Annotated in this window: 54 protein-coding genes; 34 read left to right on the top strand and 20 right to left on the bottom strand. The window is 74.3% G+C overall.

The window, feature by feature from the left end:
* Positions 1-277: 277 nt before the first annotated feature.
* From M0638_RS09235 to M0638_RS09225, 3 genes are all read right to left on the bottom strand, one after another.
* Positions 278-976, bottom strand: coding sequence for an exopolysaccharide biosynthesis protein (locus M0638_RS09235; RefSeq protein WP_248666688.1), 699 nt, complete (start codon positions 974-976; stop codon positions 278-280).
* Positions 977-1270: 294 nt separating this feature from the next.
* Entirely contained in the window at positions 1271-2080 is an 810-nt protein-coding gene (locus M0638_RS09230; protein WP_248666687.1) for an enoyl-CoA hydratase, read from the bottom strand.
* Complete coding sequence (locus tag M0638_RS09225) at positions 2081-3325, bottom strand: CaiB/BaiF CoA transferase family protein (RefSeq protein ID WP_248666686.1); 1245 nt, start codon at positions 3323-3325, stop codon at positions 2081-2083.
* 189 nt (positions 3326-3514) lie between these two features.
* Between M0638_RS09225 and M0638_RS09220 the strand changes: the two genes are divergently transcribed.
* From M0638_RS09220 to M0638_RS09195, 6 genes are all read left to right on the top strand, one after another.
* On the top strand, positions 3515-4462 hold the full coding sequence (locus M0638_RS09220) for a metallophosphoesterase family protein (RefSeq protein WP_248666685.1): 948 nt from the start codon (positions 3515-3517) through the stop codon (positions 4460-4462).
* Between the two features lie 4 nt (positions 4463-4466).
* Positions 4467-4805 (top strand): plastocyanin/azurin family copper-binding protein, encoded by a 339-nt coding sequence (locus M0638_RS09215; RefSeq protein WP_248666684.1) that lies wholly within the window; start codon positions 4467-4469, stop codon positions 4803-4805.
* Between the two features lie 88 nt (positions 4806-4893).
* Positions 4894-5418, top strand: a complete 525-nt coding sequence (locus M0638_RS09210) for a sigma-70 family RNA polymerase sigma factor (protein WP_248666683.1) — start codon at positions 4894-4896, stop codon at positions 5416-5418.
* Positions 5419-5438: 20 nt separating this feature from the next.
* A complete protein-coding gene (locus M0638_RS09205) occupies positions 5439-6359 on the top strand; it encodes an anti-sigma factor family protein (RefSeq protein WP_248666682.1) in 921 nt (306 codons plus the stop codon).
* A gap of 158 nt (positions 6360-6517) precedes the next feature.
* Complete coding sequence (locus M0638_RS09200) at positions 6518-7618, top strand: catalase family protein (protein WP_248666681.1); 1101 nt, start codon at positions 6518-6520, stop codon at positions 7616-7618.
* 144 nt (positions 7619-7762) lie between these two features.
* Positions 7763-8734, top strand: coding sequence for a Bug family tripartite tricarboxylate transporter substrate binding protein (locus tag M0638_RS09195; RefSeq protein WP_248666680.1), 972 nt, complete (start codon positions 7763-7765; stop codon positions 8732-8734).
* Between the two features lie 158 nt (positions 8735-8892).
* Here M0638_RS09195 and M0638_RS09190 read toward each other — a convergent pair whose 3' ends face one another.
* The gene (locus M0638_RS09190; RefSeq protein ID WP_248666679.1) at positions 8893-9615 is read right to left on the bottom strand and encodes an orotate phosphoribosyltransferase; all 723 of its coding nucleotides are present in this window, start codon (positions 9613-9615) and stop codon (positions 8893-8895) included.
* A 75-nt stretch (positions 9616-9690) separates the two neighbouring features.
* Here M0638_RS09190 and M0638_RS09185 point away from each other — a divergent pair, with 75 nt between their 5' ends.
* Positions 9691-10803 carry a mitochondrial fission ELM1 family protein gene (locus M0638_RS09185; RefSeq protein WP_248666678.1) on the top strand — a complete coding sequence of 371 codons (1113 nt, stop codon included), beginning with the start codon at positions 9691-9693 and terminating at the stop codon, positions 10801-10803.
* A 148-nt stretch (positions 10804-10951) separates the two neighbouring features.
* Here the strand turns inward: M0638_RS09185 and M0638_RS09180 are convergent, their stop codons facing one another.
* The 5 genes from M0638_RS09180 to M0638_RS09160 form a co-directional block, all read right to left on the bottom strand.
* A complete protein-coding gene (locus M0638_RS09180; protein WP_248666677.1) occupies positions 10952-12481 on the bottom strand; it encodes a sulfite reductase subunit alpha in 1530 nt (509 codons plus the stop codon).
* 18 nt (positions 12482-12499) lie between these two features.
* Positions 12500-13543: an FAD:protein FMN transferase gene (locus tag M0638_RS09175; protein WP_248666676.1), complete on the bottom strand. Its 1044-nt coding sequence runs from the start codon at positions 13541-13543 to the stop codon at positions 12500-12502.
* A gap of 34 nt (positions 13544-13577) precedes the next feature.
* Positions 13578-14402 carry a DUF4198 domain-containing protein gene (locus M0638_RS09170; RefSeq protein ID WP_248666675.1) on the bottom strand — a complete coding sequence of 275 codons (825 nt, stop codon included), beginning with the start codon at positions 14400-14402 and terminating at the stop codon, positions 13578-13580.
* A gap of 110 nt (positions 14403-14512) precedes the next feature.
* A complete protein-coding gene (locus M0638_RS09165; protein WP_248666674.1) occupies positions 14513-15049 on the bottom strand; it encodes a DUF2271 domain-containing protein in 537 nt (178 codons plus the stop codon).
* A gap of 11 nt (positions 15050-15060) precedes the next feature.
* Positions 15061-15705, bottom strand: a complete 645-nt coding sequence (locus M0638_RS09160) for a PepSY-associated TM helix domain-containing protein (protein WP_248666673.1) — start codon at positions 15703-15705, stop codon at positions 15061-15063.
* 487 nt (positions 15706-16192) lie between these two features.
* On the opposite strand from M0638_RS09160, the gene M0638_RS09155 reads away from it, so the two are divergent.
* The 17 genes from M0638_RS09155 to M0638_RS09075 all read left to right on the top strand — a co-directional run bounded on the left by M0638_RS09155 (position 16193) and on the right by M0638_RS09075 (position 32786).
* Positions 16193-16987, top strand: coding sequence for an ABC transporter ATP-binding protein (locus M0638_RS09155; protein ID WP_248666672.1), 795 nt, complete (start codon positions 16193-16195; stop codon positions 16985-16987).
* Positions 16988-17037: 50 nt separating this feature from the next.
* Positions 17038-18027, top strand: coding sequence for an ABC transporter substrate-binding protein (locus tag M0638_RS09150; protein ID WP_248666671.1), 990 nt, complete (start codon positions 17038-17040; stop codon positions 18025-18027).
* 16 nt (positions 18028-18043) lie between these two features.
* A complete protein-coding gene (locus M0638_RS09145; protein WP_248666670.1) occupies positions 18044-18928 on the top strand; it encodes an ABC transporter permease in 885 nt (294 codons plus the stop codon).
* A gap of 25 nt (positions 18929-18953) precedes the next feature.
* Entirely contained in the window at positions 18954-19748 is a 795-nt protein-coding gene (locus M0638_RS09140; protein WP_248666669.1) for an SDR family oxidoreductase, read from the top strand.
* The gene (locus M0638_RS09135) at positions 19745-20569 is read left to right on the top strand and encodes an alpha/beta fold hydrolase (protein ID WP_248666668.1); all 825 of its coding nucleotides are present in this window, start codon (positions 19745-19747) and stop codon (positions 20567-20569) included. Before M0638_RS09140 ends, M0638_RS09135 begins: the two co-directional genes overlap by 4 nt.
* Positions 20562-21425 carry an IclR family transcriptional regulator gene (locus M0638_RS09130; RefSeq protein WP_248666667.1) on the top strand — a complete coding sequence of 288 codons (864 nt, stop codon included), beginning with the start codon at positions 20562-20564 and terminating at the stop codon, positions 21423-21425. Before M0638_RS09135 ends, M0638_RS09130 begins: the two co-directional genes overlap by 8 nt.
* Positions 21422-23221 (top strand): thiamine pyrophosphate-binding protein, encoded by a 1800-nt coding sequence (locus M0638_RS09125; RefSeq protein ID WP_248666666.1) that lies wholly within the window; start codon positions 21422-21424, stop codon positions 23219-23221. Before M0638_RS09130 ends, M0638_RS09125 begins: the two co-directional genes overlap by 4 nt.
* On the top strand, positions 23221-24048 hold the full coding sequence (locus M0638_RS09120) for an aspartate dehydrogenase (protein ID WP_248666665.1): 828 nt from the start codon (positions 23221-23223) through the stop codon (positions 24046-24048). Before M0638_RS09125 ends, M0638_RS09120 begins: the two co-directional genes overlap by 1 nt.
* 15 nt (positions 24049-24063) lie before the next feature.
* Positions 24064-25545: an aldehyde dehydrogenase gene (locus tag M0638_RS09115; RefSeq protein WP_248666664.1), complete on the top strand. Its 1482-nt coding sequence runs from the start codon at positions 24064-24066 to the stop codon at positions 25543-25545.
* Positions 25546-25573: 28 nt separating this feature from the next.
* Positions 25574-26572 (top strand): PDR/VanB family oxidoreductase, encoded by a 999-nt coding sequence (locus M0638_RS09110; RefSeq protein ID WP_248666663.1) that lies wholly within the window; start codon positions 25574-25576, stop codon positions 26570-26572.
* Between the two features lie 20 nt (positions 26573-26592).
* Positions 26593-26937 carry a hypothetical protein gene (locus M0638_RS09105; RefSeq protein WP_248666662.1) on the top strand — a complete coding sequence of 115 codons (345 nt, stop codon included), beginning with the start codon at positions 26593-26595 and terminating at the stop codon, positions 26935-26937.
* Positions 26934-27161, top strand: a complete 228-nt coding sequence (locus M0638_RS09100) for a recombinase-like helix-turn-helix domain-containing protein (protein ID WP_248666661.1) — start codon at positions 26934-26936, stop codon at positions 27159-27161. The genes M0638_RS09105 and M0638_RS09100 overlap by 4 nt, the downstream gene beginning before the upstream one ends.
* Positions 27162-27165: 4 nt before the next feature.
* The gene (locus M0638_RS09095) at positions 27166-28251 is read left to right on the top strand and encodes an aromatic ring-hydroxylating oxygenase subunit alpha (RefSeq protein ID WP_248666660.1); all 1086 of its coding nucleotides are present in this window, start codon (positions 27166-27168) and stop codon (positions 28249-28251) included.
* Positions 28248-28649: a RidA family protein gene (locus M0638_RS09090; protein WP_248666659.1), complete on the top strand. Its 402-nt coding sequence runs from the start codon at positions 28248-28250 to the stop codon at positions 28647-28649. The genes M0638_RS09095 and M0638_RS09090 overlap by 4 nt, the downstream gene beginning before the upstream one ends.
* 213 nt (positions 28650-28862) lie before the next feature.
* On the top strand, positions 28863-29867 hold the full coding sequence (locus M0638_RS09085; protein WP_248666658.1) for a Bug family tripartite tricarboxylate transporter substrate binding protein: 1005 nt from the start codon (positions 28863-28865) through the stop codon (positions 29865-29867).
* A gap of 235 nt (positions 29868-30102) precedes the next feature.
* Positions 30103-31101, top strand: coding sequence for a hydroxyacid dehydrogenase (locus M0638_RS09080; protein WP_248666657.1), 999 nt, complete (start codon positions 30103-30105; stop codon positions 31099-31101).
* Positions 31102-31265: 164 nt separating this feature from the next.
* Positions 31266-32786 (top strand): MATE family efflux transporter, encoded by a 1521-nt coding sequence (locus tag M0638_RS09075; protein WP_248666656.1) that lies wholly within the window; start codon positions 31266-31268, stop codon positions 32784-32786.
* Positions 32787-32817: 31 nt separating this feature from the next.
* Here the strand turns inward: M0638_RS09075 and M0638_RS09070 are convergent, their stop codons facing one another.
* The 8 genes from M0638_RS09070 to M0638_RS09035 form a co-directional block, all read right to left on the bottom strand.
* Entirely contained in the window at positions 32818-33189 is a 372-nt protein-coding gene (locus M0638_RS09070; protein WP_248666655.1) for a HesB/IscA family protein, read from the bottom strand.
* Positions 33190-33212: 23 nt separating this feature from the next.
* Positions 33213-33608, bottom strand: coding sequence for an SUF system Fe-S cluster assembly protein (locus M0638_RS09065; RefSeq protein ID WP_248666654.1), 396 nt, complete (start codon positions 33606-33608; stop codon positions 33213-33215).
* Positions 33601-34077 (bottom strand): Fe-S cluster assembly sulfur transfer protein SufU, encoded by a 477-nt coding sequence (sufU, locus tag M0638_RS09060; protein ID WP_248666653.1) that lies wholly within the window; start codon positions 34075-34077, stop codon positions 33601-33603. Before sufU ends, M0638_RS09065 begins: the two co-directional genes overlap by 8 nt.
* Positions 34078-34165: 88 nt before the next feature.
* Positions 34166-35419 carry an aminotransferase class V-fold PLP-dependent enzyme gene (locus M0638_RS09055; protein WP_248666652.1) on the bottom strand — a complete coding sequence of 418 codons (1254 nt, stop codon included), beginning with the start codon at positions 35417-35419 and terminating at the stop codon, positions 34166-34168.
* Positions 35419-36735, bottom strand: coding sequence for a Fe-S cluster assembly protein SufD (gene sufD, locus M0638_RS09050; RefSeq protein ID WP_248666651.1), 1317 nt, complete (start codon positions 36733-36735; stop codon positions 35419-35421). Before sufD ends, M0638_RS09055 begins: the two co-directional genes overlap by 1 nt.
* Positions 36736-36754: 19 nt before the next feature.
* Positions 36755-37498 (bottom strand): Fe-S cluster assembly ATPase SufC, encoded by a 744-nt coding sequence (gene sufC, locus M0638_RS09045; RefSeq protein WP_248666650.1) that lies wholly within the window; start codon positions 37496-37498, stop codon positions 36755-36757.
* A 127-nt stretch (positions 37499-37625) separates the two neighbouring features.
* Positions 37626-39107 (bottom strand): Fe-S cluster assembly protein SufB, encoded by a 1482-nt coding sequence (gene sufB / locus M0638_RS09040; RefSeq protein ID WP_248666649.1) that lies wholly within the window; start codon positions 39105-39107, stop codon positions 37626-37628.
* A gap of 9 nt (positions 39108-39116) precedes the next feature.
* The gene (locus tag M0638_RS09035) at positions 39117-39593 is read right to left on the bottom strand and encodes an SUF system Fe-S cluster assembly regulator (RefSeq protein ID WP_248666648.1); all 477 of its coding nucleotides are present in this window, start codon (positions 39591-39593) and stop codon (positions 39117-39119) included.
* A gap of 316 nt (positions 39594-39909) precedes the next feature.
* On the opposite strand from M0638_RS09035, the gene M0638_RS09030 reads away from it, so the two are divergent.
* The 4 genes from M0638_RS09030 to M0638_RS09015 all read left to right on the top strand — a co-directional run bounded on the left by M0638_RS09030 (position 39910) and on the right by M0638_RS09015 (position 44712).
* On the top strand, positions 39910-40767 hold the full coding sequence (locus tag M0638_RS09030) for an alpha/beta fold hydrolase (protein ID WP_248666647.1): 858 nt from the start codon (positions 39910-39912) through the stop codon (positions 40765-40767).
* Between the two features lie 104 nt (positions 40768-40871).
* Positions 40872-41786, top strand: coding sequence for an SDR family NAD(P)-dependent oxidoreductase (locus tag M0638_RS09025; protein WP_248666646.1), 915 nt, complete (start codon positions 40872-40874; stop codon positions 41784-41786).
* A 219-nt stretch (positions 41787-42005) separates the two neighbouring features.
* On the top strand, positions 42006-44078 hold the full coding sequence (locus M0638_RS09020) for an acetate--CoA ligase family protein (protein ID WP_248666645.1): 2073 nt from the start codon (positions 42006-42008) through the stop codon (positions 44076-44078).
* A gap of 130 nt (positions 44079-44208) precedes the next feature.
* Positions 44209-44712 carry a peroxiredoxin gene (locus M0638_RS09015; protein WP_248666644.1) on the top strand — a complete coding sequence of 168 codons (504 nt, stop codon included), beginning with the start codon at positions 44209-44211 and terminating at the stop codon, positions 44710-44712.
* A gap of 115 nt (positions 44713-44827) precedes the next feature.
* Here M0638_RS09015 and M0638_RS09010 read toward each other — a convergent pair whose 3' ends face one another.
* The gene (locus M0638_RS09010) at positions 44828-45172 is read right to left on the bottom strand and encodes a hypothetical protein (RefSeq protein ID WP_248666643.1); all 345 of its coding nucleotides are present in this window, start codon (positions 45170-45172) and stop codon (positions 44828-44830) included.
* 390 nt (positions 45173-45562) lie between these two features.
* Between M0638_RS09010 and M0638_RS09005 the strand changes: the two genes are divergently transcribed.
* From M0638_RS09005 to M0638_RS08995, 3 genes are all read left to right on the top strand, one after another.
* Complete coding sequence (locus M0638_RS09005) at positions 45563-46564, top strand: Bug family tripartite tricarboxylate transporter substrate binding protein (RefSeq protein ID WP_248666642.1); 1002 nt, start codon at positions 45563-45565, stop codon at positions 46562-46564.
* Positions 46565-46682: 118 nt separating this feature from the next.
* The gene (locus M0638_RS09000) at positions 46683-46883 is read left to right on the top strand and encodes a hypothetical protein (protein WP_248666641.1); all 201 of its coding nucleotides are present in this window, start codon (positions 46683-46685) and stop codon (positions 46881-46883) included.
* Between the two features lie 250 nt (positions 46884-47133).
* Complete coding sequence (locus tag M0638_RS08995) at positions 47134-47433, top strand: DUF2312 domain-containing protein (protein ID WP_248666640.1); 300 nt, start codon at positions 47134-47136, stop codon at positions 47431-47433.
* Positions 47434-47699: 266 nt separating this feature from the next.
* On the opposite strand, the gene M0638_RS08990 is transcribed toward M0638_RS08995, so the two are convergent.
* Complete coding sequence (locus tag M0638_RS08990) at positions 47700-48395, bottom strand: GntR family transcriptional regulator (protein ID WP_248666639.1); 696 nt, start codon at positions 48393-48395, stop codon at positions 47700-47702.
* A gap of 168 nt (positions 48396-48563) precedes the next feature.
* Here M0638_RS08990 and M0638_RS08985 point away from each other — a divergent pair, with 168 nt between their 5' ends.
* The 3 genes from M0638_RS08985 (at position 48564) to M0638_RS08975 (ending at position 51256) form a co-directional block, all read left to right on the top strand.
* Positions 48564-48965 carry a carboxymuconolactone decarboxylase family protein gene (locus M0638_RS08985; RefSeq protein ID WP_248666638.1) on the top strand — a complete coding sequence of 134 codons (402 nt, stop codon included), beginning with the start codon at positions 48564-48566 and terminating at the stop codon, positions 48963-48965.
* Positions 48962-49888 carry an NAD(P)-dependent oxidoreductase gene (locus tag M0638_RS08980; protein ID WP_248666637.1) on the top strand — a complete coding sequence of 309 codons (927 nt, stop codon included), beginning with the start codon at positions 48962-48964 and terminating at the stop codon, positions 49886-49888. Before M0638_RS08985 ends, M0638_RS08980 begins: the two co-directional genes overlap by 4 nt.
* Before the next feature lie 387 nt (positions 49889-50275).
* Positions 50276-51256, top strand: coding sequence for a Bug family tripartite tricarboxylate transporter substrate binding protein (locus tag M0638_RS08975; protein ID WP_248666636.1), 981 nt, complete (start codon positions 50276-50278; stop codon positions 51254-51256).
* Between the two features lie 15 nt (positions 51257-51271).
* On the opposite strand, the gene M0638_RS08970 is transcribed toward M0638_RS08975, so the two are convergent.
* Complete coding sequence (locus M0638_RS08970; RefSeq protein WP_248666635.1) at positions 51272-51928, bottom strand: ABC transporter ATP-binding protein; 657 nt, start codon at positions 51926-51928, stop codon at positions 51272-51274.
* Positions 51929-52009 lie beyond the last annotated feature (81 nt).

Raw genomic sequence — 52009 nt, 5'->3', positions numbered from 1 at the left:
GGGGGGGGGGGGGGGGGGCGCCGGTCGGCGCCCCTTCGAGGCCGCCCGCAACGGGCAGCCGTTCCACCCGGGACGGTGGCCTGCCGCGGGCGGGCCGTTGCCCGCGGCGGACGCGCCGCCCCGGCTCCACGGCGGACCGCGGTCCAGCCGGGGCTGCGGCTCGCCGCATGCCTTTGTCATCGGGACGGCTTCAAGCCTCCGGGCGTGCCCGCCGCCGGCGATCCGCTCCGGATGAGGACACCCGGTCTGGAAATGCTCCGGCCGGCGCCGCGCCGCCTCAGAACAGCCAGTGCAGGATCGCCGCCCCGAACCAGAGCAGCGCCAACAGCACCACCGTGGCGAACAGGCAGCCCAGCACCGTCAGCGCCACGCCCCAGCCCATCACCTTGTTGTCGTGCTCGACCAGGCCGAGCGCCATGACGATGTTGCCGAAGGCCGGCGGCCCGTTGGTGCCGGGGCCGGGCAGGATCAGCATCAGGGCGACGTAGGCGGTCAGCCAGCCGAACACCCGGTCGCCCCAGGGCGAGATGAAGATCCCCGGGCGCGGCCGCACGTAGCGCTCCACGCGTGCGATCCAGGCCGAGGAGGAGCTGGCCAGGCGCAGCAGGTCCTCCCGCCTGATGCGCCGCTCGGCCAGGAAGCGCGGCAGGTGCGGCCGGCGCCAGCCGAGCCCCATCTGCACGCCGAGCAGCAGCATCGGGAAGCCGAACACGCAGGCCATGCCGGGCAGCAGCGAGGGCAGGCAGAAGAGCAGGATCAGCAGGCCGAAGGCGCGGTCGCCGAACACCGAGGCGATCTCGCCGAGGGTGATCCGCTCGCCCGGGCAGCGCGCCACCACCTCGGCCACGAGGCGCGAGATCGGGGCGGAGCACGCGGAATCCGGCGGCGGCCGTTCCGCCTTCGTCGGGCCGGCGCCGGGGAACGCCTTGGCCTCCGGGGGCGGGGGGACCCGCACCGAGTCGAAACTACCGTGCATCGGCGGAACGCAGCCCTTCCCGGTCGTGGCGCTCGCATCGTGGCGACCGCATGGTGCCCAACCCTGGACGCTGCCCTCGGCAGGCAGGGGCATGGCCCGGAGGGCGATGCGGTGCCTGGCGCCCGCGACTCCTACCACGCCGGGTCCCCGCCGGGTCAAGCCGCCGGCGACCGCTTTCCGAGGGCGGAAGCAGCGTGGCCGGCGCCCGGCATCGCTGCCGCCCGGCATCGCTTCCGCCGGGGGCGCCTCGGTCGGTGGCCCCGCGCGGGCCGCCGCCGGCCGGGCCGCGACGCCTCAGCGCCCCCTGAATGCCGGTTTGCGCTTCTCGGCGAAGGCGCGCCGCCCCTCGCGGTAGTCCTCGCTGTCGAAGCAGGCGGCGATGGCGGCGTCGAGCGCCGGCATGTCGCGCGCGCTCTCGTCGCGGATCGCCGCCGTCACCGCCAGCTTCGCGGCCCGGATGGTGAGCGGCGCGTTGGCGGCCATGATGCGCGCGAGCCGCGTCACCTCGGCTTCCAGCCCGGCCACCGGGACGACGCGGTTGACCAGCCCGATCCGCTCGGCCTCGGCGGCGCCGATCCGCTCGCCGGTGTAGAGCACCATGCGCGCATGCGCCTGCCCCACCAGGCTGACGAGCTGGCGCACCATGTCGAAGGTGTAGGCGATGCCGAGCCTGGCGGCCGGGATGCCGAATTGCGCGTCGTCCGACGCGATGCGCAGGTCCGAGTTCATCGCGATGCCGAGGCCGCCGCCGAGGCAGAAGCCGTGGATCTGCGCGATCAGCGGCTTGCCGAAGGCGGCGAGGCGCCGGCGGCCGGCGCTGGTGATCTTGTCGTACTCGACCTGCGCGTCGGCGCTGGCGCGGTTCTTCTCGAACTGGCTGATGTCGGCGCCCGAGACGAAGGCCTTGTCGCCCGCGCCCGAGAGCACCACCACGCGCACCGCCGCGTCCGCCTCGAAGCGGTCGAGCGCGGTCACCATGCCCTCCCACATCTCCACGGACATGGCGTTGCGCTTCTCGGGCTGGTTGAACACCACCCGGCCGATGCCTTCCTCGCTGCTCGCCAGGATCTTCCCGCCCGCCAGTTCCATCTCGTCGCTCGCCATTCAGATAACGCCCTTGCTGCGCAGTTGCCCGATCTCGTCGCGGGAGAGCCCGGCCTCGGCCAGGATCTCGTCGCCGTGCTCGCCCGGCCCCGGCACCGGCAGCCGCACGCCCGTCTCGTGCCCCTCCATGCGGATCGGCGAGGCGACGAGATGCGTCTCGCCGCGCCGCGGGTGCCGGTAGGGCATCGCCATGCCGAGGTGGCGCACCTGCGGGTCCGCGAACACCTGGTCGATGGTGTTGATGGGCCCGCAGGGGATGCCCGCGGCCTCCAGCGCCGCGATCCACCATTCCGAGGGCCGCGCCCGCGTCGCCCCGGCGATCGCCGCGTTGACGCGGGCGCGGTCGGCGCTGCGGCCCTCCGGCGTCTGCCAGCCGGGCTCGGCCAGCCAGTCCGGCCGCTCCGCCGCGTGGCAGAACGCCTCCCACAGCTTCGGCGAGGAGGCGGCGATGTTGATCGGCCGGTCGGCGGTGGGGAAGACGCCCATCGGGATGTTGGTCGGGTGGTCGTTGCCGGCCTGCCCGGCCACCTCGCCGTCCATCAGCCAGCGGCTGGCCTGGAAGTCCAGCATGAAGACCTCGGTCTCCAGCAGGCTGGTGTGGACGTATCGGCCGCGCCCGGTCCGCTCGCGCTCGTACAGCGCCATGACCACGGCGAGCGCCAGCAGGTTGCCGGCCGAGAGGTCGTTGACCGGGATGCCGACGCGCATCGGCCCGCGCCCCGGCTCGCCGGTGATGCTCATCAGCCCGCCCATTCCCTGGGCGATCTGGTCCACCCCGCCGCGCCCGGCATAGGGCCCGGTCTGCCCGAAGCCCGAGATCGAGGCGTAGATCAGGCGCGGGTTCAGCGGGCGCAGGTCGGAATCGGCGATGCGCAGCCGGTGCTTCACCGGCACGCGCATGTTCTCGACCAGGATGTCGGCCGTCGCGGCGAGGCGCAGGAAGGCGGCATGGCCGTCCGGGTGCTTCAGGTCGAGCCGGAGGGCGCGCTTGTTGCGGTGCAGGTTCTGGTAGTCGAACCCGTCGCGGTCGCCGGTGATGCCGTCGCCGTCGGTTCCGTCTCTCGGGGGCGGCTCGATCCTGACGATGTCGGCGCCCCAGTCGGCGAGGTGGCGCACGCAGGTCGGGCCGGCCCGCGCCAGGGTCAGGTCCAGCACGCGCAGCCCGGCGAGCGGCAGGGCGCGCGCCGCGTCGGCGCCGCCCGCCGTGCCGGTCCCTGCGCCGCTCTCGCCGTGGCTGTCCGGCATGGTCCGTTCCTCTCCGCTGGCCGCTTCCGCTTGCGCGCAGGTTAGGCCGGGGTGGTGGAGGCGGCTAGGGGCGGGCACTTGCCGCCCCACCCTCGCCGCCCCGCCGGGCGCGCCGGCAATTCCATCCGGGCGCGGGAATAAATCCGGGCCGTTCCCGATCGGGCATCCCGTCGGGGAACGGAGGTTCGGATGGACGGGAACGCGACCGGCCGGCGCGCGGCGCTGGGCTGCATGGCCTGGGCCGGGGCCGGGCTGCTCTGGCGGGTGCAGGGCGGCGTGCCGCGCGCCACGCTGCTGGGCTCGGCCGAGGCCGCCGGGGCGGGCGGCGGGCTCGCCTTCGTGCAGGTCAGCGACAGCCATCTCGGCTTCGCTAACCCGCCCAACCCGGACCCGGCCGGCACCTACCGCGAGGCGATGGCGCTGGTGCGGGCCGGCAGGGGCGACGCGGCGCTGATGCTGCACACCGGCGATGTCAGCCACCTCTCGCGCGAGCCGGAATTCGACGTCGCCTGGCAGATCGCCGGCGAGGCCGGGCTTGAGACCCACTACGTGCCCGGCGAGCACGACGTGCTGGTGGAGGAGGGGCGCGGCTTCTTCGCCCGCTTCACGCCCCGCTCCGCCCTGGGCGCCGAGCCGGGCAGGGCGCGCGGCTGGTACGCCTTCGACCAGGGCGGGGTGCATTTCGTCGGGCTGAACAACGTGCAGGACCTGCGCCCGGGCGGCATGGGGCGGCTCGGCGCCGAGCAGCTCGCCTGGCTGCGCGACGACCTCGCCGGCCGCGCCGCCAGCCAGCCCGTGGTGGTGTTCGCGCATGTCCCGCTCTGGACCGTGCACGCCCCCTGGGGCTGGGGCACGGACGACGCGGCCGAGGCGCTGGCGCTGCTGCGCCGCTTCGGCTCGGTCACGGTGCTGAACGGGCACATCCACCAGGTGATGCAGAAGGTGGAGGGGCAATGCGCCTTCCACACCGCCCGCTCCACCGCCTTCCCGCAGCCGGCGCCGGGCGCCGCGGCCTCGCCGGGGCCGGTGCGGGACGTGCCGCCGGGGCGGCTGCGCGCGCTGCTCGGAATCACGCGGGTGGCGGAGGTGCGGGGAGAGTCGCCGCTCGCCGTCATCGACACGCCGCTCGGGGCCTGAGCCCGTGCGAGGCCCGATCGTCCGCCTGTCGCCTGGTCTGTTCCTCGCGCTGCTGCCGGCGGCGGCCACGCCGTCCGTCGTCGTGCCGCCCGCCGTCGCCGTCGACATCGCCGACTTCGCCTTCGGCCCGGCCGAGATCGCCGTGGCGCCCGGCACCACCATCGTCTGGACCAACCGCGACGACATCCCGCACGACGTCGTCGCCGCCGACGCGCCGCGCGCCTTCCGCTCCGCGCCGCTGGACACGGACGAGCGGTTCGCGTTCCGCTTCGACCGGGAGGGCCGATTCCCGTACTACTGCTCGCTGCACTCGCGCATGCAGGGCGTGGTCGTGGTGAGATGAGCCGGTGCCGGCCCCGCCCGCCGGTCCGGATCGCCGCCGCCGTGCCGGGACCGGACCGGCCGGCCGCCCGCCCGCGCGGAGGATCGCCTTGCCGCCCACGGCCTCCGAGTTCGAGCGGGACGTGCTGCCGCACCTCGATGCCGCCTACAACCTCGCGCGCTGGCTGGTCCGCGACCCCGCGGTCGCGGAGGACGTGGTGCAGGAGGCGCTGCTGCGCGCCCTGCGCTACCAGGACGGGCGGCGCGGCGCGGTGAGGCCCTGGCTGCTGCGCATCGTGCGCAACGCCGCCTATGCCGCCATCGGGGCGCGCCGCCGGCTCGCCGAGGTGCCGCTGGAGGGCGAGGCGGTGGCCGCGCCGCCGGCGCCGCCGTTCGGCGATGCCCTGGGCGACGCCCCGGGCGATCCCGAGGCGGCCTTCGCGCGGCGGCAGGCGCTGGAGCGGCTGGACGGCGCCCTGGCGGCGCTGCCCGAGGAGCTGCGCGAGTGCCTGGTGCTGCGGGAGCTGGAGGAGCTGAGCTACAGGGAGATCGCGCAGGTGACCGGCGTCGCCATCGGTACCGTCATGTCCCGGCTCTGGCGCGCACGGCGCGCCCTGCTGGCGGCCGCGCGGTGAGCCCCGTGCCCGATCGTCCCATGCCCGACCATCCCGAGCCCGGCCGTCCCGGCCCCTGCGAGGACCGGCGCCTGCTGGTGCAGGCCGAGCTGGACGGCGAGCTGGACGCGGCCGCCGCCGCCGAGCTGGCCGTCCACGTCGCGCGCTGCCCCGGCTGCGCCGCGCTGCGGGAGGAGCTGGGGGCGTTGTCGGAACGGCTGCGCGCCGGGCTGACCCGCCACGCCGCGCCGGCCCGGCTGCGCGCGGCGCTGGCGGCGCAGCCGGAGGCGGCCGGGCCCAGGCGCGCGGATGCCGTCTCCGCCCCGGGGCGACCCGATGCCGCGGCCGCCGTCACGCCGGCGGCGACGGCCGGTGCCGCCGCGGCGCCCGGCGGCGCGGCCGGGGCCAGGCGGGCGGATCACGGGGGTGCCCTGCCGGTGCCGGCGACGATCCGGCCGTCCTGGCGCCGCCGGACCGGCTGGACCCATGGCGCCGCCTTCGGCGCGGGGCTGGCCCTTGCCGCCTCGGTTCTGCTCCTGCTGCCGCCCCCCGGCCGGGCGCCGCCCTTCCCGGAGGCGGTGGCGGCGCATCTGCGCGCGTTGCAGCCGGGGCATCTGGTGGACGTGGCCTCCGAGGACCGGCACACGGTCAAGCCCTGGTTCGAGGGGCGCGTCGACTTCGCGCCGCCGGTGCGGGACCTCGCCGGGCAGGGCTTCCCGCTGGTGGGCGGGCGGCTCGACTTCCTCGATGGCCGGCCGGTGGCGGCGCTGGTCTATCGGCGCGGCCTGCACGTCATCAACCTGTTCGTCCGGCCCGGCGCGGGCATGGAGGGAGCACGCTCGGCGCAGGGCTACAACGTGCTGGCCTGGACGCGGGACGGGATGGCCTTCCAGGCGGTGTCCGACCTGAACGCGGCGGAGCTGGCGCAATTCGCGCGGCTCCTGCGCATGCCGGAGGGGTGAATCCGTTCCGGGCGGGCCGCGGGCGGGGTGATCCGGGAGAACGCGGGGTGCGCCGGGGGCGTCCGGCCGCGCATGCCTCGGCACGACCTTGTGCCCGCAACTCCATGCGGCCCTGCGGCGTCCTGGGAGGGAGCATCCCTTTCGCAAGGACCGTCCGCATGCCGGATCAGCCGCTGCCTCCGCCCATCCCCTACGCGGACGACCAGGAGACGCCGCGCCCCGACGAGGCGATGGTCGGGATCGGCCTGGGCCACACCATCACCGGGATCATCGACCAGGTGCACCGGGACCTCGGCCACGCCGTGCGCGGCGTGCACGCCAAGAGCCATGCCCTGCTGGCGGCGCGGGTGACGGTGCATCCCGGCCTGCCGCCGGAACTCGCGCAGGGCGTCTTCGCCGGGCCGCGCGCCTACGAGGCGGTGGTGCGGCTCTCCTCCATCGCCGGCGACATCCTGAGCGATTCCGTGTCGATCCCGCGCGGCTTCGCGCTGAAGCTGCTCGACGTCGAGGGCGAGCGCCTGCCCGGCGCCGAGGGGGACACGACGCAGGATTTCCTGTTCGCCGCCGGCACCACCTTCTCGGCGCCCGATGCCGAGGGATTCCTGAAGAGCCTGAAGCTGCTCGCCGCCACGACGGACCGCGCGGCCTGGGCGAAGTCCGCGCTCTCCGCCGTGCTGCGGCCGGTCGAGCGGGCGCTGGAGGCGGTCGGCGGCGGCAGCCAGATCGTGAAGACGCTGGGCGGCTTCCCGCTGCTCAACCCGCTCGGCGAGCGTTTCGGCAGCCAGGCGCCGCTGCGCTTCGGCGCGTACGTGGCCAAGCTCGACGTGGTGCCGGAATCGGCGAATTTCCGGGCGCTGGCGGATCGGGAATTCGACCTCGACGGCCGCGAGGACGCCATCCGCGAGGAGGTCGCCGCGGTGCTGGCGAAGGAGGGCGGAAGCTGGACGCTGCGCGCGCAGCTGCGCCGGGACGCCGAGGCGAATCCGATCGAGGACGCCGCCGCCGAATGGCCGGAGGCGGAAAACCCGTACCTGCCGGTCGCCAGCATCGCGGTCGCGGCGCAGGAGAGCTGGTCGCCGGAGCGGTCGCGCGCGGTGGATGACGGGCTGTCCTTCTCGCCCTGGCACGGCATCGCGGCGCACCGGCCGCTGGGCAACGTGATGCGGGCGCGTCGGGCGGTCTATCCGGTTTCCGCCGCCCGGCGCGCCGCGCTGAACGGCTGCCCGATCCACGAGCCGCGGGCGATGCCGATCGGCTGACGGCACGACGCCGCGCGCCGACGGGCCACGCGTCGCTGCCGCCGGGGAGCCGCGCGCCGCCGCCTGGGCACCGCCGCCTGGGCCCCGTCGCCTGGGCACCGCGACCCGCAGCGTCTATGTCTCCCGCCAGGGAGACCGATCCGCATGACACTCACCCGCCGCCGCCTCGCCGCCGCCGCCTCGCTGCTGGCCGTGCCGGCCGCCGCCCGCGCCGCCGACCCGGCCTTCAACCACCCGCTGCGCCTGATCCTCGCCTTCGGCACGGGCACCGGCGCCGACGTGATCGCGCGTGAGCTGGGCCGCCAGCTCGGCACCGAGGTCGGCCAGCCCGTGGTGGTGGAGAACCTCACCGGCGGCACCGGCATCGTCGCCATGCGCACCGTCGGCCGCGCCGCGCCGGACGGGCACACGCTGTTCCTCGGCGCCCTCGGCAACGTCGTCATCAACCCGATGACCAACCGCGCCGCCGCCGACACGCCGCCGCTGGTCGCGCCGGTCGGGCTGGTCTGCCAGAACGCGCACGTCTTCCTGGTCAGCGGCAAGCTGCCGGTGCGCGACGTGCGCGAGTTCATCGCCTACGCCAAGGCCAACCCGGGGCAGGTGAACTTCGCCTCGCCCGGCACCGGCGGCGTCTCGCATCTCGGCGCCGAGCTGTTCCAGTCCATCGCCGGCATCGAGGGCGTGCACGTCCCCTACCGCGACGGCTCCACCCTGATGACCGACCTCATGACCGGGCGCACCCAGGCGGTGTTCATGAGCGCGGGCGGGCTGATGCCGATCATCGCCAGCGGCGCCGTGCGCGCCCTCGGCCTCACCGCGCCGACCCAGGTGCCGGAGCTGCGCGACCTGCCGGTGCTGGAGACGCAGGGGCTGCCCGGCTTCCGCTACGCCACCTGGTACGGGCTCTACACCACCGCCGGCACGCCGGCGCCGATGATCGGCCGGCTCAACGCGGCGCTGCGCGCGGCGCTGGGCAACGAGGAGGTGAAGGCGCGGCTGATCGGGCAGGGGGCCGACGTCGCCACCGGCTCGCCCGAGGAGCTGGCGGCGCTGATGGAGCACGACCGGCGCATGTGGCAGGACATCATCACCAGCCGGCGCATCACGCTGGAGTAGCGCGGGGCCGCTCCGCACGGCCTGCCCCGTCCCGTCGCTTTCCGGGCGGATTCACGCCGCCGGGCGTAGCCGTCCGCCGGCGGTCCGCTCCGGCCCCCGCTCCGCCGGCGGCCGGCGCCGGCCGGCGGGTTCCCGGGGAGGGGTGCCCGCCGCCCGTGTCAGGCCCCGTCCTGCTTCGCCTGCGCCTCGGCGAGGCTGCCGATGCCGCCGTGGTCGCGCGACCAGCCGACCGGGTTCTCCAGGAAGCGCCGCACCTCCTTCAGCGCGGCGTCGTCGAAGTAGGGGCGCTCGCGGCACACCTCCAGCACGTCCCACCAGGTGCAGAGGTGGTGCAGCGAGACGCCCATCTCGTTCAGCGTCTCGAAGGCGCCGGGGAACACGCCGTAGAAGAACACCACGAAGGTGTGGTCCACGATCGCGCCGGCCTCGCGCAGCGCGCGGGCGAAGCGGATCTTGGAGCCGCCATCGGTGGTCAGGTCCTCGACCAGCAGGGTGCGCTGGCCCTCCGGCACGTCGCCCTCGATCTGCGCGCCGCGGCCGAAGCCCTTGGGCTTCTTGCGGACATAGGCCATGGGCGTGAGCATGCGGTCGGCGAACCAGGCGGCGAAGGGAATGCCGGCGGTCTCGCCGCCCGCCACCACGTCGATGCTCTCGTAGCCGACGTGGCGGCCGATCTTCTCGACGCCGAGGTCGCAGATGCGGTTGCGGGCGCGGGGGAAGTAGATGATCTTTCGGCAGTCGATGTAGACGGGGCTCTTCCAGCCCGAGGTGAAGGTGTAGGGCTCCTCGGGACGGAAATTGACGGCCTTGATCTCCAGCAGGATGCGCGCCGTGGTCAGCGCGGCATCGCGGTCCCAGTCCGAGGCGTGCGGCGCGGGCATGCGGCTTCTCCTTGCTCGTGGTGTCGCGCGGGTGGCTTGCGCGCCCCCTGTAGGCCAGACGGCGGGCTGGCGTCCATGAGTGCGGATGGCGGGGCAGGGGCCGGCGCGGCGCCGGGCTTGCCGGCGGCCGGCCCGTCGCGGGCCGCGCCATCCGCCGCCCCGCCGGAGCCGGGGGCGGGATCGGGCACGGCGCCGGTCTGGGTGCTGGTGGACCCGCGCGCGGGCACGGCGGCGCAGGCGCTGGGCATCGCCGAGCGCCTCGGCCTGCCCTTCCGGCCGGTGCCGCTGGCCTGGTCCCCTCTGGCCGGTCTGCCGCTGCGCTGGCCGACCCTGCTCGGCCTCGACGCCGCGACGCGCGCGGCCTTCGTGCCCCCCTGGCCGCGGCTGGTGCTCTCGGCCGGCCGGCGCGCGGCGCCGGCGGCGCTCTGGCTGGGCCGGCGCGGGGCGCGCACCGTCCACTGCATGGATCCGCGCTTCGGCCGGGACCGCTTCGACCTGCTGGTGATCGGCCGCCACGACGGGCCGCCCGAGGGATCTCCGGGGGGATCTCCGGAGGGGTCGCCGGAAGGGGCGGGGGCGGTGCCGAACATCCTGCCGATCCTCGGGGCCACGCACCGTCTCTCGCCCGGGCGGCTCGCGGCGGCGCGCACGGAATGGGCCGCGTTCGCGGCGTTGCCGCGGCCGCGCGTGGCGCTGCTGGTGGGCGGCAGGGTGCGCGACGATTCCGGCCTGGACCCGGCGGCGGCGGCGGCGCTCGGCCGGCGCGTCGCGGGCTTCGCGGGCAGCGTGCTGGCCACCACCAGCCGCCGCACCGGGGCGGCGGCGGCGGCGGCGCTGGCCGGGGCGCTGGCCGCAGGGGGAGACGACGGGACGCAGCCCGTGCCGCACCGCCTGTTCCGCTGGGGCGACGGCGGGCCGAATCCCTATGCCGGCCTGCTCGCCTGGGCCGACGCGGTGGTGGTGACGGGCGAGTCCGTCTCGATGCTGTCCGAGGCGCTGGCGACGGCGGCGCCGGTCTTCGTGGCCGACCTGGTGGGCGGGACGCGGCAGCGCGCGCTGCACGCGGCGCTCTACGCGGCGGGCGAGGCGCGGCCGCTGGAGGCGGCGCCGGCGCCCTTCGCGCGCCGGCCGCTGGACGAGAGCGGGCGCGTCGCGGCGGCGATCCGGGCGCGGGGCTGGATCGGCTGAGCGGCCCGCCCGGGCGCTCTCGTCCCGGGCGCCCTCATGCGGATCCGCACCGGCACGGACCCGTGGGAGCCGTCGGTTCGGCGCGCGGCCGCCCCGCCGGCCCCGCGCGATGCCGGCCCGCACGGGGCGGGAGCCGTGCGGGCCGGCGTCAGTACACGTCCCGGCGGTAGCGCCCGTCCGCCCGCATCTCCTCCACCACGGACCCGCCCAGGATCGACTCCAGGGCCGCGTGCACGTCGCCGGCCATGCCCTCCAGGCTGCCGCAGACGAGGATGGCGGCGCCCTCGGCGACCCAGCCGCGCAGCGCCTCCGCCGCCTCGCGCAGCCGGTGCTGGACGTAGACCCGCTCCGGCTGGTCGCGGGAGAAGGCGAGGTCGAGCCGTTCCAGCACCCCCGAGGCGCGCCAGCCCTCCAGCTCGTCCCGCAGCAGGAAGTCGTGCGCGCGCTGGCGCTCGCCGAACACCAGCCAGTTGCGCCGGGCGCCGAGGCGTTCGCGCGCGCGGAGATGCGCGCGCAGCCCGGCCAGGCCGGTGCCGTTGCCGATCAGGAGCAGCGGCCGCGCGGGTTCCGGCGCGTGGAAGCCGCGGTTCGGGCGCAGCCGCAGCGGCACCGTCTCGCCGATCCGCAGCTGCGCGGTGAGCCAGCCGGAGGCGAGGCCGGGGGTGCCGTCCGGCCGCGCCGCCTGCCGCACGATCAGCTCCAGCCGGCCATCCGCCGGCAGCGAGGCGACCGAGTACTCGCGCGGCGCCAGCAGCGGCAGCCGGTCGGCGAGGGCGGCGGGGGCGAGGCCGCGCAGCGGCCCCGGCTGCTCCGGCAGGGCGCGGCTGGCCAGCGCCGCCGTGCTGTCGGCATCCTCGGGCAGCCCGAGGGCGGCGAGGGTGGCCGCCAGCGCGGCCGGGGCGTTGCGTGGCCGGATCTCGGCGATGTCGCCCGCCTCCCAGTCGGGCATCGTGCCGGGGGCCGCCCCCGGGACGGGGGCCAGCGACAGCAGGAAGACCGGGCGGCCGAGGCTGCCCGGGTTGAGCAGGGTGCGGGCGGCGAGGCGCCAGGGCGAGAAGCCGGGGGAGGAGCCGGCCTCGGAGGCCGCTTCGCCCGCCTCGTCGGGGGCGATGCCGGCGAGGGCGGCCAGGCTCTCGCGCCAGCGGCGCAGTTCGGGCTCGTCCAGCCGGTCCGCCTCGATGCGCTCGAAGAGGGGCGTCGCGCCGCGCTCGCGCAGCCAGGCGTCCAGCCGGCGGCCGAAGGCGCAGTACTGCGCGTAGGAGCGGTCGCCCAGCGCCAGCAGCCCGTAGCCCAGCGCCGAGAGGTCCGGCGCCGCCGCCATGGTGCGGCGGACGAAGCGGATGGCATGGTCGGGCGCGTCGCCCTCGCCCGTGGTGCTGACGACGAACAGGGCGCGGCGGGCGGCGCGCAGCGTGTCCGGGCCCAGCGCCTCGAAGCCCGCCACCGCGACGTTCAGCCCCGCCCCCTGCAGCGACCGCGCGGCGCCGAGGGCGAGGCGTTCGGCCGAGCCGGTCTGGCTGGCATAGGCGACCAGCAGGTCCGGCTGCCGGTCCGCCCGCCCGGGCCGGCGGAAGCCGCCGCGCCGCCAGCGGCGCACGGCCCAGACGGCGAGGCAGAAGCCGGCGTAGAGCAGCAGCACGAGCAGCGCCAGCAGCAGGCGTCGCGTTTCCGGCGGCAAGGGCGGGGGCTCCGTTGGTCAGTCGAGCATGGCGCGGAAGGCGGGCGACATCCGCGCCGAGATACCCGCGCGGAACAGCGCGGCGATGCCGTGCCGTGCCGCGTGCGCCAGGCCCGCCTCGTGGCCGAGCACGGCGAGGGCGGTGGCGAGCGCGTCGGCCCGCATGCAGCTTGCGTGCAGCACCGTGACCGCGTCCGGCGCGCCGCCGCCCGCCTCCACCGGCCAGCCGGTGCGCGGGTCCAGCGTGTGGCCGAGGCGCTGGCCGCCATGCACGAGGAAGCGGCGGTAGTTGCCGGAGGTGGCGACGGCGAGCCCGTGCAGCGCGACCAGGAAGGGCCCGGCCGCCGGCGCGGGCGCCTCCCCCGCTGCCTCCCCCGGGATCTCCCTCGGCATCTCCCCTCGTGCTTCCGCTGGCGGGTCCTCCAGCGCCACCCACCAGGGGTTGCCATCCGGCTTCACTCCCGCGCCGCGCAGCTCGCCGCCCACCTCCACGAGAAAGGCGGCGATGCCCTCGCCGGCCAGGAATTCCGCCACCGAATCCACGCCGTAGCCCTTGGCGATGCCCGAGAGGTCGAGCGCCGCGCCGCCGGGCTGGAGCAGCGTGTCGCCGTCGAGGCGCAGCCGCGCCCAGCCGACGCGCGCCAGGGCCGCCCGCACCGAGGCCGCGTCGGGCGGCTCCTCGCCCGCCGCCGGGCGCGGCCCGAAGCCCCACAGATCGACCAGCGGCGCCATGGTGGGATCGAAGGCGCCGCCCGTGGCCTCGGCGATGTCGAGCCCGGCGCGCAGCACGGCGGCGAATTCCGGCGGCAGCCTCTGCCGCGTCCCGGGCGGGGCGCGGTTGAAGCGCGAGAGGTCGGAATCCGCCTCCCAGCCGCTCATCTGCCGCACCACGCGGTCGAGCCGCGCCTGGATGCCGGCCTGCAGCGACGCCGGCCGCGCGCCGGGAGGCGACACCAGCCGCACCGACCAGCCCGTGCCCATGGTGCGGCCGGCGAAGCCCAGCACGGCGCCCTCGGCGCGGCGGGGCGCCGAGGGCAGCGGCGGGACCAGGATGCGCGTCACGCGGGCGGCAGCGTCCCGTTGCCCGCCGGCAGGCTCAGGGCAGCACCTCCAGAGTCGCGTTGTAGCTCGCGTTGCGCATCACGTTCGGGATGCCGGACTTGTCGTCGCGCACCGAGGCGCCGAGCCAGTACAGGCCGGGCTCGGGCAGGGTGACGGCGAAGCTGCCATCGGCGGCGGTCCTGGCGCGGATCTCGTTCGGCCGCTCGCGGTAGCGCGTGCCGCCCGGGATCACCGTGACGTCCACCCCGGCGGCCGGCGCGCCGTCGAGCACCAGCCGGAAGCGCGATTCCGCGCCGGCGGTGAGGTCGTTCGGGTGCGTCACCGGCACCAGCTCCAGCCCGCGGCCGGTGGGCTGCAGGTTCTCCGTGGTGGGGCGGCCGAGGGTGGCGAAGGTCTCGATGCGGCCGATCATGGCGGTGGCGCGCAGCCCCTCGGCATTGGCCGGCACCTCGCGCTCGAAGGCCTCGCGCGTGCCGCGGAAGCGGCGCTGCTCGCCGTTCTGCCGCCAACTGCCGAAGAAGCCCTCGTTCATCACCGTGATCCGCCAGGTGCCCGGCTGGTTCAGGTGCACGTCGAAGACGCTGCGGAAGCGGCCGCGCGCCTGGTTCTCGACGGCGGGGTGCGAGCCGTCCGGGGCCGTCACCACCAGCCCGCCGAGCTGCATCGGGGCGTGGTCGCGGATGAACGGGTCGGTGGAGACGCCGGCGTCGAAGCTCACCCAGGCATCGGTGCCCGACAGCACGGTGGAGGAGGGCTCCAGCCAGGGCCGGTGTGCGTCGGCCGCGATCGGCACGGCAAGCAGGGGCACGGCGAGCAGGGCGGCGAGCGCGAGCTTGGGCACGGGGCGGGCGAGGCGCATGGCGGGGGCCTTTCTGGTTGCGACGACCGTTGCGGGGCGGGACGGCGGCATATCCTGGCGCCGGGCAGGACCGCGGCGCCAGCCGAATACCGGCCGGGCGGCGGGCGGGATCACGGCTTCACCTCGACGCCGACGGCGCCGAGCTCCGAGGAGCCCTGGGCGCTGCCGGTCGCGACGGCGCCGGCGGCGGGCCACTGCACCGGGACGCGCACCACCTCGCGCCCGCCGCCCTCGCGCGCCGCCTCGACCACGAGGTTGTACTGGCCGGCCGGCAGCCGGGCGAGGGCGTCGCCGCCGACGGTCAGGGTCTGCCGGCCGGGCGCGCGCGTCGCGCCGGAGACGCCGTCCACCGGCATCTGCAGCTCGCGGCCGCCGCGGCGCCACCACTGCCGCAGATCCTTGAGCCACTGCTCGCCTTCCTTGTTGCGCTTGGCCACGTCGTACCAGACGGCGAGGTTGGCCGCGGTCGACTGGTCCGGCCGCTCCAGCCAGATGGCGACGTAGGGGCGGTGGTACTCCGCGACGTCCAGGCGCGGGATCTCGACCGTGACGGTCAGCTCGCGCGCCTGCACGGCATGGGCCGGCGCCAGGGCGAGGCCGGCGATGGTGAGGGTCGGCAGGGCGAAGGCGAGCGGCGCGGAGCGCATGCGGGTGTGCCTCAATGGATGGACAGGATGACGAGGAGCAGCGGCAGCGCCAGCCCGAGCCCGACCAGCGGCCAGGTGAGGGGCCGCGCGCCGGCATGCAGGTGCAGCAGGAACAGGCCGGTGACGCAGAAGACGAGGCAGGCGACGGCGAAGGCGTCGATGAACCAGGACCAGGCGGCACCGGTGTTGCGGCCCTTGTGCAGGTCGTTCAGCCAGGCGATCCAGCCGCGCGTCGTCTCCTCGTACTGCACCGCGCCGCTCCCGCGGTCGATGGTGAGGAAGGCGTCGCCGCCCGGGCGCGGCAGCGGCACGTAGACCTCGTCGCGCGACCACTCGGCCTCGCGGTCGGCGCTCGCCCCGAACTCCCGGCCGATCCACCGCCGCACCGGCTCGGGCACCACGGCGCGGCCGTCGGCGCGGCCTTCGGCGAGGGCGGCGAGCAGCGGCGCCGGCAGGGTCGCCTCGCGCGTCGTGGTGCGCGGCGTCGCGGGGATGTCGGCGGCGTGGTTCAGCGTGATGCCGGTGGCAGCGAAGAGCAGCATGCCGATCAGGCAGATCGCCGAGCTGATCCAGTGCCACCGGTGCAGGTGCCGCAGCCAGAAGGCGCGGCTGCCGGTCCCGGGCGCCGCGCGCGCCCGCGCCGCGGCGCCGGACACCGCACTTGCGTGCGGCCGGTCCGTGGCGACGAGGGAGGGGGGGGTGGGACGCAACCCGGCTCGGGCGCGACGGACAGGATCGTGCCGCATCTTCGTCGGGCATTGTTGAGAATGGCTCGCACTACCAGAAGGTGTCGGGTGGGACAACAGCCGCGGGCCGGCGGGAATGTTTCGACTTGTGACAGGCACCGGCGCCTGTCCGCTGCCGATCTGCCCATTCCTTGGGCGGTGGATCGTTGGAGTGCGAACAAATTCGAGAAATGGTCAACAAGAGGGCAGGAGCGCGCCCGCGCTGCGCCGAAAAGCGTTGACAGGCCGGCGTGATCTGCGGCCATATGTCGCTAACACGAACATCAAGTTCAAATAAGAACACACAGGGGCGGTACGAGGCGGCGACGCCGACCGGGGCGGCAGGAGATTCCGCGCCACGGCCGATCGGCGCCACGGCAACGGCCGGCGCAACGCACAGGGTTCTGGAACGAGGCTCATGCTGAACAACGCACCCGCGCTCGAGCTCGACGAGGTGACCCGCCGCTTCCCGGCGCGCGGGGCGCCGGGCGCCCTGTTCACGGCGGTGGAGAAGCTCTCCTTCTCCGTCCGCCGGGGCGAGTTCGTCGCCGTGGTCGGTCCCTCCGGCTGCGGCAAGAGCACCATCCTGAACATGGTGGCCGGCCTCGACCGCCCGACCGAGGGCAGGGTGACGCTGGGCGGCGAGCCGGTGACCGGGCCGAGCCCGCATGTCGGCTTCATGCTGCAGAAGGACCTGCTGCTGCCCTGGCGGACCATCGTCCACAACGTCGAGTTCGGCCTGGAGACCCGCCCGCTGAACGGTGCCCAGCGGCGCGAGCGGGCGCTCGCCGAGCTGAAGCGCTGCCGGCTGCTCGACTTCGCCGAGCGCTACCCGCACCAGCTCTCGGGCGGGCAGCGGCAGCGCGCGGCGCTGGCGCGGACGCTGGCGATCGACCCCGACGTGGTGCTGCTCGACGAGCCCTTCTCGGCGCTCGACGCGCAGACCAAGCTGGTGCTGCAACGCTCCTTCGCCGAGACGATCAGCGGCTCCGGCGTCACCACCGTGCTGATCACCCACGACCTCTCCGAGGCGGTCGCCATGTCCGACCGCATCTTCGTGATGAGCGAGCGGCCCGGCCGCATCGTCGAGGAGATCGAGGTGGACCTGCCCGACCGCGAGAACCCGATCGCCCGCCGCGCCCTGCCGCGCGCGCAGGACATCATGTCGCACATCTTCAGCATGCTGCATCTCGACGAGAAGGTGGACGCGTGATGCCCGCAACCGACAGCCCCGTTCCCGCCGCCGCGCAAGGAGACAACGCGATGCGCCTCACCCGCCGGACCGCGCTCCGCGCCGCCCTGGGCACGCTGCTGGCCGCCCCCGCGCTGCACCGCGCCCGCGCGGCCGAGGCGGTGAGCTACCTCTTCCCCGCCCCCTCCTTCCTGCCGGCCTTCATGCCGCACCACGTCGCGCAGAAGCGCGGCTACTTCACGTCGGCCGGCCTCGAGGTGACCTTCCAGACCGGCCGCGGCGGCGCCGACACGGCCAAGCAGGTGGCGGTGGGCAACGCCGACCTCGGCGGCGGCGTCGGCGAAACCACGATGATCGTGCGCGCCAACGGCCTGCCGGTGCGCGGCGTCGCGCTGCTCGGCGGCCGGCCGATCTTCCAGGTGGCGGCGCGCAAGGCGGTCGGCATCAAGGGCTTCGGCGACCTGCGCGGCAGGAAGGTCGGCGTGATCGGCTACCAGGACACGGGCTACTACGCGCTGCTCGGCGTGCTCGCGGCGAGCGGGCTGAAGCGCACCGACCTGCAGATCCAGGCGGTGGGCGCGGCCGGCATGACGCAGCTGATGATCGCGGGCTCGCTCGACGCCATCATGGCGACGCCGGACTGGTCCGACGCGATCGAGCAGGCCGGCACGGCGCTCGACCACTTCCCGATCGACGCGGTGTTCCCGGCCATGGCGCAGGCGGTGTTCGCCTCCGACCAGACCGTGCAGCGTCGCCCGGCGGTGCTGCGCGGCTTCGTCGGCGGGCTGCTGCACGCGGTGCGCGACTGCATGCAGGACCCGGCCGCCGCCGCGCGCGACTTCGTCGCCGCCGTGCCGCAGCACGCCGGCAAGGAGGCGGAGATGGAGCGGATCCTGCGCCGCTACGTCGCCGACGTGTACCCGACCAACCCGCCCGACGCGCTCGGCCGGTTCGACGCGGAGCGGCTGCGCACGGTGCAGAAGTTCTACGTCGAGAACAGCATCATCCAGACCGCCGTGCCGGTCGCGGATCTCTACACCAACGACTTCGTCGGCCAGTGAGGCGGGGGAGGGGACGATGAGCAGGACCATGACCATGACCGACTCCGCCGAGGCGCCGGCCGCGGCCGTGCCCGCCGCCGCCGCTGCCGCCGTGACGGCCCCGGCCGCCCCCGCCCGCCCGCTCTGGCGCGACTGGGCCGGCGCCGCCCTGGTGCCGGCGGCGAGCCTCGCCGTGCTGGTGGCGGTGCTGCTGGCCTGGCAGTTCCTGCCGCCGCTGCTCGGCGTGCCGAAGTACATCATCCCGCAGGTGACCGACTGCCTCTCCGAGCTCGTGCGCATGTACGAGCAGGAGAACCTGGTGATGCACTTCGTTTCCACCGCGACCATGTCGGTGGTGGGCTTCCTGGCGGGCGGGCTGCTCGGTGCGGCCTTCGGCTACGCGCTGGGCCTGTCGCCGCTCTGGGAGAAGGTGCTCTCGCCCTACCTGCTGGCGCTGCAGATCGCGCCCAAGGTCGCCTTCGCGCCGCTGTTCATCCTGTGGTTCGGCTACAACGCCTGGCCGAAGCTGATCGTCACCGTGCTGGTGGTGTTCTTCCCCATCCTGGTGAACGTGCTGCAATCCATGCGCACGGTGGACCGCGACCTCGTCAACCTCGCCCGCGCCTACAGCATGAGGAAGTCGCAGATCTTCTGGAAGGTGCTGTTCCCCTCCTCGATGCCGAACCTGATGGCGGGGCTGCGCATCGGCGCGACGCTGGCCGTGATCGGCATCACGGTGGGCGAGCTGGTGGGCGGCGAGGTCGGCCTCGGCTACCTCATCACCTACGGCGAGGGCCAGGCCAACACCGCCATGGTGTTCAACGCGATCGGCCTGCTCACCGTGATCGGCATCGCGATGTACTGGGCGGTCGCCGCGATCGAGACGCGGGTGCTGCACTACATCCCCCGCGCCGCGCACTGATCGGCCTCGGCAGGGAGCGCGGACGATGACCATGCAGCAACAGCGGGGCGGGCAGCAACAGCGGGGCGGAATGCTCGCCGGCCGTACCGTGGTGGTGACCGGGGCAGCGCGCGGCGTCGGCCGCGCCATCGCCGAGACCTGCGCCGCCGCCGGCGCCCGGCTGGTCCTGGCCGACATCCTGGAAGATGCCGGCCGCGACACGGCGGCCTCGCTCGCCGCGAACGGCGCCGAGGCGCGCTTCCTGCCGGTCGACCTCGCCGACCCGGCCAGCATCCAGGCGCTGGCCGACGGCGTGGCGGCGCGGGAGGGCGTGGTGCACGGCCTGGTCAACAACGCCGCGATCGCGACGGGGATCGGCGGGCCGGAGTTCGACCAGCTCGAGATCGCCACCTGGGACCGGGTGATGACGGTGAACGTGCGCGGCACCTGGCTGGTGACGCGGGCCTTCGCGCCGCTGCTGGTCGCCTCCGGCAGCGGCCGCATCGTCAACCTCGCCTCCGACACCGCGCTCTGGGGCGCGCCGCGGCTGCTCGCCTACACCTCCTCCAAGGGCGCGGTGATGGCGATGACGCGCTCCCTCTCGCGCGAGCTCGGGCCGCGCGGCGTCGGCATCGTCGCCGTCGCCCCCGGCATCATGCGCTGCGAGGCGACCGAGTACGTGCCCGAGGAGCGCCACCGCCTCTACGAGACCGGCCGCGCCGTGCCCGGCCCGCAGGACCCCGAGGACATCACCGCCACCATCGCCTTCCTGCTCACCCAAGGCGCGCTGGCCCTGACCGGGCAGGTGCTGCCGGTCGATGCGGGCTTCGTCTTCACATGAGCGCCGCCACCCTCCGCCACGAGCGCGCCGCCGGCGTCGCGCTGCTGCGCCGCCCGGGGAACGGCAGGACGCTGCCGCTGGTGCTGCTGCACGGCATCGGCAGCAATGGCGGCACCTGGGCGCCGGTGCTGGCCGCCCTCGATCCCGCCATCGACGCGCTGGCCTGGGACGCGCCCGGCTACGGCGAGTCCGACAACCTGCCGGCCGCCGCCCCGACCCCCGCGCACTACGCCGAGGCGCTGGCGCTTGTGCTGGACGCGCTCGGCCTGGAGCGCATCGTGCTCGCCGGCCATTCGCTCGGCGCGCTGTTCGCGGCGCGCTTCGCCGCCGCCCATCCCGGCCGCGTCGCGGCGCTGGCGCTGCTCTCCCCGGCGCTCGGCTACGGCGTGCCCGAGGGCGCCCCGCTGCCGGCCAAGGTGCAGGCGCGCATCGACGACCTGGCGAAGCTCGGCCCCACCGCCTTCGCCGCCGCCCGCGCCGCGCGCCTCGTGCATCGCCCCGAGGCGAAGCCCGCCGTGCTCGCCGGCGTCCGGGCCGCGATGGGCGCGGTGCGGCCGGATGGCTACGCCCGGGCCGTGCGCGCGCTCGGCGCCGGCGACCTCGTGGCGGATGCCGCGCATGTCGCGGCGCCGACGCTGGTGCTGTGCGGCGCCGAGGACGTGGTGACGCCGCCCGACAACGCAAGCGCCGCGCACGCCGCGCTGGTGCGCCCGCTCGGCCTGGAATTCGTCGCGGATGCCGGCCACGCCCTGCCGCAGGAGAACCCCGCGCTGGTCGCCGCCCGCCTCGCCGCGCTGGCGCTGGAGGCCGGCCATGGCTGATCCGAAGGCCGTCGAAAAGGACGAGGAGCGGGACGCCGAGGGCGCCTACCTCTCCCCGCCCGTGCAGCGCGCCGCCCGCCTGCTGCGCCACATCGCCGAGGGCGACCCGGTGACCAACATGGCGCGCACCGCGCGCGAGCTGGGCATCAACCGCACCACCCTGCTGCGGCTGCTGCACACGCTGGAGGCGGAGCGCTTCATCGAGCCGCGCGGCGACGACAAGCCGGGCTGGCGCATCGGCCTCGGGCTGATCGGCATGGCGGCGCAGGCCTTCTTCTCCGAGGACCTGGTGCAGGTCGCGGTGCCGGTGCTGACGCGCCTCGCCGAGCGGCTCGGTCTTTCCGCGCATCTCGGCGTGCTGGACGGGATGGAGGTGGTCTACGTGGTGCGCCGCACGCCGAACCACGCCTTCGCCAGCAACATCCGCGTCGGCTCCCGGCTGCCGGCGCACGCCGCCAACATGGGGCGCATCATCCTGGCCCACCTGCCGGCCGAGCGCGTCGCGCGCATGTATGCCGGCGCCGCCATGCCCGCCGCCACGACGCACACGGCGGTGACGCTGCCGCAGCTCCGCGAGCGGCTCGACGCCGACCGCGAGAGCGGCCTCGCCTGGAGCGAGGGCCACTACGAGGCCGGCATCTCCTCCGTGGCGGCCGCGGTGCTCGATGCCTCCGGCCAGCCGGTGGCGGCGATCAACGTCTCCGGCCATTCCGCCGACTTCGACGGCGAGGCCGCGCATCGCCGCATCGGCGACGCCGTGGCCGAGGCCGCCGAGGAGATCTCGCGCCGGCTCGGCTGGCACGGCCCCGCGCGCCGTGCCGCGCCGGACCTGCTCTGGAAGGACAAGGTGGCATGACCGTCCTCGCCGGTCCGACAACCGCCTCCACGCTGTCCATGGGCGGCGCCCAGGGAAGCAAGACGACCAACCACGCACAGACGGACGCCGCCGCCATGGATCTCGCCCCGACCGCCACCCCGAACGCCCGCATCGGCCGCCTCGCCGCGGAGGAGCCGGTGGGCGACCTGATCGCCCGCGCCCTGGCCGAGATCGGCGTCACCACCGTCTTCGGCGTGATCTCGATCCACAACATGCCGATCCTCGACGCCATCGCGCGCCAGGGCCGCATCCGCTTCGTCCCGGCGCGCGGCGAGGCCGGCGCCATGAACATGGCCGATTCCTATGCGCGCGTGACGCGCTCGCTCGGCGTCTGCATCACCAGCACCGGCACGGCGGCGGGCAACGCGGCGGGCTCGCAGGTGGAGGCGCTGACCGCCGGCTCGCCCGTGCTGCACATCACGACGCAGATCGACCGGCCCTTCATGGACCGCGACCGCGCCGCCATCCACGACGTGCCGCGCCAGCCGGACATGCTCAAGGCCGTCAGCAAGGCCTATGTGCGCGTCTGGGAGCCGGCGCAGGCGGTGGACCAGCTTCTCGCCGCCGCCAACGCGGCCCTCGCGGCGCCCACCGGCCCGGTCTCGCTGGAGATCCCGGTGGACGTGCAACGCGTGAAGGTGCGTGGCCGCGCCTGGCCGGCGACGCTGACGCCGGCGGTCCAGGTGCCCGATGCCGCGCAGCTCGACGCGTTGGCCGAGCTGGTGCTGCAGGCCGAGCGGCCGATGCTCTGGCTCGGCGGCGGCGCGCGTGGCGCCGCGGCGGCGGCCACGGCGCTGGTCGAGCGCGGCTTCGCCGCCGTCACCAGCACCAACGGCCGCGCCGTGGTGCCGGAAGGCCATCCGCGCTCGCTCGGCGCCTTCAACATGACGCCGGACGCGCAGGCGCTCTACGAGCAATCCGACCTGATGATCGTCGTCGGCTCCCGCCTGCGCGGCAACGAGACGCGCAACAACCAGATGCGGCTGCCGGCGACGCTGGTGCAGGTGGATGCCGACGGCACCCAGGCCGGCCGCAACTACCCGGTGGACCTGTTCCTGGCCGGCGACGCCCGGCTGGTGCTGGAGGGGCTGCTCGCCCGCCTGCCGGAGAAGCTCGCCACCGACCCCGCCTTCCTGGACGGCATCGCCCCGGCGCGCGCGCGTTCCGAGGCGGCGCTGCGCCGCGTGCTCGGCCCCTACGCCCCGCTCGCCGACGCGATCAGCGAACGCGTGCAGGCCGGCGCGCTGCCCTGGGTGCGCGACGTCACCATTTCCAACAGCACCTTCGGCAACCGCTACGTGAAGCTGGCGGCGCCGCATCTCGGCGTGCACGCGCTGGGCGGCGGCATCGGCCAGGGCATCGCCATGGGCATCGGCGCCGCCATGGCCGGCCTCGGCAAGGCGGTGACGCTGCTGGGCGACGGCGGCTCGCAGCTCATGATCGGCGAGCTGGCGACGGCGGTCGAGATGCGGGCCGGGATGGTGTTCGTGCTGATGAACGACCGCGGCTACGGCGTGATCCGCAACATCCAGGACGCGCAGTATGGCGGCCGGCACGTCTACTCCAACATCCTGACGCCGGACTTCTCGATGATCTGCGGCGCGGTCGGCCTGCCGCACGAGCGCGTCTCGGACGTCGCCGACTTCCCCGCCGCGCTGGACCGGGCGCTGGCCGCCGAGGGCCCGCGCCTGATCGAGGTGGACATGGTGGCGATCGGCCCCTTCGCCGAGAGCTTCGCCGGCCCGCCGGCCGGTGCGGCCGGGAGCGTGAAGTGATGCGCCGCCTCGGCCTCATCGGCGCCGGCGGCATGGCGGAGACGGTGCTCGCCGCCCTCGCCGCCGGGCTGCCCGCGCCGATCGAGCACCTCGCCGTGCTGGTGCCGCCGGGGATGGAGGAATCCGCCCACGCCCTGCTCGCCCGCCACGGCGCGGCGGTGGCGGCGGAGCGCAGCATCCACACCGACCTGACCAGCCTGCTCGACACCGAGCCGCAGGTGGTGGCGGAGTGCGCCGGCCACGGCGCGGTGCGCGCGCATGGCGCCGAGATCCTCGGCACCGGCCGCGACCTCGTCGTGATCTCGGTCGGCTCGCTCGCCGACGACGCGCTGCGCGAATCGCTCGCCGAGGCGGCGCGGATGGGCGGCGCGCGGCTCGTGCTGCCGGCCGGTGCGGTCGGCGGCATCGACGTGCTGGCCGCCGCGCGACTCTCCGGCCTCGACGAGGTGACCTATTCCGGCCGCAAGCCGCCGCGCGCCTGGCGCGGCACGCCGGCCGAGACGCTGCTCGACCTCGACGCGCTCACCGAGCCCACCGTGTTCTACGAGGGCACGGCGGGCGAGGCGGCGCGCGACTATCCGCAGAACGCCAACGTCGCCGCCGCCGTGGCGCTGGCGGGCGCCGGCTTCGCGCGCACCCGCGTGCGGCTCGTCGCCGATCCCACCGTCACGCGCAACGTGCACGAGGTGACGGTGCGCTCCGGCTGCGCCGACTTCACCATCCGGCTGGAGGGCCGCCCCTCGCCGGCCAACCCCAAGACCTCGCTGACGGCGGGGTACAGCGTGGCGCGGGAGCTGCTGAACCGCGTCTCGCCGATCGCCATCTGAGAGGAACGCCGCGCCATGTCCTCCTTCGAGCTTCCCGACGACCGCATCTTCATCGCCGGCGAGTGGCGGCAGGGTCGCGGTGCACCGATCGAGTCCCGCTTCCCGGCCGACGGCTCGCTGAACCGCGTGCTCCACGGCGCCTCGGCCGAGGACGTGTCGCTCGCCATCGGGCGCGCGCAGGAGGCCGCGAACGCGCCCGCCTGGCGCCGCCTGCGGCCGCACGAGCGCGCCACCTTCCTCTACCGCATCGCCGAGGGCATCGCCCGCGACGCGGACCGCATCGCCTTCGTCCAGTCGCGCGACACCGGCAAGACGCTGACCGAGACGAAGGCGCTGGCGATGAGCGCCGCCGGCACCTTCCGCTACATGGCGGCGGCGCTGGAGACGATGGAGGATGCGCTGACGCCGTCGCGCGGCGACTACCTCTCCTTCTCGGTGCACGAGCCGCTGGGCGTCACCGCCGGCATCACGCCGTGGAACTCGCCCATCGCCTCGGACGCGCAGAAGGTGGCGCCGGCGCTCGCCGCCGGCAACGCCATCCTGCTCAAGCCCGCTTCCTGGAGCCCGCTGGTCTGCCTGGAGCTGGCGCGCATCGTCGAGGAATCCGGCCTGCCCGCCGGCCTGTTCTCCGCGCTGCCCGGCTCCGGCTCGATCGTCGGCGAGCGCCTCGTGGTCGATCCCGCCATCCGCAAGGTCTCCTTCACCGGCGGCACCGAGGTCGGGCGCGGCATCGCGCGCAAGGCGGCCGAGAAGCTGATGCCGGTCTCCCTCGAACTCGGCGGCAAGTCCCCCACCATCGTCTTCGACGACGCCGATCTCGATCTCGCCGTCGCCGGGGTGATGTTCGGCGTGTTCTCCTCCACCGGCCAGTCCTGCATCGCCGGATCGCGCCTCTTCGTGCAGCGCGGCGTGTACGAGGAATTCGTCGCGAAGCTCGTCGCGGCCACGAAGGCGCTGCGCGTCGGCCATTCCTTCGAGCGCACCACCCAGGTCGCGCCGCTGATCCACCCCGACCATCGCGCCGAGGTGGAATCGCACGTCGCCCGCGCCCTCGCCGATGGCGGCGCGCTGCTGGCCGGCGGCGAGCGGCCCCTGGGCGCCGCCTACGAGTCCGGCAACTACTACCTGCCCACCATCATCGCCGGCCTGCCCAACACGGCCGCGCTGTGCCGCGAGGAGGTGTTCGGCCCGGTGCTCGCCGTGCTGCCCTTCGACGACGAGGCGGAGGTGATCGCGCAGGGCAACGACAACGATTACGGCCTCGCCTGCGGCATCTACACGCGCGACTTCCCGCGCGCCTGGCGCGTCGGCCGCGCCATCGAGGCTGGCACGGTCTGGATCAACACCTACAAGCAGTTCTCCATCGCGACGCCCTTCGGCGGCGTGAAGGACAGCGGCCTCGGCCGCGAGAAGGGCCGCGAGGGCATCCGTGCCTGGATGGCGCAGAAGTCCATCTACCACGACATGAGCGGCCTGCCGCATCCCTGGGCCGCCTGAGCCCGCAGCGCCCCCCGGAACCCACGCCATGCTGAACGAGACCGACATGCCGGCGACGCCCGAGACCGACGCGGACGAGGCCGCCGCCCCCGCCTTCCTGACGCTGCGCCTGCGCCGCATCACCTGGGAGGCGCCGGGCGTGCTCTCGCTCGACTTCGTCTCCCCGGACGGCGCCGCGCTGCCCGCCTTCGCCCCCGGCGCGCATGTGGACCTGCACCTGCCGGGCGGCGACATCCGCCAGTACTCGCTCTGCGGCGACCCGTCCGACCGCGCCACCTACCGCGTCGGCGTGCGCGAGGTGGAGGGCGGCCGCGTCTCGCGTATCATCCATCGCGAGCTGCGCCCGGGCATGCTGCTGAAGGTCGGCACGCCGCGCAACAACTTCCCGCTGATCGCCTCGCCGCACTACCTGTTCGTGGCCGGCGGCATCGGCGTCACGCCGCTGCTGCCGATGATGCGGGAGGCGACGCGCAACGGTGCGCGCTGGTCGCTGCTGTTCTGCACGAAGCGCGTCGAGGACGCGCCCTTCCTCGACGAGGCGCTGGCGCTCGGCGGCGAGGTCTCGCTGCATTCCTCCGAGGCCGGCACGCGGCTCGACGTGGAGGCGCGCCTGGCCGACGCCCCGGCCGACACGGTGCTCTACTGCTGCGGCCCCGAGAAGCTGATGACGGCGGTGGAGCAGGCGACCGCCCACTGGCCCGAGGGCACGGTGCGCTTCGAGTGGTTCACCGCCCGCGCCCGCCCCGAGGGCGAGGTGTCGGAGGGCTTCGAGCTGGTCTGCGCCGCTTCCGGCACGACGCTGTTCGTGCCGCCGGAGAAGAGCGTGCTCGACGTGCTGAACGAGAACGGCATCGACGTGCCACGCTCCTGCGAGCAGGGCGTGTGCGGAACCTGCGAGTGCCGCATCATCGAGGGCGAGGTCGATCACCGCGACAGCATCCTCTCGGCCTCCGAGCAGGCGGCCAACCAGAGCATGATGACCTGCGTCTCGCGCGCGAAGGGATCGCGCCTCGTCCTCGACGTCTGAGAAGAAGAAGGGATCGCGCCGTGCCGGAGACGGAAGAAGAAGAGAAGATCCTGCTGACGATCTTCCTCAAGCATGACCAGGGCCAGAACATCGACCAGATCCAGGGCAGGCTCGCCGAGCGCGCCTGGTGGGAGCGCTTCCCGCCCGCCGGCTGCGAGATCGTGAGCTGGACCGTCGCGATGGGCCTCGGCCAGATCGTGACGCTGCGTCTGCCCCCGCGTCTGCTCAACGTCGTCAACATCGAGATCGAGCGCAGCGCCTGGGGCGTGTTCGCGACCGAGTTCTTCCCCACCTACGACTTCGTCCCCGTGCGCGAGCGCCTCGCGCGCGAGTGGAAGGCCAAGCGGCAGGAGCAGCAGGCATGAGCACCTACCAATTCCCCGCGCTGGAAGTGCACCAGACCCGGGACCACGAGCCCACGGAATGGGAGTACTCCCTGGCCGACGCGCTGGAGAGCATCTTCGCCCGCGGCGCCAAGGAGCTGCCGCAGGTGATCGAGGGGCTCAACAATTCCCGCGTCCGCCCGCCGCATGGCGGCGCCTGGACCGAGCAGAACTTCACCGCCCTGATGCAAGAGCTGGGAGCCTGATCCGATGAGCGCGACCACCCTGCAGCGCCCCGCCGCCGGCACCGCCCCGGCGAAGCCCGCCGCCCCGACCGAGCAGGAGGTGCAGGCCTATCTGCGCCTCGGCCTGCGCAACCGCTGGTGGCCGATCCTGCCCTCGCGCTACGTCGAGGCAGGCGGCAAGCCGCTCGGCATCAAGCGCCTCGGCGACCCGCTGGTGCTCTGGCGCGACGTGGACGGCCAGATCCACGTGCAGATCGACCGCTGCCCGCACCGCGCCGTGCCGCTCTCGCGCGGCCAGAACGAGGGCACGAGCATCCGCTGCAACTACCACGGCGTCGAGGTCGGGCCGGACGGCACGGTGCTCTCCGTCCCCGGCCAGCCGGGCTGCCCGCTGGAGGGCAAGAAGGCGGTCAAGACCTACCCGGCGCGCGAGATCGCCGGCGCCATCTTCGTCTGGTTCGGCGACGCGCTGCACCCGGAGCCCGCGCCCTTCACCCCGCCGCCGCAGCTCGTCTCCGAGGAGTGGAGCCGCTTCCTCTGCTACGCGGACTGGGAGATGTTCTGGCGCTACTCCTACGACAACATCATGGACCCGATGCACGGGACCTTCCTGCACGCCAACTCGCACACCATGTACCAGGGCGAGACCGAGGCGAAGTTCGTCACGCGCGACACGCCCACCGGCTTCATCTTCGAGAAGGAAGGCCAGCGCGACGTCAATTTCGACTGGAGCGAGCTGGTCGACGACGGTGCCCTGTACGGCCGGCTGGAGATCCCCTATCCGGCCTCCGCCGGCCCGGGCGGCAATTTCGCCATCATCGGCTTCTCGACGCCGATCGACGAGGACACCAACGCCAGCTTCTTCTGGCGCTGCCGCAGGACGACCGGCTGGCAGCGCGACACCTGGCGCTTCCTCTACAAGACCCGCATCGAGGCGCGCCACTGGGCGGTGCTGGAGCAGGACCGGCAGATGCTCGCCAACTGCAAGCCGGGGCTGGAGAAGTTCGAGATGCTCTACCAGCACGATGCCGGGCTGATCCGCCTGCGCCGCTACCTGGCGCAGCAGGCGCGCCTGCAGCTCACCGCGCTGCGCGAGGCGGGCAAGGCGTGATCCGGCCGACGGGGATCAGGAAGGTCACGACGGCGGCGGTGCCGGAGCCGCCGCCGGGCCTGTTCTCCAACTGCCTCGTGGCCGGCGGCTTCATCCACGTCTCCGGCCAGCATGCCGGCACGCCCACGGGCGCGATCGGCGGCGACAGCGTGGAGGCGCAGACGCGCGAGGCGTTGCGCCGCGTCCTCGCGCTGATCGAGGCGGCGGGTGGCCGTGCGTCGGACGTGGTGAAGCTCACCGTGTTCCTGACGGACATGTCGCGGCGCGCCGAGGTCGGCACGGCACGGCGCGAGGTGTTCGCCGAGCCCTTCCCGTGCTCCACCCTCGTCGGGGTCGAGGCGCTGGTGTCGCCCGATCTTCTCGTGGAGATCGACGCGCTGGTGCTGGCGCCGGCCTGAAGGCAGAAAGCGCCAGGGGGCGAAGCCCCCCTGGGACCCCCCTTTTCGTTTTCGGTCTCGCCCTTTCCGCCGGCGAGGCCCAAAAGCCAGCGGAGGTCCAGGAACCTGAGGTTCCTGGCGGATGGGGGCCGGGGAAGGCAGCGCCTTCCCCGGGCCTCTCAGCGTCCCGGATGCCGGAAGCACAGCCACCACCCTGACAGGGATCACCGCACCATGCCCGCACCGGGCCCGCTCACCCGCCGCGCCGCGCTCGCCTTCCTTGCCGCGCTGCCCGCGCTGCGCCGCGCCGTCGCGCAGCCGGCGGCCGACCTCGCCCCCGCCTTTCCGCGCCAGCCGCTGACGCTGGTCGCCCCCTTCACGCCCGGCGGCCCGATCGACGTGCTGGCGCGCGTGCTGGCGCAGGGGTTGCAGGTCCGCACCGGCCAGCCGGCGGCGGTGGACAACCGCACGGGCGGCGCCGGCAACATCGGCATCGACGCGGTGCGCCGCGCGCCGGCGGACGGCACCACCATGCTGGTGATCCCGGCCGGCAACCTGACCATCAACCCGACCCTGCTGCGCAACCTGCCCTTCGTGGTGGAGCGGGACTTCGCGCCGGTCTCGATGCTTGCCACCACGCCGAACCTGATCGTCTGCGCGCCGGACTTCCCCGCGCGCAACGTGGCGGAGCTGGTCGCGCTGGCCAAGGCGCAGCCGGACCGGCTGTCCTACGGCTCGCCCGGCGTCGGCAGCCAGCTTCACCTCGCCATGGAGCTGTTCAAGGAGAAGACCGGCACGGAGATCGCGCACGTGCCGTATCGCGGCACCACCCAGGCGCTGAGCGACCTGCTGGGCGGGCAGATCCAGCTTCTCGCCAGCAACCTGCCGGTGGTGCTGCCGGCGGTGCGGGACGGCCAGCTCCGCGCCCTGGCGATGACCACGGCGCAACGCTCGCCGCGCCTGCCGGACGTGCCGACCCTGGCGGAAGCCGGCGTGCCGGGGATCGACGTCACCTCCTGGTACGGGCTGCTGGTGCCGCGCGCCGTGCCGGCGCCGGTGGTGCAGGCGATCTACGAGGAGTGCGCGAAGGTGCTGCGCCAGCCGGAGATGCGGGAGAAGATGACGGCGCAGGGCCTCGACGTGGTGTGCGAGCCGCCCGACGTCTTCGCCGAGCGGCTGCGCCGCGAGACGGCGCTCTGGGCCGGCGTGATCCGCGAGCGCCACATCACCGTGGATTGACGCCGCCTAGAGCCGATCCAGCCTGACTGTATCAGGCCGGAACGGCTCTAGCCTTTTGATTTTTCGCATTTTCCGAGCCGCTGAGCGAGGACGCTCAGCTTGAAAATGCTCCAGGCCCTCCGGCCGCGGTCCGACTGGCCACGGGTGCCGGCGGGCCGTCCCCCGGCTTCCGGCCGGGGCCGGGCGGGGCGATACTCCCCGGATGCGGCCGGCGCGACCGGCCGGGGAGGAACGCATGCCAGAGACCGAAGCGCGTCCGAATTCCACGCGCGTCCTGATCGTCGAGACGCTGGGCGAGGCGGGGCTGCGCCTGTTCCGCCAGCGTCCCGACATCGAGGTGGTGCGCTACAGACCCACCATCGCCGCGCCGGAATTCCGCGCCCTGCTGGCCGGCGCCGTGGGCGTCGCGCTCGGCCCGAACACGCGCTTCGCCGATCCGGAGCTGGACGCGGCGCCGGGGATGAAGGTGGTGGCGCGGCTCGGCGTCGGCTTCGACGCGGTGGACGTGCCGGCGCTGACCGCGCGCCGCGTGCCGCTGATGGTGGTGGGCATCGCCAACGCCACCAGCGTCGCCGAGCAGGCCTTCTACATGATGATCGAGATCGCCAAGCGCGGCGCGGAGCTGGACCGGCGCGTGAAGCAGGGCCTGTGGCACGACCGCAAGGGGCCGCTGCCGCGCGAGCTGGCCGGGCACACCGTGCTGGTGGTGGGCTTCGGCCGCATCGGCACGCGCCTCGCGCCGCGCTGCCGCGCCTTCGGCATGCGGGTGCTGGTGCACGACCCCTACGTGTCGCCCGAGGCGATCCGCGAGGCCGGCTACGAGCCCGCCCCCGACCTCGACGCCGCGCTGGCCGAGGCCGACCATGTCAGCCTGCACTGCCCGCGCAACCGCGAGACGGAGGGGATGTTCGACGCGGCGCGCCTCGCGCGCATGAAGCCCGGCGCGGTGCTGGTCAACACGGCGCGCGGCGGCATCGTGGACGAGGCGGCGCTGCACGACGCGCTGGTTTCCGGCCATCTCGCCGGTGCCGGCATCGACGTGTTCGTGGAGGAGCCGGCGAAGGCCGGCCATCCGCTGATGGCGCTGCCCAACGTGGTGCTGTCGCCGCACATGGCCGGCGTCACCGAGGAATCGATGGCGGCGATGGCGGCCGCCACGGCGCGCAACATCCTGGGCGTGCTGGACGGCGCGCCGAACCGCGACAACGCGGTCAACCCCGAGGTGCTGGGCTGAGGTGCCAGGCCGAGCCGCCGCGCCGCGCCGCCGCGCCGCGCCACCGGGCCGGCGTGCCCGAAGGCGCGGCGACGTCCGGACGGCCGGGCCTGCGCCGGCTTCCGTCCTGCCGCTCCGGTCCCCCTGCTCGGCCCCCCTACCGGCCCCTGGAGGCCTGATCCCGCTTGGCCCTTTCCCCCGACTCTCCGCGCTTCGTCAGCGGCTCGATCATGCGGCACGTCGCCGTCATGGCGAGCACGGGCGCGGTCGGGCTGGTCGCCGTGTTCGCGGTGGACCTGCTCAACCTGCTCTACATCTCGCGGCTGGGGCACCAGCCCGTGGCGGCGGCGGTGGGCTTCGCCGGGACGGTGGGGTTCTTCCCGATTTCGGTGGCGATCGGGCTGACCATCGGCGTCGGCACCGCCGTCGGCGTGCTCATCGGCGCCGGGCGGATGGAGGCGGCGCGCCGGCTCGCCACCGCCGGTCTCGCCCTGGTCGGGCTGCTGACCGCGCTGGTGGCGGCGGCGATGCTGGCCTGCCTCGGCCCGGTGCTGGACCTGCTCGGCGCGGCCGGGGAGACGCGGGCGCTGGCGGCGCTGTTCCTCACCATCACGGCGGTCTCGATCCCCTGCCTCGCGGTGGGCATGACCATGGCGGCGCTGCTGCGCGCCATCGGCGACGCGCGCGGCTCGATGCACGTCACCCTCGCCGCGGCCGTCGCGGCGGCGGTGCTGGACCCGATCCTGATCTTCGGGCTGGGGCTGGGGCTGACCGGCGCCGCGATCAGCACCGTGCTCTCGCGCGCCTTCCTCACCTGGGTCGGCTGGCGCCTGGCGCGGCGGCACGGGCTGCTCGGGCGTTTCGAGGCGGCCGCCTTCCTGGTGGATGCACGGGCGATCCTCGCCGTCTCCGGTCCGGCGGTGCTGTCCAACCTCGCCACGCCGATCGGCGCCGCCTTCGTCACCGGCAGCATGGCGCGCTTCGGCCCGGCCGCCGTGGCCGGGCAGGCGACGATCGACCGCATCACCCCGGTCGCCTTCGGGCTGGTCTACGCGCTGACCGGCGCGGTGGGGCCGATCCTGGCGCAGAACCGCGGCGCGGGGCGGCTGGACCGGGTGCGCCGCGCGCTGCGCGACAGCATGCTGTTCGTGCTGCTGGCCGTCTCCGTGGCGTGGCTGGCGCTGTGGCTGGGGCAGGACGCGCTGGCCGCCGCCTTCTCGGCGCAGGGGACGGCGGCGGAGATCCTGCACCTGTTCTGCAACTGGACGGCAGGCAGCTTCGTCTTCGTCGGGCTGCTCTTCGTGGCCAACGCCGCGTTCAACAACCTGGGCCGGCCGCTCTACTCCACTGCCTTCAACTGGGGGCGGGCGACGCTGGGGACGATCCCGCTGGTGGCGATCGGCGCCGGCTACGGCCCGTCGGGGGTGGTGATCGGGCAGGCGCTGGGCTCGGTGCTGTTCGGGCTGGCGGCGGCCGCGATGGCCTTCGCCGTGGTGGGGCGGCTGGAGCGGCAGGCCGGCAGCGAGGCGGCGGCGGCCGAGCCGGCGGCGCCGGTCGCCACGCCGACCGGCACGGTGGCGGCGCCCGCCTCGCCGGCAGGCACCCGGCCCGATGGGAGAGGGGCCGATGGGAAAGGGCCGGATGGGGAAGAGCCCGGTCGGGAAGGAGCCGGGAAGCCGGCCGCCGCCGGCGGGATCCACTCGTAGGCCCACCCGGCCGCGCGGGCGGGCGGCGGGATCAGACGCTGAAGCTCTCGCCGCAGCCGCAGCGGGCCTTCTCGTTCGGGTTCACGAAGGTGAAGCCCGCCGACATGGCCTTCTGCTCGTAGTCCATGGTGGTGCCGATCAGGAACAGCGTCGCCTTGCGGTCCACCAGCACGGTGACGCCCTTGTCGGTCACCGCCTCGTCGCCCGGACCCGGCTCGTCCGCCCAGGTCAGGTCGTAGGACATGCCGGAACAGCCGCGCGTGCGGACGCCGATGCGCAGAAGCCTGCCGTGCTGGCCCTTCTCGTAGAGCGCGCGCAGCCGCTCGGCCGCCGCATCGCTGAGCTGCATCAGCGGCGGCAGGGCGCGCTTCGGGCGGGGGGACGCGGTGGTGCTCGTGCTCATGGCTGCCTGGATGTCGTTCTCGGTCAGAACATGTTCAAGGCGAGGCGGGCATCCTCGCTCATGCGGCTCTGGTCCCAGGGCGGGTCCCAGACCACCTCGACTGCGACGTCGGAGACGCCGGGGACGCGGCGGACCTGCTCCTCCACCTGCGCTGGCAGCTCCTGCGCCGAGGGGCAGGAGGGGGCGGTCAGGGTCATCTCGACCTTGACCCTGCCGTCATCCTCGATCTCGACCGCGTAGACGAGGCCGAGCTCGTAGATGTTGACCGGGATCTCGGGGTCGTAGACCTCGCTGATCGCGTCGATCACCGCCGTCTCCGAGACGCGCGGGCGGGTCTCGCCCTCCGGTGTCCAGGCGGCGTGCGGCGCGCCGGTGCCCGTTGCGGTGACGGCCGGGGCCGTTGCCTGCGGATCACTCACTGCTGGCCTCCTTGACGTCCCCCGGCCCGCCGTCCAGCGCCGCGTTCAGCGTGTGCCAGGCGAGCGTCGCGCACTTCACGCGGCTCGGGAATTCCGAGACGCCGCCGAGCACCTGGAGGCGCTCCATGTCCTCGGCGATCGCCTCGCCGCATTCCGGGCAGGTGCCGGTGGTGGCGAGGGCGCGGAAATGCTCGCCCAGCGACCGTGCCTCGGCCGGCGACTTGCCCTTCACCGTCTCCGTCATCAGCGAGGCGGAGGCCATGGAGATGGCGCAGCCGCGCCCCTGGAAGGCGGCATCGGCGATGCCGCCTTCCGGCGAGAGCTTGAGGAACAGCTCCATCCGGTCGCCGCACATCGGGTTGTCGCCGCGCGCGGTGCGGTCGGCATCCTCCAGCCGGTGGAAATTCCGCGGCTTGCGGCCGTGGTCGAGGATGACCTCCTGGTAGAGGTCGCGAAGGTCGTCGAACATCACCTGTCTCCGGGCGACGGTGCCGGCGGCGCGCTGCCGGCGGCCCGCGCCCTGCCTGGGCAGCATATGGTGCGGCGCACGACGCGATTCACGCGAAGAACTTCCGCGCCTCGACCAGCGCGTCGGCGAGGTGGTCGATCTCCCCCTGCGTCGTGTACAGGCCGAAGGAGGCACGACAGGTGCCGCCTTCCTGGCCGAAGCAGGCGTGCAGCGGCTCGGCGCAGTGCCGGCCGGAGCGTACCGCGATGCCGGCGCGGTCGAGCAGCGTGGCGAGGTCGTGCGGATGGGCGTTGTCCAGCACGAAGGAGAACACGCCGCCCCGGTCCTGCGCCCGGCCGAGCAGGGTCAGCCCCTCGATCGCGTCCAGCCGCCGCGTCGCGTGCTCCACCAGGGCGCGTTCGTGCGCCTCGATCGCGGGCATGCCGATGGCGGTCACGTAGTCGATGGCGGCATGCAGCCCGGTCGCCTCGACGATGGGCGGGGTGCCTGCCTCGAACTTCGCCGGCACCGGCGCCGGCTCGAACCCGTCCGCGTACACCGCCGAGATCATGTCGCCGCCGCCGAGGAAGGGCGGCATGCGGTCCAGCAGCTCCAGCCGCGCCCAGAGCACGCCGATGCCGGTCGGGCCGTACAGCTTGTGGCCGGTGAAGACGTAGAAGTCGGCGTCCAGCGCCTGCACGTCCACGGCGCGGTGGACGGCGGCCTGGGAGCCGTCGAACAGCACCTTCGCCCCCGCCTCGTGCGCCATGCGGGCGATCCGCGCCGCCGGGGTGACGGTGCCGAGCACGTTGGACATGTGCGTGACCGCGACCAGGCCCACCTTGCCGTCGGCGAGCTTGGCCGCGAGGTCGTCGAGGTCCAGCTCGCCCGACGGCGTCACGCGGCAGAGGCGGAACTCGATGCCCGTGTCGTTGCGCAGCATCTGCCAGGGCACGAAATTGGCGTGGTGCTCCATCTCGGAGACCAGCACCGCCTGGCCGGGCTTCAGCACGCCGCGCCCGTAGCTGTGCGCGACGAGGTTGATCGCGCCGGTCGAGCTCTGCGTGAAGACGATCTCGCGCGGGTCGCGCGCGTTGAGGAAGCGGGCCACGGCGGCGCGCGCCGCCTCGTAGGCGGCGGTCGCCGCCTCCGAGAGATGGTAGGCGCCACGGTGGACGTTGGCGTAGGCGGTCTCCATCTGCCGCACCATCGCCTCGATCACCGCGCGCGGCTTCTGGGCCGAGGCGCCGCTGTCGAGGAAGACGAGCGGCCTGCCGCGCACCGTCTGCCGCAGGATCGGGAAATCCTGCCGGATGCGCGCGACGTCGAGGGGCGCCGTTCCCGCCGCCAGGGCACCGTCCATCACGCCGCCTCCCTGTCCTCGGCCTGCCACCATGCCTGCAGGGTGCGGTCCAGCGCGGCCTGGATGGCGGGGTCCTCCACCGCCTCCACCGCCTCCTGCAGGAAGGCGCGCACCAGCATGCGCCGTGCCGCCTCGGCCGGGATGCCGCGGGCGCGCAGGTAGAAGAGCTGGTCCGCGTCCAGCGCGCCCACCGTGGCGCCGTGGCTGCACTTCACGTCGTCGGCGTAGATCTCCAGCTGCGGCTTGCTGTCGACCTCCGCCTCGGGGCTGAGCAGCAGCGCCTGGTTCATCTGGTAGCCGTCGGTGCGCTGGGCGATCTGGTGGACGTGGATCTTGCCCTGGAACACGCCGCGCGACCGGCCGGCCAGCACCGTCTTGTAGGTCTGGCGCGAGGGGCAGTCGGGGGCGGCATGGTCGATCACGGTGGTGGTGTCGGCATGCTGGCCGTCGGCGAGGAGCTGCGCACCGTTCAGGTGGCAGGCCGCCTTCGGGCCCTGCAGCGCGGTATGGATCTCGTTGCGCACCAGCCGGCCGCCGGCGTTCAGCACGAAGCTGTCATAGGTGCCGCCGCCGGCCACCGCCGCGTAGACGGTGGAGAGGTTGAAGGCCGCGCGCGATTCCGTCTGGAGCCGCGCATGGTTCAGCCGGCCGCCCTCGGCGACCTCGATCTCGAACACCGGCGCCTGGAGGTAGCGCGCGCCTTCCGGGCCGGTGGTGGTCTCGATCAGCGTCAGGCTGGCGCCGTCCTCGATGCGGATCAGGTGGCGCGGGTGCAGGGCCGTGGGCCGCTCGCCGCCGCTGGCCATCGAGACCAGCTCCAGCACGCCGCCCGCGACGCCCGGCGGCACGCGCACCACCAGACCGTCCTCGAACAGCATGGCGTTGAGCGCCGCCAGCGGCTGCTCCGAGGGCTGCGCGAGGCGGCCCAGCGCGCCGTCCAGGCGCGGCAGCGCCTCGGCCACGCTGCCCACCCGGTAGGGCAGGTCGTCCAGCGCGGAGAGGTCGGCGCGGAAGCGGCCATCCACGAAGACGGCGCGGGCGGCGCCGCCCTGCGAGGGCGGCAGCGCGGCATCGTCGTCCACGCTCGAGAGCGGCTCGGCGAAGCCCAGCGCCAGCAGCGGGGCGAGGTCGGTGTACTTCCACGCCTCGTCGCGTCGCGTCGGGAAGCCCTTGGCGCGGAAGCTTTCGGCCGCGCGCTCGCGCAGCGCCGCCACCCAGGGAAGGCGGGCGCCGGGCAGGCGCTGGCGCAGCCCCTCGTAGCGGTGCAGGAAGGAATCGGCCCCGAGCGGGGCGCCGGTCAGGGCGGTGGGCGACATCTCGTTCACGCCGTTCCCGTCAGGCCGCGAGGTCGCCGGCATAGCCGGAGGCTTCCAGCTCCTCGGCCAGCTCCGGCCCGCCCGAGCGGACGATGCGGCCCTTGACCAGCACGTGCACGCGGTCCGGCACGATGTAGTTCAGCAGCCGCTGGTAGTGGGTGATGACGAGAGCCGAGAATCCCGGTCCGCGCAGCGCGTTGACGCCGTCCGCCACGATGCGCAGCGCGTCGATGTCGAGGCCGCTGTCGGTCTCGTCCAGGATGGCGAGCTTCGGCTGCAGCAGGGCCATCTGCAGCACCTCGTTGCGCTTCTTCTCGCCGCCGGAGAAGCCGACGTTGACGCCGCGCTTGAGCATGTCCTCGGGCATGGACAGGTCCTTCATCCGCGCCCGCGCCAGCTTGAGGAACTGCATCGCGTCCAGCTCCAGCTCGCCGCGCACCCGGCGCTGCGCGTTGAGCGCGGTGCGCAGGAAATTCGCGTTGCCCACGCCGGGCAGCTCCACCGGGTACTGGAAGGCCAGGAACAGGCCGAGCGCCGCGCGCTCCTCCGGCTCCATCGCCAGCAGATCCTTGCCGTCGAACTCGGCCGAGCCGCCCGTCACCTCGTAGCCCTCGCGCCCGGCCAGCACGTAGGAGAGGGTGGACTTGCCGGAGCCGTTCGGCCCCATGATGGCGTGCACCTCGCCCGGGCGGATCTCGAGGTCGATGCCGCGCAGGATCTGCTTGCCGTCGATCTCGGCGGTGAGGTTGCGGATGTCGAGCATGGTCTTCTCGTTGTCCCTTTGCCGGCTGCGCCGGGGGTCCCTGTTCCGGCGCCGCCGGGGAGGCGCCCGCCCGGCCATGCCGGGCGCGTCGCGCGTCGGGGACGGGCGGTGCCGCCCCCGTGGATTCTCAGCCGACCGAGCCCTCGAGGCTGATCTGCAGCAGCTTCTGCGCCTCCACGGCGAACTCCATCGGCAGCTCCTTCAGCACCTCGCGGCAGAAGCCGTTGACGATCAGCCCGACCGCCTCCTCCTGGGTGAGGCCGCGCTGGCGGCAGTAGAAGAGCTGGTCCTCGGCGATGCGGCTGGTGGTCGCCTCGTGCTCCACCTTCGCCGTCATGTTGCGGTTCTCGATGTAGGGCACGGTGTGCGCCCCGCACTGGTCGCCGATCAGCAGGCTGTCGCACTGGGTGAAGTTGCGCGCGCCGGACGCCTTGGGCCCGATCCGCACCAGGCCGCGATAGGTGTTCTGCCCGCGCCCGGCCGAGATGCCCTTGGAGACGATGGTGGACTTCGTCCGCGCGCCGAGATGGATCATCTTGGTGCCGGTATCGGCCTGCTGGCGGTTGTTGGTGATGGCGACGGAGTAGAACTCGCCCACCGAGTCCTCGCCCTGCAGGATGCAGGACGGATACTTCCAGGTGATGGCCGAGCCCGTCTCCACCTGCGTCCAGCTCACCTTGGAGCGGGCGCCGCGGCAGGCCGCGCGCTTGGTGACGAAGTTGTAGATGCCGCCACGGCCCTCGGCGTCGCCGGGGTACCAGTTCTGCACCGTGCTGTACTTGATGGTGGCGTCTTCCAGCGCCACCAGCTCGACCACCGCCGCGTGGAGCTGGTTCTCGTCGCGCATCGGCGCCGTGCAGCCCTCCAGGTAGGAGACCTGGCTGCGCTCGTCGGCGATGATCAGCGTGCGCTCGAACTGGCCGGTGCTCTTCGCGTTGATGCGGAAGTAGGTGGAGAGCTCCATCGGGCAGCGCACGCCCTTCGGGATGTAGACGAAGGAGCCGTCCGTGAACACGGCGCTGTTCAGTGCGGCGAAGTAGTTGTCCGACTGCGGCACCACCGTGCCGAGGTAGCGCTGCACCAGCTCCGGGTGGTTCTGCACCGCCTCGGAGATCGGGCAGAAGATGATGCCCTCCTTCTCCAGCCGGTCCTTGAAGGTGGTGGCGACGGAGACGCTGTCGAACACCGCGTCCACCGCGATGGCGGGCGATTCGCCGGCGCCCTCGACGCCGGCCAGCACCGCCTGCTCCTTCAGCGGGATGCCGAGCTTCTCGTAGGTGCGCAGCAGCTCCGGATCGACCTCGTCGAGCGACTTCGGCGCCACCTTCTGCTTCGGCGCGGCGTAGTAGTAGGCGTCCTGGTAGTCGATGGGCGGGAAGCTCACCATCGCCCAGCGCGGCTCCTCCATCGCCTGCCACGCGGCGAAGGCGCGCAGGCGCCAGTCGAGCAGCCATTGCGGCTCGTTCTTCTTCGCCGAGATGAAGCGGACGATGTCCTCGTTCAGCCCCTTCGGGGCCATGTCCATCTCGATGTCGGTCGAGAAGCCCCACTTGTACTGGCTCTCGGTGACGGACTGGACGGTGTCGATCGTCTCGGTGACGGCGGGCATGGATCGTCCCTACTCGGCTGCGAGGGCGGCAGGGGCCGCCATGGGAGGGGGCTGGGTCTGGCTGCACCGGTCCTGCGGCGCCACGGGCGGCCGCGCCAGGTCGGCCAGGGTCACGCCGGCCAGCGCCTGGCGGATCACCTCGTTCACCGGGTCCCAGCGGCCCCGGACCGGGCAGATCCATTCGGCATCGCAGGACCCGGCGGCGCTGTCGACGCAGGCGGTCAGCGCGATCGGTCCGTCGATCGCCACGATCACCTCGGAGAGCGGCAGGCCGGACAGCGGCCGGGCCAGCCGGTAGCCGCCCCGCGCCCCGCGCTGGCTCTCCACCAGCCCGGCATTGCCCAGGGATTTCAGGACCTTGGCCACGGTCGGCTCGGCGATCCCGGTGGCGCCGGCAAGGCAGGGCGTGGTCTGCACGCCTTCCGCCTCGGCCAGGCGCAGCAGCACCACCACCGCGTAGTCCGTGAGTTTCGACAGACGAAGCAAGGTGGTTGTGGCTCCCTGAAAACCGGACCTGTGCGGTACGGATTGGAGATGCTCCCGCAGGCCACGTCCGTCAAGGGGCGATCATCGCCACGCGAACGAGTACCGCGCCGGCGCCGGCGCGGCCGGGCGGAGCCGGGAAACGCCTGCCGGGCGGGGCGGCTTGCCGGGCCGGGCCGGCGCCCGCATGCTCCGGCCGCGATGCCGGGGAAGCGGGCCTCCAAGGAACGGCCCCCCAGGGAATGGGCCCAGGGAACGGACCCGGGGAACGGACCCGGGGAAGCGACCCGGGAAGCGGGACGGCGGGGAGGAAGGGTGCATGCCGACGCTGCGGACCGAGGACGGGGTGGATCTGTACTACGAGGAGGCCGGCAGCGGCGCGCCGATGCTCTTCGTGCACGAATTCGCGGGCGACCATCGCTCCTGGGAAGGCCAGATGCGGCACTTCGCCCGCCGCTACCGCTGCGTCGCCTACAACGCCCGCGGCTACCCGCCGAGCGCCGTGCCGACCGATCCCGAAGCCTACTCGCAGGCCCGCGCGGCCGACGACGTCGCGGCGGTGATACGCGGCCTCGGCCTCGGCCCGACCCATGTGGTCGGCTGCTCGATGGGCGCCTACGCCACGCTGCACCTCGGCCTGCGCCACCCGTCGCTGGCGCGCTCCCTGACCGCGGTCGGGGTGGGATACGGCTCGGAGCCGTCGCGGCAGGCGCAGTTCCGCGCCGAGAGCCAGGCCACCGCGGCGCGCTTCCGCAACGAGGGCATGGCGGCCGTCGCTGCGGTGTACGGGCGCGGCCCGACGCGGCTGGCCTACGAACGGAACGACCCGCGCGGCTTCGCCGAGTTCCTCGATCGCCTCGCCGGCCACTCCGCCGAGGGTTCGGCGCTCACCATGCTCGGCGTGCAGAGCCGCCGCCCCTCGCTGTTCGAGCTGGAGGCGGCGCTGCGCGCGCTCGCCGTGCCGACTCTGGTCGTGGCGGGCGACGAGGACGAGCCGGCGCTGGTGCCGAGCCTCTTCCTCAAGCGGGTCGTCCCGACGGCGGCGCTGCTGGTGATGCCGGGATGCGGCCACACGCCGAACCTGGAGGATCCCGGCAATTTCGACCGGGCGCTGCTGGAATTCGTGACGCGGGTGGATGCCGGCCGCTGGCACCGACCGGCCGCGCCGCCGGCGTGAGGAGGCGGCGTGAGCGGGCGCCGGCGCATCTTTGCCGGGCCCATCTTTCCGGCCTGGCGCGATACGGTTAGAACCACCGAACAGACAGCCAGGAGGAACCGGACATGTCCATGCTGGAAGGCAAGGTCGCCATCGTCACCGGCGCGGGCGGCGGCATCGGCCGCGAGATCGCGATCGCCATGGCGCTGGCCGGTGCGAAGGTGGTGGTCAACGACATCGGCGCGAGCCTGACCGGCGAGGGCGAGACCTCCGCGACTCCGGGCCAGCAGACCGTCGCCATCATCGAGCAGCGCGGCGGCAAGGCGGTGGTGAACACCGACAGCGTGGCCGACTGGACGGCGGCGCAGCGCATCGTGCAGACCGCGCTCGACAGCTTCGGCCGCATCGACATCGTGGTGAACAACGCCGGCATCCTGCGCGACGTGATCTTCCACAAGATGACGCCGGAGGAGTGGCTGGCCGTCATCAACGTCCACCTCAACGGCTCCTTCTTCGTCTCGCGCGCGGCGGCCGAGCACTTCCGCAAGCAGGGCTCGGGCGCCTACGTCCACATGACCTCGACCTCGGGGCTGATCGGCAATTTCGGGCAGGCCAACTATTCCGCCGCCAAGCTCGGCATCGCCGCGCTCTCGAAGTCGATCGCGCTCGACATGCAGCGTTTCGGCGTGCGCTCCAACTGCATCGCGCCCTTCGCCTGGAGCCGCATGACCTCCTCGATCCCGGCCGAGACGCCGGAGCAGAAGGCCCGCGTCGCGCGCATCCAGGCGATGGGGCCTGAGAAGAACGCGCCGCTCGCCGTGTTCCTCGCCTCCGACGCCGCCAAGGACGTGAACGGCCAGATCTTCTCGCCGCGCATGAACGAGCTGTTCCTGTTCAGCCAGATCCGCCCGATCCGCTCGATCCATTCCGACACCGGCTGGACGCCCGAGCTGATCGCCGAGCGCGCTCTGCCGGCCTTCCGCTCCAGCTTCGTGCCGCTGGAGCGTTCGGGCGACGTCTTCTCCTGGGATCCGACCTGAATCCCGGCGGGCAGGGAGGGCGCTGCCCTCCCTGACGCTGCCCGGCCCTGATGCTGCCCGGTCGGGCAGGGATGGTCCCCGATGACGCGCCCCGGGGTGCGGCCCGGTGACGGTGCGGGAGGGCAGGGGGTTCCAGGGGCGGCGCCGGCACCGCAAACTCCTCCCGTCGGGCAGCGGGGCAACGCCCCCGCGGCCCATACGGGAAGGAACGGCCGCAGAATGCCCACCGATCTCGCGCGTGCCCTGCTCAACCCGCGCCGCATCGCGCTGATCGGCGCCTCGGGCGACCCGACGCGCGTCACCGCCCGGGCGCAGCTCTATCTCCGCAAGCACGGCTTCGACGGCGAGCTCTACCCGGTCAACCCGCGCGCGGAGACGGTGCTGGGCGAGCGCGCCTGGCCATCGCTCGACGCGCTGCCGGCCGATCCGGACTTCGCCTACATCCTGCTCGGCACGGGGCAGGTGGAGGCGCAGATCGCCTCCGTCGCGGCGCGTCGCATCCCGGTCGCCTGCGTGCTGGCCGACGGCTTCGCCGAGGCCGGGCCCGAGGGGCAGGCCCTGCAGGACCGGCTGGTCGCCGCCGCGCGGGCGGCCGGGGTGCGGCTGCTGGGGCCGAATTCCATGGGCCTCGTCAACCTGCGCGCGCGCACCGCGGCCAGCGTCAACGCGGCGCTGGAGGCGGATTCGCTGCTGCCGGGGCGGATCGCGCTGGTCTCGCAATCGGGCTCGATGATGGGGGCGCTGCTCTCGCGCGGCGCCGCGCGCGGCATCGGCTTCTCGCACCTGATCGGCACCGGCAACGAGGCCGACCTGACGGCGGGCGAGATCGCCGGGATGCTGGTGGAGGAGCCGGAGGTGGACGCCGTCCTGCTCTTCCTCGAGGCCGTGCGCGACGCGCCGCGCTACGCCGGGGCGGCGCGGCGCGCGCACGCGCTGGGCAAGCCGATGATCGTCTACAAGCTCGGCCGCTCGCCCTTCGGCGCGGAGCTGGCCACCAGCCACACCGGCGCGCTGGCCGGCACCGACGCGGCCGCCGACGCCTTCTTCCGCGCCGCCGGAATCGCCCGCGCCACCAACCTCGACGCCTTCCTGGAATTGCCCGTGCTGCTGGCCGGCCGCCGCCCGCTCGCCCGGCCGCACCGCGCCGTCGGCGTGATGACCACGACGGGCGGCGGCGGCGCCATGGCGGTCGATTGCCTCGGCGTCGCCGGCATCGAGGCGCGCGCGCCGGACGCCGCCGCGTCGGCCATGCTGGAGGCCGCCGGCCTGCCGCACCATGGTCGGCTGCTCGACGTCACCCTGGCGGGCACGAAGCCCGAGCGGGTGGCCGAGGCGCTGGCGGCGTTGCAGGCGGCCGGGGACACCGACCTCGCCCTTTCCGTCATCGGCTCCTCGGCGCAGTTCAAGCCGGAGCTGGCGGTCGCCGGCATCGTGCGGGCGCGGGACGCGGCGCTTGCCGCGGGGGTCGGGAAGCCCGTCGCCGCCTTCCTGGTGCCGCAGGCCGACCGCAGCCTGCGCCTGCTCGCCGAGGCCGGCATCGCCGCCTTCCGCAGCCCGGAATCCTGTGCCGACGCGGTGCGTGCCTGGTGCGACTGGCAGGCCCCCCGCGACGCGGCCCCGCCCGAGCCGCCGGCCTTCGACCGCCCCGACGCCTTCGACGAGGCCGCCGCGCGCCGGCTCTTCGCTGCGCTGGGCCTCGCTTCGCCCTTCCACGTGATGCAGGGGCCGGAGGACGTGCCGGCCGGACTCGCCTGGCCGGTGGCGCTGAAGATCCTGTCGCCCGACCTGCCGCACAAGACCGAGGTGGGCGGCGTTGTCCTCGGCATCCCCGACGCCGACGCGCTGCGCCGGGAGGCGGCGGCGATGCTGGCGCGGGTGCGGGCACGCGCCCCGGCGGCGCGGCTCGGCGGGCTGCTGGTGCAGCCCATGGCGAAGGGGCTGGGCGAGGCCATCCTCGGCTTCCGCCGGGACCCGGAGGTGGGGCCGGTGGTGCTGCTCGGCGCCGGCGGCGTGCTGGCGGAGCTGATGCGCGACACCACGCTGCGCACCGCGCCGGTGGACGAGTCCGAGGCGCGCGCGATGATCGCCGAGGTGAAGGGGCTCCAGGCCCTGGCGGGCTGGCGCGGCCTGCCGCGCGGCGACCTCGACGCGCTGGCCCGCGCGGTGGCGGCGGTGTCGCGACTCGCCGCGCTGCCCTGGGTGGCGGAGGCGGAGATCAACCCGCTGATCGTCGGGGCGGAGGGGGCGGGCGTGATCGTGGCGGATGCCTGGGTGACGGAGGCGGCGGGCTGAAGTCCGGCCGGCGCGGCAGGCCGCGCCCCGGCGCCTGCGTCGTGCCCTGACGCGGCGGCCCTTCCGGCGCATACAGGCGACCCGTCGGGGTGCCCCCCGACTCGTTCCACCGGACCCGGGAGACCAGCGCATGAGCGCAGCCGAAGGCGCCGCCGCGCCCGACTTCACCATGGCGGCCAGCGGTGGCCGCACCGTCTCGCTCGCCGCGCTGCGCGGCCGTCCCTTCGTGCTGTACTTCTACCCCAAGGCCGACACCTCGGGCTGCACCAAGGAGGCCTGCGGCTTCCAGGAGGCGCTGACGCAGTTCACCGGCCTCGGCCTCGACGTGATCGGCGTCTCGCCCGACAAGCTGCCGGCGATCGAGAAGTTCGCGGGGAAGTACGGGCTGGAATTCCCGCTCGCCTCGGACCCGGAGCACCGGGTCGCCGAGGCCTACGGCACCTGGGTCGAGAAGTCGATGTACGGCCGCAAGTACATGGGCATGGACCGCGCCACCTTCCTGATCGGCGCCGACGGGACGGTGCTGAAGGCCTGGCGGAAGGTGAAGGTGCCGGGCCATGTGGCCGCCGTGCAGGCGGCCGCCAGGGCGCTGGCCGGCCCGACGGTGAGCCAGGGGACGGTGAGCCAGGGGTGAGCCATCCCGCCGTGCCCGCCGCCTGAAGGCGGCCGGACCGCCCGGGGTTCTCCCCTGGGCCGTTCGCCCCCGACCGGCGGGCCGCGATCCCAACGGCCGGCCGGGGGGGAAGGGTTCAGCCCAGCGCGGGCACCCCGGCATCCTGCCGCGCCGCGTCCCGGGCCGCGGTCAGGGCCGCCAGCGCGTTCTCGCCCGCCCGCATCGCCGCCTTGCTGTCGGGGTCCAGCTCGGCCATCGAGTCCGACGCGGCCTCGACGCCGGCCTGCAGCTGCTCCAGCAGCTCCTCGACCAGGTCGCCCTGGCCCTCGGCGCGCCAGCCGGCGACGATCCCCTCGACCTCCCGGCCTACCCGGGCCGGGACGAAGCCGCGCCCGACCATCTCCTGCACGCGCCTGAGCGCCTCGTTCAGCGGGCTCGCCGCCCGCGCCGGCGGCCGTCCGCCACCCTTTTTGCCTGCCATCAACGCTCTCCTTGCTCATGGAACATATAGCGAACAGAGTCGGCTTTTTCGACTCGTATCCTCGTGGGCCGAGCATGCCGGGCGAGGCGCGGGAGGGATACGACGGCGGCGGCACCGGCCGCCGGAAACGTACGGCGGGCGAAGCCGCCCGCGTCTCGGCACCGCCCCGCCCTCACTGGCGGCGGCGCGGGGGTTGGGGCGATACTCCCCGCGCGAAGCGCCGGGCCGCGCTCCCGTTGCGGCTCCCCGGCGCGGCCCCCCCCCACGGGAGCCGCGCCGGGGAGCCGCAACGGCAGCCGCCCAGGCCGGGACCGGCGCGTGGGCATGGGCGGGCGTCGCCGCCGGCCGGGCCATGCCGTCCCCGGGGCGAAGCAGGAGGGAGGAAGTACGATGCCGTCATGTCACGCGGGCCGCCGTGCCGCGCTGCGTCTGCTCGGTGCCGGGGCCGGCATCGGGCTCGGCTTCGGCGCACCGGCGATCCGCCCGGCGCGTGCCGCCGCCTGGCCCGCGGAACAGCCCGTCACGGTGATCGTGCCCTTCCCGCCCGCCGGCGGCGTGGACGTGATGGCGCGCGTGGTGGTGCAGCACGTGGCGCCGCACCTGCCGGGGGCGCGCTTCGTGGTCGAGAACCGGGTGGGCGCCGGCGGCCAGCTCGGCTTCGAGGCGGCCTTCCGCGCCGCGCCGGACGGCTACACGCTGGGCTGCGTCACCACCCCGGCGCTGAGCACCATCGCCCTGGAGCGGCGGGTGCAGTACCGGGTGCCGGACTTCACCTACATCGCCAACGTGGTGGACGATCCGGGCGGCTTCTTCGTGCCGCCGGAGAGCCCGATCCGCAGTCTGGGCGAGCTGCAGGCGGCGGCGAAGCGGGCGCCGGAGGCGCTCGCCTACGGCACCTCGGGTGTCGGCTCGGACGACCACCTGCTCGGCATCGCCTTCGAGGAGGCGGCGGGCGTGCGGCTCGCCCACATCCCCTACAACGGCACGGCGCCGATCATCACCGACCTGCTGGGCGGCCGCCTCGCCTTCGGCTCCTTCAACATGAGCGAGGCCAGCGCCTTGCTGCGCGAGGGCAAGGTGCGCGCCCTGGCGCAGGGCGGTGCCGAACGCTGGTCCGGCACGCCCGACGTGCCGACCTTCCGCGAGCAGGGCTTCGCGGTCACCGGCGGCTCGGCGCGCGGCGTGGTGGCGCCGCCCGGCCTGCCGGACGCGATCCGCGAGCGGCTGGTCGAGGCCTTCGGCGCGGCGATGCGCTCGCCGGGCTTCCTGGCCGATGCGCAACGCCTGAACCTCCCGGCGGCGCCGCGCCTCGGCGCCGACTACCGCGCCTTCATCCTGTCGGGCGACGAGGCGGCACGGGCGCTGTGGGGCCGCCGCCCCTGGCGGGAGTGAGAACCTGTTCGAGAGGCCGGGGGCCAGCTGCCCGCGCGGCGCCGCGCCGCCGCCGTGGCGTGCCGGATGGAACGCTCCCACCGGGGGCGGCGTTCGGGGCGCCAGGGAGACGATGACCATGCCGACCTTGCCCTTGCCGCCGGTTCCGCCGGCCGACCGCAGCGCCAATCCCCCCGGTGGCCTCGGCGACGGCGACCCGCAGGACACCCATGCCGAGCCCGGCCTGCGGCCCGAGGACAGCCCCCTGCAGGGCGACGACCAGGACCACGCCATACGCCGCAACATCACCGAGCGGGGCTACCGGCCGCACGGGGCGTAGCGTCGCCCCGGCAGGGCCCGGGCCGCATTCATTCACGGGCTTCTCCCGCCCGGTGCCTCCCTTCCCTGGGGCCTCCCTTCCCTGGGGCCTCCCTTCCCTGGGGCCTCCCTTCCGGGCGGCCTCGGGCCAAACCACCCGGCACGTCGTATAAGGCGCCGACAGGACTCGGCCGAAGGCCGGCCTCCGAGTCCCGGACCCGCGTGCGGACGCGCCCCGTGCCTGCCCGCGCGCCCCTGCGGAGAGTGAGTTGATGAGTGACGTGGAAGACGAGGCGAAGGCGAGCCGGGAGCGCCAGGCGCAGGCCGAGGATGCCGAGGTCGGCGGCATCGCCGCGGACCGGCTGCGCTCGATCATCGAGCGCGTGGAACGGCTGGAGGAGGAGCGCAAGGCACTGGCCGGCGACATCAAGGACATCTTCGCCGAGGCGAAGTCCGCCGGGTTCGACGTGAAGGTGATCCGGCAGATCATCCGGCAGCGCCAGCAGGAGCCGGCCGAGATCGAGGAGCACGAGACGCTGCTCGACCTGTACCGGCGCGCGCTCGGCATGTGAGGCCCGCGGCGGCGTTCGCCGACCCGTCCGGGGGGGCGCCGCGCCGGACCCCGCGACGGGGGATCGCGGGAAACAGGCCCCCGTGGGGCCTCTCTCTTTCCGTGAGACCGGCCGGCCGGGCCGTCCCGCCGTCCCCGTGATGCCGCGCCGGACAAGGCCGGACCGGGCCGTCGGCCCGGCCCGCCCGCCGGCGACCGGCCGTGGCGCGACGGACGGAGCGCGTCGGGCGGGGCGGGCGACGTCGATCGACATGCCGCTTCCCGGCGTCAGCCGGCGCGCGCGTTCCGGGCCCGCTCGTGCTCGCGCAGGATTCGTAGCGCCACCTCGGCGGCGCGACGGACATGCTCGCGGCAGGCGGCGGCGGCCCCCTCCGGGTCGCGCCGCTCGATCGCCTCGATCACCCGGCGCAGCTCCGCCACCGTGTTCGGCAGCCGGTCCGGGTCGGAGAGCGAGGTGGCGCGAAGCTGCGTGTTGCGGTTCAGCAGCTGGTCGAGCATGCGCGCCACGTAGGCGTTGCGGCAGCCGCGCAGCAGCACGTCGTAGAATCGGCGCTTGAGCGCCAGCAGCACCTCGCGCCCGGCCTCCGGGCAGGTGGCGGCCAGCTCGGCGAAGATGCCGCGCAGCTCGGCGCGCTCCTCCTTCGAGGCGCGCGCGGCGAAGCCCTCGCCCGCCAGCGCCTCCAGCACGCCGCGCACCTCGTAGATCTGCGCCGCCTCGGCCGCCGAGAGGAAGGCGACGAAGGGTCCGCGGTTGGGCTGCACCACGATCAGCCCCTCGGCCTCCAGCAGCCGCACCGCCTCGCGCACCACGCTGCGGCTGGCGCCGAACAGCTCGCACAGCACGCGGTCCGGCAGGTGCTCGCCGGGCGCGAAGCGGCCCCGGGCGATGGCGTCGCGCAGCCCGTCCTCCACCTGCCGGCGGATCGACTGCGGCACGACGCGCAGGCGCATGTCTTCCGTCATCGCATCCCCTTCATCGACCCCGTCTTCTGCCAGCCCCGGTGCCGCCATGTCGACGCCCGGCGCGGTGCGGCTTCTCCTATCGGTATCATATTGCCTGATTGACGGACAATCCTGGCGCGGCCTATACCCGGCCCGCCACCCGCTCGGGTGCCAGGAAAGGGAACGCCGATGTCCGAAGACAGCGCTCTGTTCGACAAGGGAATGCCGATCCGGCGCGAGGTGCTGGGGGGCGAGTACGTCGACGCCTCTCTGGCCAAGGCCGACGACTTCATGATGGCCTTCCAGCGCGCCACCACGAGCTGGGCCTGGGGCTGGGCCTGGGGCGATCCGACGCTGGACCGCAAGACGCGCTCGCTGATCAACCTCGCCATGCTGACCGCGCTGAACCGCGCGCCGGAGATCAAGCTGCACGTCAAGGGCGCGCTGAACAACGGCGTCACCGTCGAGGAGATCAAGGCGGCGCTGCTGCACGCCACCGCCTATTGCGGCATCCCCGCCGGCCTCGACGCCTTCAAGGCGGCGCACGAGGTGCTGGTGAAGGAAGGCGCCCTGCCGGGCAAGTCGGCATGAGCGGCGCCGCTTCGGCCGGCGCCGCGGCGCCGATCCGGCGCGTCGGCTTCGTCGGCATCGGCAACATGGGCTGGCCGATGGCCGCCCGCCTGCTCGGCGCCGGCTTCGACGTCACGGTCTGCGACGCCGTGCCGGGCCGCGCCGCGCAATTCGCGGCCGAGCTGGGCGGCACCGCCGCCGAGGGCCCGGCCGAGGCGGCGCGCGAGGCCGATGCCGTCGTCACCATCCTGCCCACGAGCCGGCATGTGGAGGAGGTGGCGACCGCCATGCGCGGCGTGCTGCGCCCGGGCGCCGTCGTGATCGAGATGAGCTCCGGCGCGCCCGGCGTCACCCGCCGCATCGCGGAATCGCTCGCCGCCGACGGCATCGGCATGGTGGACGCGCCGGTCTCCGGCGGCGTGCCGCGCGCCCGTACCGGCGAGCTCGCCATCATGACCGGCGGCGACCCGGCGCTGCTCGCCCGCGTCGAGCCGGTGCTGCGCGCCATGGGCACCAACATCACCCAGGTCGGCCCGATCGGCGCCGGGCAGGCGATGAAGGCGCTCAACAACCTGGTCTCGGCCGGCGGCTTCCTGATCGGCATCGAGGCGCTGCTGATCGGCCAGCGCTTCGGCCTGGACGCGGCGAAGATGGTGGAGGTGCTGAACGCCTCCACCGGCATGAACAACAGCACGCAGAAGAAATTCGCCCAGTACGTGCTGAGCCGGCGCTTCGACAGCGGCTTCGGCCTCGACCTGATGGTCAAGGACCTGTCGATCGCGCTGGAGGTCGGCCGCGACACGCAGACGCCGACGCCCTTCGCCGCGCTGTGCCGCGAGCTTTCCGCCGCCGCGCAGGCGCTGCTCGGCCCCGGCCAGGACCACACGGCGCTGGCGCAGCTTTCCGAGAAGCTCGCGGGCGAGACGCTGGGCGGGAACAAGTAGGCCGCTCCCGCCGCGTCCCCGCGGCGGACGGGACCGACGACCTGCCGCGCCGGGCGGCAGGCCTGTCGCCGCCTGTCCGCGCCCGCCTGGAGACAAGGTTCCGCGCCTGCTCGGCGACAAGGCTCCGCGCCGTCCCGGCGACAAGGCACGGATGAACGGATCGCGGTCTTCGCGGCACCGCGCGCCGGTGGCCGTCCTGCCGCTGCCACGCCCGACGATCCGCGACGGGAAAGAGGAGCGGAACGTCCCCGGGGCGCATCGCGCGCCATCGGCCCGGCGCGCCCCGCGCCCAACCCATCGCCGGCAACCGCCTGGCGCGGTGCCGCAGGCGGTACGCCGTTCCGGCCCGGCGCGCCCGCGAACCAACCCATGGAGGAGTTCCCCGCTATGCGCCGTTCCCTGCTGCTGGCCCCGCTCGCGCTGGCCGCCGTCCTGCTCGCCCGCCCCGCCGAGGCGCAGGAATTCCCCACCCGCGCCGTGACCATGGTGATCCCCTACGCCCCCGGCGGCTCCACCGACGTGCTGGGCCGCATCGTCGCGCGCGGCATGGGCAAGGCGCTCGGCCAGCCGGTGGTGGTGGAGAACCAGGGCGGCGCCGGCGGCAACATCGGCACGCAGCGCGTGGTGCGCGCGGCGCCCGACGGCTACACGCTGACCTTCGGCAATCTCGGCCCGCTCGCGGCCAACGTGCAGCTCTACCCGAATCTCGGCTACGACCCGCGCCGCGACCTGGCGCCGATCGGCGTCGCCGCCAGCAACCCGATGGTGCTCGCCGTCTCGCCGCGCATCGAGGTGCGCGATCTCGCCGGGCTGCTCGGCCATCTGCGCGCCGAGGACGGCAACGTGCCCTTCGGCAATGCCGGGCCGGGCTCCACCAGCCACCTCGCCGCCTCGCTGTTCCTGCAGCTTTCCGGCACGCGGGCGACGCTGGTCGGCTATCGCGGCGTCGGCCCGGTGCTGACCGACCTCGCCGCCGGCGTCGTCGAGGTGCTGATCGACCAGACGCTGACGCTGATCCCCGCGCATCGCGGCGGCACGGCGCGGGCGCTGGCCGTGGCGACGCCGCAGCGCCTGCCGCAGCTTCCCGACGTGCCGACCTTCGCCGAGGCCGGCGTGCCGGGCTTCGATATGCAGGTCTGGAACGCGCTGCTCGCCCCGGCCGGCACGCCCGCGCCGGTGATCGCGAGGCTGGTCGCGGCGCTGAACGCCGGGCTCGACGACCCGGAGGCGAAGCAGCGCCTGGAGGAGCTGGCGGCGGTGGTGCCGCAGGGCGAGGCACGCGGCCCCGAGGCGCTGCGCCGGCTCATCGCCTCGGAGGTGGACCGCTGGTCCGGCCTGATCCGCGACGCCAGCATCCGCGTCGAGTGAGGGGAGGGGGTGGGTTCAGCCCACCCCGATCTCGCCGCGCTCGATCACGTAGGTCGCCTCCACCAGTGGCCGCAGCAGCTCCGGGTTGCTCTCGGTGATGAGGATGGCGACGTCCGGCAGCGCGTGGTGCAGCCGCCCCAGCGCCTCGGCGTAGCGCAGCGCCAGCGCCGGGGCGAGGCCCTGGAAGGGCTCGTCCAGCAGCACGGCGCGCGTGCCCACCATCAGCGCACGCCCCAGCGCCACCATCTTGCCCTGGCCGCCCGACAGCCCGGCCGCCTTGCGCGGCGCGAAGCCGCGCAATTCCGGCAGCAGCGTGTAGACGCCCTCCAGCCGGCGCGCGATCTCGTCGGGGGGCAGCTTCAGCACCTCGGCCGGCAGGACCATGTTCTCCTGCACGGTGAAGGAGCCGAACAGCCGCCGCTCCTCCGGCGCGTAGCCGATGCCGAGCTTCGCGCGGTGATGCGCGGGGATGCCGGCGCAGTCCTGCCCATCCACCGTGATCCGGCCGGCCTTGATCGGCAGCAGGCCCATCAGCGCGCGCAGCGTGGTGGTCTTGCCGGCGCCGTTGCGGCCGATCAGCGCGACGCGACCGCCGGGCGGGACCACGAGCGAGACGTTGCGCAGCACGGGAGCGCCGGCGATGTCGACGGAAACGCCTTCGAGCCTCAGCATGGGGGGTGCCCCGGCCGCTTTTCGGGGAAGGCCTTGCCTTCCCCGGCCCCCATCCGCCCCCTGGGGAAGGCTCCGCCTTCC

Source organism: Roseomonas acroporae, from assembly GCF_023223525.1.
GTDB classification, from domain to species: Bacteria; Pseudomonadota; Alphaproteobacteria; order Acetobacterales; family Acetobacteraceae; genus Roseomonas_E; species Roseomonas_E acroporae.
This window is presented reverse-complemented; position numbering and strand designations above follow the sequence as displayed.

Coding starts and splice junctions, on each gene's coding strand:
- M0638_RS09125 (WP_248666666.1), top strand. CDS start 21,422: ATGACCGTCCTCGCCGGTCCGACAACCGCCTCCACGCTGTCCATGGGC.
- M0638_RS09200 (WP_248666681.1), top strand. CDS start 6,518: ATGCCGGATCAGCCGCTGCCTCCGCCCATCCCCTACGCGGACGACCAG.
- M0638_RS09205 (WP_248666682.1), top strand. CDS start 5,439: ATGCCCGACCATCCCGAGCCCGGCCGTCCCGGCCCCTGCGAGGACCGG.
- M0638_RS09195 (WP_248666680.1), top strand. CDS start 7,763: ATGACACTCACCCGCCGCCGCCTCGCCGCCGCCGCCTCGCTGCTGGCC.
- M0638_RS09000 (WP_248666641.1), top strand. CDS start 46,683: ATGCCGACCTTGCCCTTGCCGCCGGTTCCGCCGGCCGACCGCAGCGCC.
- M0638_RS09080 (WP_248666657.1), top strand. CDS start 30,103: ATGCCAGAGACCGAAGCGCGTCCGAATTCCACGCGCGTCCTGATCGTC.
- M0638_RS09055 (WP_248666652.1), bottom strand. CDS start 35,419: ATGGACGGTGCCCTGGCGGCGGGAACGGCGCCCCTCGACGTCGCGCGC.
- M0638_RS08970 (WP_248666635.1), bottom strand. CDS start 51,928: ATGCTGAGGCTCGAAGGCGTTTCCGTCGACATCGCCGGCGCTCCCGTG.
- M0638_RS09115 (WP_248666664.1), top strand. CDS start 24,064: ATGTCCTCCTTCGAGCTTCCCGACGACCGCATCTTCATCGCCGGCGAG.
- M0638_RS09230 (WP_248666687.1), bottom strand. CDS start 2,080: ATGGCGAGCGACGAGATGGAACTGGCGGGCGGGAAGATCCTGGCGAGC.
- sufB (WP_248666649.1), bottom strand. CDS start 39,107: ATGCCCGCCGTCACCGAGACGATCGACACCGTCCAGTCCGTCACCGAG.
- M0638_RS09140 (WP_248666669.1), top strand. CDS start 18,954: ATGACCATGCAGCAACAGCGGGGCGGGCAGCAACAGCGGGGCGGAATG.
- M0638_RS09150 (WP_248666671.1), top strand. CDS start 17,038: ATGCGCCTCACCCGCCGGACCGCGCTCCGCGCCGCCCTGGGCACGCTG.
- M0638_RS09030 (WP_248666647.1), top strand. CDS start 39,910: ATGCCGACGCTGCGGACCGAGGACGGGGTGGATCTGTACTACGAGGAG.
- M0638_RS09085 (WP_248666658.1), top strand. CDS start 28,863: ATGCCCGCACCGGGCCCGCTCACCCGCCGCGCCGCGCTCGCCTTCCTT.
- M0638_RS08980 (WP_248666637.1), top strand. CDS start 48,962: ATGAGCGGCGCCGCTTCGGCCGGCGCCGCGGCGCCGATCCGGCGCGTC.
- M0638_RS09235 (WP_248666688.1), bottom strand. CDS start 976: ATGCACGGTAGTTTCGACTCGGTGCGGGTCCCCCCGCCCCCGGAGGCC.
- sufC (WP_248666650.1), bottom strand. CDS start 37,498: ATGCTCGACATCCGCAACCTCACCGCCGAGATCGACGGCAAGCAGATC.
- M0638_RS09020 (WP_248666645.1), top strand. CDS start 42,006: ATGCCCACCGATCTCGCGCGTGCCCTGCTCAACCCGCGCCGCATCGCG.
- M0638_RS09015 (WP_248666644.1), top strand. CDS start 44,209: ATGAGCGCAGCCGAAGGCGCCGCCGCGCCCGACTTCACCATGGCGGCC.
- M0638_RS08975 (WP_248666636.1), top strand. CDS start 50,276: ATGCGCCGTTCCCTGCTGCTGGCCCCGCTCGCGCTGGCCGCCGTCCTG.
- M0638_RS09025 (WP_248666646.1), top strand. CDS start 40,872: ATGTCCATGCTGGAAGGCAAGGTCGCCATCGTCACCGGCGCGGGCGGC.
- M0638_RS09135 (WP_248666668.1), top strand. CDS start 19,745: ATGAGCGCCGCCACCCTCCGCCACGAGCGCGCCGCCGGCGTCGCGCTG.
- M0638_RS09110 (WP_248666663.1), top strand. CDS start 25,574: ATGCTGAACGAGACCGACATGCCGGCGACGCCCGAGACCGACGCGGAC.
- M0638_RS09170 (WP_248666675.1), bottom strand. CDS start 14,402: ATGCGCCTCGCCCGCCCCGTGCCCAAGCTCGCGCTCGCCGCCCTGCTC.
- M0638_RS09185 (WP_248666678.1), top strand. CDS start 9,691: ATGAGTGCGGATGGCGGGGCAGGGGCCGGCGCGGCGCCGGGCTTGCCG.
- M0638_RS09225 (WP_248666686.1), bottom strand. CDS start 3,325: ATGCCGGACAGCCACGGCGAGAGCGGCGCAGGGACCGGCACGGCGGGC.
- M0638_RS09220 (WP_248666685.1), top strand. CDS start 3,515: ATGGACGGGAACGCGACCGGCCGGCGCGCGGCGCTGGGCTGCATGGCC.
- M0638_RS09130 (WP_248666667.1), top strand. CDS start 20,562: ATGGCTGATCCGAAGGCCGTCGAAAAGGACGAGGAGCGGGACGCCGAG.
- M0638_RS09095 (WP_248666660.1), top strand. CDS start 27,166: ATGAGCGCGACCACCCTGCAGCGCCCCGCCGCCGGCACCGCCCCGGCG.
- M0638_RS09190 (WP_248666679.1), bottom strand. CDS start 9,615: ATGCCCGCGCCGCACGCCTCGGACTGGGACCGCGATGCCGCGCTGACC.
- M0638_RS09165 (WP_248666674.1), bottom strand. CDS start 15,049: ATGCGCTCCGCGCCGCTCGCCTTCGCCCTGCCGACCCTCACCATCGCC.
- M0638_RS09070 (WP_248666655.1), bottom strand. CDS start 33,189: ATGAGCACGAGCACCACCGCGTCCCCCCGCCCGAAGCGCGCCCTGCCG.
- sufD (WP_248666651.1), bottom strand. CDS start 36,735: ATGTCGCCCACCGCCCTGACCGGCGCCCCGCTCGGGGCCGATTCCTTC.
- M0638_RS08985 (WP_248666638.1), top strand. CDS start 48,564: ATGTCCGAAGACAGCGCTCTGTTCGACAAGGGAATGCCGATCCGGCGC.
- M0638_RS09005 (WP_248666642.1), top strand. CDS start 45,563: ATGCCGTCATGTCACGCGGGCCGCCGTGCCGCGCTGCGTCTGCTCGGT.
- M0638_RS09145 (WP_248666670.1), top strand. CDS start 18,044: ATGAGCAGGACCATGACCATGACCGACTCCGCCGAGGCGCCGGCCGCG.
- sufU (WP_248666653.1), bottom strand. CDS start 34,077: ATGTTCGACGACCTTCGCGACCTCTACCAGGAGGTCATCCTCGACCAC.
- M0638_RS09100 (WP_248666661.1), top strand. CDS start 26,934: ATGAGCACCTACCAATTCCCCGCGCTGGAAGTGCACCAGACCCGGGAC.
- M0638_RS08990 (WP_248666639.1), bottom strand. CDS start 48,395: ATGACGGAAGACATGCGCCTGCGCGTCGTGCCGCAGTCGATCCGCCGG.
- M0638_RS09120 (WP_248666665.1), top strand. CDS start 23,221: ATGCGCCGCCTCGGCCTCATCGGCGCCGGCGGCATGGCGGAGACGGTG.
- M0638_RS09155 (WP_248666672.1), top strand. CDS start 16,193: ATGCTGAACAACGCACCCGCGCTCGAGCTCGACGAGGTGACCCGCCGC.
- M0638_RS08995 (WP_248666640.1), top strand. CDS start 47,134: ATGAGTGACGTGGAAGACGAGGCGAAGGCGAGCCGGGAGCGCCAGGCG.
- M0638_RS09010 (WP_248666643.1), bottom strand. CDS start 45,172: ATGGCAGGCAAAAAGGGTGGCGGACGGCCGCCGGCGCGGGCGGCGAGC.